This is a genomic window from Paenibacillus lycopersici (assembly GCF_010119935.1).
Taxonomy (GTDB): domain Bacteria; phylum Bacillota; class Bacilli; order Paenibacillales; family Paenibacillaceae; genus Paenibacillus_Z; species Paenibacillus_Z lycopersici.
The window spans coordinates 2,802,554-2,859,943 of record NZ_CP048209.1 but is presented as its reverse complement, the minus strand read 5'-3'; the positions used below and the strand labels follow the sequence as shown (position 1 = coordinate 2,859,943).

Below are 57,390 nucleotides of genomic sequence, written 5' to 3'. Positions count from 1 at the left end.
GTGCTGATTTTTTCGTTCAGCAGCGTTTGGATCGTTTTGTCCGGATCTTTGATGAAGGACTGCTCAAGCAGGCAGTACTCTTCGTAGTATTTGCTGATGCGGCCTTCGACCATTTTTTCGACGATCTTCTCAGGCTTGCCTTCGTTCAGCGCTTGCGCGCGCAGGATTTCGCGTTCTTTGTCCAGCTCGTCGTTAGGCACTTCGCTGCGGCTTACGAATTTAGGTCCTGCAGCGGCGATTTGCATCGCGATATCGCGAGCGAATTCGCGGAATTGTTCGGTTTTGCCGACGAAGTCCGTTTCGCAGTTGATTTCGACAAGCACGCCGATACGTCCGCCGGCGTGGATGTAGGATTCCACCGTACCTTCCGTTGCTACACGGCCTGCTTTGTTCGCTGCCGCGGCAAGACCTTTCTCGCGAAGCAAGTCGATCGCTTTCGCAATGTCGCCGTTTGTTTCGTCAAGCGCTTTTTTGCAATCCAGCATGCCCGCGCCTGTTCTTTCACGCAATTCTTTAACCGCACTTGCACTAACTGCCATCGTTCGTGACCTCCTGAAATTGGTTAAGTATGCTGACCTGGTTAAGTATTTAAGCTTTTACCTTAAAAAAAGGGCGGTGAGAGAGGCATACACCTTCTGACCACCCTTTCCTGTCGGTTCCTAAATCAATATTAAGCAGTTGTTTGCTCGCCTTGGCGCGATTCAACGATTGCATCGGCCATCTTAGCTGTCAGCAGCTTAACTGCGCGGATTGCATCATCGTTACCTGGGATAACGTAGTCGATTTCGTCCGGATCGCAGTTCGTATCGACGATACCCACGATAGGGATACCAAGCTTGCGCGCTTCGGCAACAGCGATGCGCTCTTTGCGAGGATCGATAATGAACAGTGCGCTTGGCAGACTTCTCATGCCTTTGATGCCGCCGAGGAATTTCTCGAGGCGATCCTTCTCTTTGCGGAGAATGATAACTTCTTTCTTAGGAAGCACGTTGAACGTACCGTCTTCTTCCCATTTCTCGATCGTTTTCAGGCGATCGATACGCTTCTGGATCGTGGAGAAGTTCGTCAGCGTACCGCCGAGCCAACGTTGGTTGATGTAGAAGTTGCCGCAACGCTCCGCTTCTTCTTTAACCGAATCCTGCGCTTGTTTTTTCGTGCCTACGAAGAGAATTGTGCCGCCTTCTTCGCCGATCGAACGAACGAAGTTGTAAGCCTCTTCGACTTTCTTAACCGTTTTCTGCAAGTCGATAATGTAAATCCCGTTACGTTCTGTGAAGATATAACGATCCATCTTTGGGTTCCAACGACGTGTTTGGTGACCGAAGTGTACCCCAGCTTCAAGAAGCTGTTTCATGGAAATAACCGCCATCTCTTCAACACCTCCTGTTAAATGGTTTTTTGGTTTCCTCCGCCAATCTCATTTCCCGCCATCACTTCGACCGGGTCGAAGCACCAATGGCGAAATTAATCGGCGTGTGTTTTTAACACCGTCAATTACTATACCACATCTGCATGCGGCCATGCAACCGCTATTGACTTCTTCCATAGACTTCGATTACTTGAGCGGGCTATTCCCCGCTTGCTTCCAATTCCATGCGCGCCGCTGCCGGGTCGAGCGGCTTGCTCGTAATGATAACACGCACCTGCTGGAGGCTCAATTTCCCTTGGAAAGCAAAATAGCCTGCGCGTATCGTCCGCTTACGCATCAGGTCTATGAACGCCTGTTTATCGGAAATGATGCCGCGGGCCGCAAGCAGCCCAGCGGTGTCCGCAACGCTGGCATTCGGCGGAATGCGCACGATGACGCGCGCCGGCTCTGCATCGGCCGCTTCCCCCGCGGCTCCGGATTCGGGCTTATCCGCGGATTTATCGGCGTTATCCGCTTGCGACGCAGACCCTGAAGAATCGGAAGCTGCCTCGCCGGACGACGGCGTTGCGGAATCGATCGGATCCGTCTTCCGGTCCGACTGAACGGGTGTCGCCGGATCGGTCGTTTGGTCGTCTGCCTTCCCCGGCTCGGCGGCAGTTCGATCAGCGGCGCCCGCGCCAAGCTTGGCCAGTTCGGCTTGAACCCGTTCTCGCTCGTCGGCAACGGCTTGATCGAGCTCCGCCTGCGTGTAGGTCTTCGCGGCGCTGTCATTCGTCAGCGCATCCGCTTGCCGCTCGCCGATGAGCATGAACTGCAGCAAACCCGCTCCGACGATGATCCCGACGCCGATGCCGAACACGAATAGTCTTCTGTTCATCCTCGCGACGCCTCCTCTTGCCTCGACAATTGAAGAATGAGCTGAACTTCTCCTTTGTTCAGGCCAAGCTTCTTGGCGATCGCCTCGATGGATTTGCCCGCTTGGTGCAGCTCGAACAATTCGGCATATCGGCTGCGAATGGACGGCGCCGGCGGCGCTGTCTCTTCCGCGGCTTCGGCCGGTTCCAAGACCTCGGATGCGTCAGCCGGTCGTTCCGCCGATTGAACGGATGGCTGCGGAACGAACGGCGAAGCAGACCGATCGAATCTGACGCCGAATTCGGATGACACCCCAGTGGCGGCGGCTGCGTTCGCCGCCCATGCCGCCTGCTCGGCCAGCGTCTGCTCCAGCTCGGCGATCCGCCGCTCCAATTGACCGACGCGATCATCGCGTTTTGCCGCCTGCGCCTGCGATTCTTCGTTCGACTTGCTGACCAATCCGGCGATTTCCCGGCTGTCCGCTTCCATGTTCTCCATGAACTGCTCCAATGCTGTCTCCATATTGCGTACGGTTTGACTGTCGTTGGCCGGACTCTCCTTGCCCGCCCGTTTCGGCAGCATGACCGCGGATACGACGACAATCCCTCCGACAAGCATGATCGTTTGCCACGGCTCCATTATGTTCACCTGCTATTTATGTTTAAAATCGTTCTCAGAGCGATAAATCAATATGTCTTCCTTTAAACGGGTGAGCCGCCGGCTCCGGATCCGGCTGCTGTCCAGGCTCGCGCTCCTCGTGCCCCTCCCGTTGCCGCTTCCGCTTGGACGAGCCGGAATCGCGATGACGATTCGGGGCGATCCCTTGGTTGCCGCTCTGCTCGACGCCGGCATTGCGCGTGCGCTGCCGCTCCGCGTGCTTCTCCGTATCCTGCTTCAGCATCGATTGTTCGAGCAGCGAACGCTGGTTAAGCTGATTTTGCTGCACCCCGGTCTCCTGCGTCCGCGGAATCGAGATTTGGAAATCGATCGGCTTATAGGGCATTGAGGCGTCCTCCCTTCGAATCGGCGGCCGGGCGGTTCGGTCTGACTATCGGCGGGTCGGCGGCTTGTTCAAATATAGGGCGCTATGACGATATCGCCGTCCGCATAGCGGAAAGACACGCGCTGCATGCCTTCTTTAATGAAACGCGTATTGCGCCCGATTACGATTTTCGTGCCGCCGTAAACGATGTTCACGGCATCGACTTTGGCGCGCTCCATATCCTCCAGCGACTTCTCGATCTCCAGCACGCGTTCCTTGTTCACGGCGATTTCCTCGATCGACGCGCGTTTGGTCGAGCCCAGCTTGACGCGCATCGCCATCCGGTCGGGCGGCAGCTGGCCGGCCGCGGCCATCTGATCAAGCAGCGCAAGCGCCTTCTCGGATTTATCCAGATTTTCGCTTAGCTGCTTGATTTGGCCTCGCCGTTCCAGCAGTTCGCTTCTGAGCTCCGGACGAACGCCGACCTCGATGACGGTAGCCGTCGACATCGTATTGCCGATCGTTCTCGCGACAACCCGTTCGCCGGCTTGAATGCTGCCGCCGACGACCAGTCCTTTCGTTCCCGTGCACAGCACGTTGCGCCCTGCGCGAACTTGAGAGTGCATAATGCTCTGGGAGACGATCACGTCGTCGGCCGCCGTCACGTTGCCGTCTTGAATAAAGGAGCATTTGACGTTCTTGCCCGCCTTGATGTATCCCTTGTTGGTCGCAAGCACGCCGCCGGTGATCTCGATGGAGCCGTCCGTTTCCATAACGGCGCCTTCAACGCCGCCGATGACGCGAATATCGCCCGCGGCCTTCACCTTGAAGCCCGTTAACACATTGCCCCGAATAACGACATTGCCGACGAAGTCGATATTCCCGACCTTGTAGTCCACGTCTCCGTTGACTTCGAACACCGGGAACACATTGACTTTGGCCTTATCGGTCATGGCGATCAAGCCGTCGATCGCGGCATACATCGCCGTTTGCTCCGGATTGAGCACGACGTTCTTGCCCAGCTTGAAGTACGCTTCTTTGCCGTTACGGCTCGGAATCGGCTCACCCGTGACGGCGGTCCCGTCCTTGCCGAGCGTCGCCTTCACCTTCTCCGCGATCAGCTGGCCGCGCTTGACGTTCTTCAGCTGCGTCACTTCCTTGAAATCAACCTTGCCGCTTTCAAGCTCCAACGGTTGATATTCGCCTTCGTTCATATCGTAGGCGAACCGGATGTACCCGTCCTCTCCGCTTACCGGAGCGTCGCCCTTCGCGATTAACGTCTGGCTGTGGAAATATCGGCTCGGCAGCTTGACCAGCTGATCGATCACGTCACGCATTACGCCGTACTTAATGCCGTGGCTCTTCAGGAAATCGTCCAACTGCTCGGCCGTGCAGGAGAAATTATCGTCCGCCACGTTGAAGGTTAAGTAAGCGGCCAGTTTGTCCGGCGATTGCTGGATCACAAGATAATGCTGTAAGTTTTCTGTCGTAGTCAATACTGCCCCTCCTTTACGGTCTAATGCTGCATCAATTGGTCTTTTTGTTTCTCCAATGCCCCCCGAAGTCTCAGAATCGCTTTGGAATGCAGCTGCGAAATTCGCGAAGGCGACAATGACATGACCTCGGCGATTTCGCTCAACGACAGTTCCTCGTAGTAGAACAGCGATATCACGGTTCTTTCCTTCTCGGTCAGACGATCGATGCCGCGAATCAGCGATTCTTTCAAGAAGAACTCATGGACCTTATAATCCGGGTTTTTCGCTTTCTCGTCGATAAGCAGCGAAAGTCTCGTTTCCGACTCTTCGTCCCGGATCGGATCCTCGAGGGAACAAACGGTCGTGACCGCGATTTCCTGCAGCATGACGCCGAATTCCTTCTCGGACACGGACAAGTAGCCGCTGATTTCCGTATCGCTCACCGAACGCATATATTGCTGCTCCAATATTTGATAAGCTTCTTCAATCCGCTTCGCTTTCTCGCGCACGGAACGCGGAACCCAGTCTCCCTGTCGCAAGCCGTCAATGATCGCGCCGCGAATACGCCAGGAAGCATAGGTTTCGAATTGAAGACCTCTTCTATAATCGAATTTTTCAATGGCATCGATAAGTCCCATCACGCCGTTGCTCGCCAAGTCGTCTTTGGAGACATTCTTCGGCAGGCCGATCGCCATCCGGTTGCTGACGTATTCGACCAAAGTCAAATACTGTTCGATCAGCCGCTTCTTTGCTTCGATATCCCCGTCTTCTTTCCATTTCCGCCAAATCTCGATGTTAGACAAGTGAGGCGCTTTCGGCTCAATCATCTTTTCACCCTCCTGTTAGGTGACGTATTGCTTTTGCCAGTTCTTCAGGCTCTTTGTTCTGGGTCGACACTAATTTGGGAGGCGACAGCGGTTTAAAGTCAGGCGGTTGGCCCGTTTCCGGCAGTGCGCTTCCATCCATCTGATGCTTCAGCAGCTCGTTCAGCTCATCGCCCTGGTCGGGCGTGGCATAGTCAATCGTTTGTCCTTTGTCTTCGATAGCGGCGTCGGCGTCGCTCCCCATCCGAAACGCCGAGACCGGGCTAGGCCGCAAAATAAACGCAATCAGCGCCCTGAACGGATAAGCGACCGCGAAAAAAGCGAGAAAAGCGTATAGACACCGGAGGCCCGTAATTGCAAGCCCGTTGCTGCTCAATGAGAAAAGCAACGTCAACAAGCTTCCGACAATGCCAAGCATGACATTCCAGCGCCATGAACCGATCATGTTAAATCTCCTTTACTCCTTGCTGAACGCTGCGGATCGTCAAGACGCCGCTCATGCAGCAGAATTCGATCGTTCTGCCGTAGTTCGCCCCCGTGTCTTCCGACAGCAGCGGGATATGGAACTGTTTCAGCATTTGTTTGCAGGACTCCACGTTCCGCGGACCGATCCGCATGGAATCGTTATTCGTATTGAAGGCGAACATTTGCGCGCCCCCGGCCATTTTCGCGACGAACCGCCTCGGTTCGGCGCCCTCCTGCCGCATCAGTTCGATGAGGCGGGGAATGGACGTGTCCGCGTATTTCGCCATGTTGATTGAAGCTTCCCTGGCGATCTCGGAAGACGGAAGCATGACATGCGCCATTCCGGCCACCTTGGTTCGTTCGTCGAATAAAGTCAATCCGACGCAGGAACCGAGTCCGGTCGTTTTCAGAATGGCTCCGCCGGCCGCAACCTTCAGGTCCGCCATACCCACTTTCACAACATGTTCATCGTTCATTCGTTAGGCACTCCCAAGGCGCTGAAAATTTTATCAAACGATTCCGGATCCGGGATGAGGAAGAAATGGCCCGCCAGCACTTCCTTCCCTTCCAGAAACGCCGTATCGATCAACAACGCGGAATCCCCCATCTCGCCATATTGCACGAGCCCGTAGCTGAGAATGGCCCCGGCCATGTCTACGGCAATGCCGGGAACGGTCGGCGACAGGTACAAATGCGTAAAGTCCGCCAAAGACGATAAGTACGAGCCGGCCAAAATATTGCCGATCTCCCCGAGCGCGGAAAATTCCATTTCGGAATAGCCCTCGTCCTGAACGTCCAAGGCGAGCAAACCGCGCAGCAGCTTCTTCGCCGAATCCTCATGGATGATAAAAAACATATTCCCCGGCGCTTCGCCCTCGACGCGAAGGAACACCGCGATGACGACCTGTTCGCTGCCGCCGACTTTATCGGCGATCCGCTCGAACGGGACGAGGCTGACGGTCGGCACCCTCATGTCGACAGGCTTGTCCAGAAGGCGGGACAAGGCGGTGGCGGCGTTGCCCGCGCCGATATTCCCGACTTCCTTCAAGACATCCAGCTTGAACGCTTCCAATCTGTTCAGCAGATCCACGTCGTTTACGCCTCTTGCTGTTCCAGTTGGATGATCTCGCTCTTGTTCAGCACTTCGGACAAGTTAAGCATGATCAGCAGTCTGTCGTCGCCAATCTTTGCTACGCCGCGCAAATATTTGGCCTTGATGCCGCCTACGACCTCGGGAGGCGTATCGATCGTGTCGGAATCGATATCGATGACGTCATTCGCAGTGTCGACGATGAAGCCCACTTCCAGATCGTTCACGGCCACGATGATGATGCGAGAGCCGTCGGTCGGTTCGGATTCAGGCAATCCGAATCGTCCGCGCAAATCGATGACCGGAATGACAACCCCCCGCAAGTTGATGACGCCTTTGACGAAAGAGAGGGTTTTCGGCACGCGCGTGATCGGCATCATCCGCTCGATCGTACGCACTTTATCCACTTCGATGCCGTATTCCTCATCGGCCAAACCAAACACGATCACTTTCATTTCCTCACCCATACGTAAACCCTCCTTTATTTGATCAGCGCGTTCGGATCCACGATCAACGCGACTTGCCCGTCCCCGAGAATCGTTGCGCCCGAGATCGCTTCGATGTTCGTCAAATATTTGCCCAGCGACTTCAGGACGATTTCGCTCTGTCCCAGAAACTCGTCGACCGTAACGGCCCCGATCTTATTGCCTTTGCGAATGACGACGATTTCCGTCTCGCGCTCTTCTTCTTCGGAGAAAGACGTGCAGTCCAGCACCTGAGCGAGCGATATGAGCGGAATGACGGAGCCGCGGTAATCGATCATGCGATTGCCGTGGATCTTGCGAATCTGCTCCCTTGGCACGATGGCCGTCTCGACGATGGACGACAGCGGGATCGCATACTTCTCGCTTCCCAGCTTGACGAGCATCGCGGCAATGATCGACAGCGTCAACGGCAGCTGGATCGAGAACTTCGTCCCTCGGCCTTGCACGGACTCGACGGTGACGTGACCGCCGAGCGATTCGATCTTCGTCTTCACGACATCCAGTCCGACGCCGCGTCCCGAAATATCCGAGATTTTGTCCGCCGTGCTGAAGCCCGGGGCGAAAATCAGCATATGGATCTCGCTGTCGGTCAGCCGCTTGGCGGAGTCGGCATCGACGACGCCGTTCTTGATCGCCGTCTGTTTGACTTTCTCCCCATTGATGCCTCGGCCGTCCTCTTCAACTTCGATGAAGACATGGTTGCCGCTATGGTAAGCGCGCAGATTGACGGTCCCCGTCTCCGGCTTGCCCGCCGCGATCCGATCGGCGATCGACTCGATGCCGTGGTCCATGGAGTTGCGAAGCAAGTGAACGAGCGGATCGCCGATCTCGTCGATCACCGTGCGGTCGAGCTCCGTATCCGCTCCGGTGATGACAAGGTCGACTTTCTTATCGAGCGATTTGGCCAAATCGCGAACCATGCGCGGAAAGCGGTTGAACACGGACTCGACGGGAACCATGCGAAGCTTCAGCACGATATTTTGCAAATCGCTGCTGACGCGGGACATATGCTCCACGGTCTCGGTCAAATCGTTGCGCCGGACCTCGCTCGCAAGCTGCTCCAGCCGCACGCGGTCGATGAGCAGCTCGCTGAACAGGTTCATCAGCGAGTCCAGCCGTTCGATATCGACGCGGATCGTGCGCGATCCGCCGCCGCCCGATGCGGCCGGCGCCTGCGCCGCGGCCGCTTGAGGCGCCGCTGCCGGAGCCGCGGCTGCCGCGGTCTGGGCTTGCGCCGCGGCAACGGTTTCTTGCGCGATCGAGGCGGCTGCGGCCGGCGCGCCGTTCCCGGCGGAAGCGCCGAGCTGCATCAGCGATTCTGTATCCAGCTGCGTAACGGCCGCGCTCTCGATTTCGGATACGGACTCGATCCCCTTGCGCAGCTCGTCTTCCGAAATGCTGGCGATCGTGAATACCGTGAAGGAACGGTCGAACTTCTCCTGCTCGATCTCTTGGGAGCTCGGCGTCGATTTCACGATTTCGCCGTTGCGCTCGAGGAAGTCGAACACCATATAGGCCCGTGCCGCTTTGAGCACGCAATCCTCGCGTACGGTAACGACGACATGGAATACGGACATGCCGGCTTCGATGGATTGCAGCAGGATCGAGCTTTGGAACTGATCAAGCGAGCTGCCGTCGTCGCCGCCGGCGGTCTGCGCAGCAGCTTGCGCGGCGCCTTGATGCTTGTGATCGCCCTTCACGATCGTTTTCAGATCGGTGACGATCGCGGTTACGTCGGCTTTGCCGGTTCCGCCGTTCGTCACGTCCTGCACCATCGATTCCAACGCGTCCAAGCCCTTGAACAAGGTATCGAAAATAAACTGGTCCATGCCGAGCTTGTGATTGCGTACGAGGTCCAGCACATTCTCCATTTCATGCGTGAGCGACGCCAGATCCTCGAAGCCCATCGTTGCCGACATGCCTTTCAGCGTATGCGCCGAACGAAATATGACTTGGACGATGCTGATATCGTCCGGGGCGCTCTCCAGCTTCAGCAAGTTCTCGTTAAGCGACTGCAAGTGATCGTTCGATTCGTCGATAAACATTGAAAGATAAGCGTTCATATCCATGTTCATGCACCTCCTGCGCGAGTGGTTAATACCCGAATCCATCCATTATTTTCTGACGGCCGCCGTCAGTGCCGGCGCGATGCCTTTGAGCGGCAGCACGGTCTTCGCGGCGCCCGCCTCGACGGCCGAACGCGGCATGCCGTAGACGACGCAAGTCTCTTCCGACTCTGCAATGGCCGTTACCGCGCCGCTCTCGTTCAACTTCTTCATGCCTTTCACGCCGTCGTTGCCCATGCCTGTCATGATGACGGCATGCCGTCTTAATTCAGGGAATGCAGCGCAAGACTCGAACAACATGTCGACGGACGGCCGATGGCCGCTCCGCGGCGCTTCGTCCGACAGCTTGATGCAGTACCCGCCGCTGTCCTTGGCAAGCTCCAGATGATAGCCGCCAGGCGCGATGTATACGACGCCGGCGTAGACGCGTTCGCCATGCTCGGCTTCCGTCACGCGCACGCTGCTGAAGGTGTCCAGCCGCTGCGCGAGCGAGCGCGTGAACTTAGGCGGCATGTGCTGGACGACCAGCACCGGTGCGGGAAAGTCTTCGGGCAGCGCCGTGATCACTTCATGCAGCGCCCGCGGACCGCCGGTCGAAGTGCCGATGGCCACGAGATGCTGGAAGGCCTGCGCCGGTTTCGCGTTCTGCTTCGGCGGGCGCGACGGCTCCGGATCGAAGGAAGGGGCCGCCTGAAGCTTCGCCGCTTCGATCTGCTGAGCCGCTTCGCGCGACGGCGCGGCAGGTCCGGCTGACGGTTCGTCAAGCGGCTTCCCGCGCTGCTCCGCCGGCGCGGCGGCCGTGGCTGCTTTCGCCTTCCGCCCGAATAAGCCGGATGCCGACGAGCGCTTATCGGCCGTCAGCCTGTCGAACGCCTTCTTGTCCGGCGTTTGCTTGTCCGGCATTTGCTTACCTGCTGCGGGCTGCTTGTCCGCGGCTCGCTCGTTCGGGAGCTGCTTGCCGGCCGTTGATCTATCGGTTGCCGGCTTTTGCGTATCCGAGGTCGCGACGGGCTTCGCCTTGTCCGGCGCCTCGCCTGCAGGATGATCCGCTTCATACAAGCGCGAATAGCGTTTCGTGAGAACGGCGATCCGAAGCTTCTCCAGCAGCTGCTCGCCGACCTGGCGAATGTCCGGCGACAGCGGGCCCGACGGCTTCCGGATGAAATCGAAGGCGCCGCTCTGCAGCGCTTTGATCGTTTCCCTCGTTCCGTCGTCGCTGATGCTGGACATCATGATGATGGGCACTGGATGAATGCGCATGATGCGCTCAAGCGCGTCCAGGCCGTTCATCTCGGGCATTTCCAAATCCATCGTGATGATATCCGGCTTGTGCAGGCGTACCGCATCAATCGCCTCGCGGCCGTTGTTGGCTGTCGCAATGACAGTGAAATGCGAGTCCGCTTCGATCAGATCGCATATGATTTGCCGCATGAACGCGGAATCGTCTACGACAAGCACGCGGGATGTCGTGCTCATACGCCAGCCTCCTATCTCTTCAAAGGAATTGTTATGATCGTTTAAACATACGCTGCAGGAACCCTTTGACGCCGCTGTTCGCGGATGCGGGAGAACCGGAGGCATCGGCGAACCTTACGGCGATTTCGTTGATAGATTTGGAAGCCCCGGTACCGGGAAAAGAAATCGTAAACGGAGTCTGCTTCTTCACGGCTTTCATGACGTTCGGATCGTCCGGCATAATGCCGAGCACCGGAATTTCGAGCTCCAGGAACCGGCGGGCGACGAGCGCGATTTTGTCCGCCGTCGCTTTCCCTTCCCTGGCGTCCACGGCACGGTTGACGAGGAGCTTGAACTTCACGCCGTCTTCCATCGCGGTTACCATCTTGATCAGCGCGTAAGCGTCCGTCAAGGAAGTCGGTTCTGGCGTCGTGACGACGATCGTTTCCTGCGCCGCGGCGATGAATTTCACCGTTTCCTTGGATAAGCCCGCTCCGGTATCGAAGATAATGACGTCGTACTGGCCTTGCAGACGGCCGATTTGCTCCGTGAAGTAATCGAGCTGCGAAGTCGAGAGATCAAGCAAGTCCTTGAAGCCGGAGCCGCCGGCGATAAAATGCACCCCTTGCGGGCCTTCCTGGATAATCTCCCAAATCGTCTTCTCTTGCTTCAATAGATGATAGAGACTGTACGTCGACGAAATGCCCATGAGCACGTCGATATTCGCCATGCTGATGTCGGCGTCGAAGACGAGCACTTTCTTGCCGAGCCGCGATAAGGCGAGCGCGAAATTCAAGCTGAAATTCGATTTGCCTACGCCGCCCTTCCCGCTGGTCACCGTCACGATGCGCGTTATTCGGCCTTCGCCTCGCAATTCTTGATTGCGAACCATATGCCGCAGCGCTTCTGCCTGGTCATTCATGCGAATCCCCCAACAGCTGCGCTACGTAAGCCGAAGCGCGGAACGCTGCGATGTCGTCGGGTACCGTCTGGCCGTAAGCGACAAAGGCCGGCTTCAGCCCGTACGCCATCGCCAAGTTCAGAACGGAGCCGACGGCGCTCGTCTCGTCCTGCTTCGTATACACGACGCGCGTAACGCCGAATTTCGTGAAATTGTCCGCAACCGCGGACATATCGCTGAATTTGCCTGTCAGGCTGAGCACCAGGAAGGTCTCCGAGTGGGTCCCGGTTTGAAGCAGGCTGTTGACTTCAGACACGTACAATTCGTTGCGGAAGTTGCGTCCGGCCGTATCCATGAAGATCAGCTCGCGATCGTCCAGCGCCTTGAATGCGCGCGCGACTTCGGACGGCGAGAACACCACCTCGAGCGGAACGTTCAAGATGGTCGCGTAGGTGCGCAGCTGATCGACCGCCGCGATCCGGTACGTATCGGAAGTAATGAATCCGACCTTCCGGCCTGTCTTCAACGTCTGTTCGGCGGCCAGCTTCGCAATGGTCGTCGTCTTGCCGACGCCGGTCGGGCCGACGAAGTGAACGACCCTCGTATCGCCGTGAATCGCGCCATCCTCGAAATCTCTCAACCAGTCCAGCAATACCGATTCCGCGATTTGCCATACCGTCGAACGTTCGACGGCATCCGGCGGTTGCCCGCCCGAACCCGATTCGAGCCGGGCCTCGACGGCTTCCATCATCCGATCGATCCATTGCTCTGCGACTTCCTGCTCCTCGAGCCGGTCATACAGCTCCTGCACGGCGGCAGGCCTGGATTTCAAGCGCTGCTGGGCGGACATCCGCATGATCCATTGCTTCATATCGCGAATTTCTTCCATTAACAGGTCTTCCGACATCCGCTGCCGGCCCGCTTCCGCCGCCGGAGGCGAGGCTGAAGCGGCGGCCGTGCCGGATGCCAAGTTCCCGCCCGGCAAGTCGCCGCGGCCCGTCGGCTGCGCGGTTGCCGTTCGCGCTGCATAGACGGCTGCCGGCGCAGCAGCTTTGACGTACGTTTCCTGCTCCGGGGCAAGCATCGCGGTCGCTGCCGGCCTAACAGCCGGCGCTTCCCCGGCCTGACGGTCCCGGCTTGCCGCCGCAGCCGCAGTCGATATCGCAGCGGCCATCGATGCGACCGCCTCAGGCGACGGCGACGGCTTCGAGGCCGGCGCCGCCGGGCGGCCGGGCGGCCTCGCGCCGTCGCGCCCGCCCGACTCTATCGCCGCGATGACTTCGGTCTTCTTCTTCCTGAACATGCCAAGAAACCCGCCTACGCGAATTTCCTTCGTATTCAATATGACGGCATCGACGCCGAGCTCGCTGCGGATCATGGGCAGTGCCTCAGGTAATGCATTGACGACATAGCGCTTTACCTTCATAGATTCACCACTCCAATGCTTTGAACTTCAATGCTGGGCTCAAGCTCGCTGTACGACAGAACCGGCACGTCCTGCATCGTGCGTTCGACGATTTGGCGCAGATACATGCGAATCGTCGGCGATGCCAGCACGATCGGCTGATGCCCCGACTGAATCTGCCTGTTCACCTGTTCGTTCAGCTTCTGATAGATCGTCTGCGTCGCGACGGGATCGAGCGCCAAATAACTGCCTTGATCGGACGATTGAACGGATTCCGCGATTTTCTTCTCCAGGGACGGTCCGACCGTGATGACGCGAAGCGTGTCCCCTTGATTCGAGAACTGCAGCGTGATTTGTCTCGACAGCCCTTGCCGCACGTACTCCGTCAAGATATCGGGATCTTTCGTATAGGCGCCGTGATCGGCAAGCGTTTCGAAAATCGTAACCATATCGCGGATCGAAATTTTCTCGCGAAGCAGCTTGGAAAATACTTTCTGGATATCGCCGACGTTCAGAATCGAAGGGATCAGCTCGTCCACGAGCGCAGGATACGACTCTCTGACATTATCGATCAGCGCCTTCGTTTCCTGGCGTCCGATCAGTTCATGCGCGTGGCGCTTGATCAGCTCCGTCAAATGCGTCGCGACGACGGATGGCGGGTCGACGACGGTGTAGCCGGTCAATTCGGCGCGCTCTTTCGTCGATTCGTCGATCCACATCGCCGGCAGGCCGAACGCGGGCTCGATCGTTTCGATGCCGACGATGCTCTCGTCCTCGAAACCGGGACTCATGGCCAAGTAATGATTGAGCAGCAGCTCGCCTCTGGCGATCGTATTGCCTTTGATTTTGATGATATATTCGTTCGGCTTCAGCTGGATGTTGTCCCTTATCCGGATGACCGGGACGACCAGGCCGAGCTCAAGCGCGCATTGCCGCCGGATCATGATAATCCGGTCGAGCAAATCGCCGCCCTGCTGCGTATCGGCGAGCGGAATAAGGCCGTAACCGAATTCGAATTCGATCGGATCCACCTGGAGCAGGCTGATGACGCTTTCCGGGCTTCGAACCTCTTCGATTTCCTGCTCCTCCACAAGCTGCTCTTCGGCTTGCATTTGCTTCGTCTGGTTCTGCTGCATCCGGTATGCGGCGAAGGCGATAATGGCCGCGAACGGAAGCGTAGCGAAGATGCCGATCGGCGTTCCGATACCAAGCAGCGTAATGGTAGCGGCTACGATGTACAGCAGCTTCGGATAGCGGAACAGCTGCGTCGTCACGTCATGCGCCATGTTGCCTTCGGATGCCGCCCGCGTCACGATCAAGCCGGTAGCCGTCGAAATCAGCAAAGCCGGAATTTGACTGACCAGACCGTCGCCGATCGTCAGGATGGAGAACGTCGACAGCGACTCCGAGAAAGACAGTCCGTGCACCGCCATGCCGATAATGAAGCCGCCGATCAGGTTGATGAACAGGATGATGATGGAGGCGATCGCGTCGCCTTTCACGAACTTGCTCGCACCGTCCATGGAACCGTAGAAGTCGGCTTCGCGCTCGATCTTCTGCCGGCGCTCTCTCGCTTGCTGTTCGTTGATCAAGCCGGCGTTCAAGTCGGCGTCGATGCTCATCTGCTTGCCCGGCATCGCGTCGAGCGTAAACCGTGCGGCAACTTCGGCAACGCGCTCGGAGCCTTTCGTAATGACGATGAACTGCACGACGACCAGAATGAGGAAGACGACGAAGCCGATCGCGATCTGCCCGCCGGCAACCCAATTGCCGAACGTTTCCACGACGGAGCCCGCTTCCGCCTTCGAGAGAATATTCCGGGTCGTCGAAATATTGAGCGCCAGCCGGAACAGCGTCGTGACCAGCAACAACGAAGGGAATATCGAGAATTGCAGCGCGTCTTGCGTATTCATGGAGATGAGCAATATCATCAATGCAATGGATATGTTAATCATCAGCAGAACGCTGAGCAGCGGAGTCGGAATCGGAATAACCATCATCAGCACGATGCCGATAATGCCAATCAGTATGGTTAAATCTCTAGCCTTCATGACGTTCCTCCTCCATCGGATAGCGGCTTTATTTCACTTTGTTTTTAAGCTTATATACATAAGCCAGCACTTCCGCCACAGCTTGGAACAAGTCGGCCGGCACCGTATCCCCGATATCCGTCCGATCGTACAACGCTCTGGCGAGCGGCCTGTTTTCCATCATTATGACCCCATGCTCTTTCGCGATCTCTTTGATCCGAAGAGCCACGAAGTCCATGCCTTTGGCGATGATCGTCGGCGCTTCCATCTTCGATCCGTCGTACTGCAGCGCGATTGCAAAGTGCGTCGGGTTCGTAATGACTACGTCCGCTTTCGGCACCTGCTGCATCATCCGCTGGAGCGCCATTCTGCGCTGGCGTTCGCGGATTTTGCCTTTGATCAACGGATCGCCTTCGGCTTTCTTGAACTCGTCTTTAATATCCTGTTTCGACATTCGCAGGTTTTTCTCGTGCTCGTAACGTTTATAGAAGTAATCGAATCCGGCGAGCACGACGAGAATCGAACCGATTTCGACCCCCAGCCTCAACGTGACGCTGGCGATGAACCCGAAGATATTCCCGACCGATACGGTAGCCAGACTAAGAATGCGGTCTCGTTCTTGCCAGATCGTCATGTAGACGACAAGTCCGATCAACAGCAGCTTCAAGATGTTCTTGACGAACTCGACGGCGGAATGCATCGAGAAAATGTTTTTGAATCCTTTGACCGGGTTGATTTTGCCGAAATTCATTTTGAACGCTTGGCCCGTAAACAGGAGGCCGACTTGCATGTAATTGACCAACAGCCCGATCACGATCGTAATCATGAAGATCGGGGCTAGCAGGACGAAGCCTTGCATCAATATATCGGAGAACAGCGTAATGACGTTGCCCTTCGTCACTTCCATCAGCATCTTCTGTTCCAGCAGCATGCCGAACATGTGCAGGAGCCGATCTTTATAGTAGCCGCCCAGCATCATGAAGCTGAGAAACACGAACAGCAGGATGATTGCGGCAGGAAGCTCCTGGCTCTTCGCCACCTGTCCTTTCTTTCGTGCCTCCTGCCGCTTCTTTGGCGTTGCACGCTCCGTTTTTTCTTGCGAGAACAGCTGTAGATCGAGCGTCCAACGGTAATTCGTCATCTCATAGGCCTCCGACTCAAGGTGGATCGTCTGTCGCCGTCGTTCCGGCGGCGCGCGTTAAGCTGCAGGACCTTGCAGGATCGAGAACAGCTTCTGCATTGCGCTGAACATTTGTTCGAAAATATGCTCGTAAATCGTGACGAGGCCCGGCATCAGCACGGCCAGCATCAGCAAGCCGACGAGAATCTTGATCGGCATCCCGATGACGAACACGTTATACTGCGGCGCCGTACGGGCTAGCAGTCCAAGTCCGATATCCGTCAAGAACATGGCCGCCACGAGCGGTGCGGACATTTGAAGCGCCAGCATGATCGTCTGTCCCGCCATGCCGGTGAGAAAGGTCGTGATGCTGCCGGACTTCAAATGCAGGAACAGCGTATTCGACAGCGGTATCCATTCATAGCTTTGCAGCAGCGCCGAAAGCAAATAATGATGCCCGTTGATCGACAAGAACAGGAGCGTTGCGATCATGCCTTTGAAATTGCCGATCAGCGGCGCCGACGCTCCCGTCATCGGATCGATGATATTCGCCATCCCGAATCCCATCTGCATATCGATGAAGCTGCCGGCGGTATTGATGATCGTGAAGAACAAGTAAGCGACGAAACCGAGCAGCGCCCCGACGAGCGATTCGCGGATAATCGCCAATATGTATTCGGCGTCCGGCACGATCGTTTGTTTCATGCCGTACGTGAGAAAGACGAGCAAGGAAACGAAAAAGCTGAATCCGATCTTGAACATATTCGGCACGTTTCGCGTGGAAAAGATGGGCGCCACGACGAAAAATGCTGTAATTCGACAAAAAATAAGCAAAAAAATAGGGAACCCTTGAAGAAACAACTCCATCGATTCACAGCCCTATCCGATGTATTTATACAAGTTATTCAGCAGGTTGTAAGTGAAATCGACCAGCGTGTTCAATATCCATGGACCAAATAGCAAGATGGACAGCATGACCGCCGCCACTTTCGGAACGAATGCCAGCGTCTGCTCCTGAATTTGCGTCGTCGCTTGAAAGATGCTGACGATCAGACCGACGACCAAACCGATCACAAGCATTGGAGCGCTGGCCTTTAACACCGTGTAAACCGCCTGCGCAGCCAAAGCGATGATGAAATCCGAACTCATGATTGCACTCCTCTCCGCAGGGGCTATGTCGTATTAAAACTTAACAATAACGACTTGATGACCAGGTACCAGCCGTCTACGAGAACGAAGAGCAAAATTTTGAACGGAAGGGATATCATGACCGGCGGCAGCATCATCATCCCCATCGCCATCAAGGTGCTGGCAACGACCATGTCGATGATCAGAAACGGAATGAAGATCATGAAGCCCATTTGGAACGAGGTGCGAAGCTCGCTCATGGCGTAGGCCGGAACCATGACGGTGATCGGAATATCCGAGTACGTCTTGGGCTGTTCCGTCTTCGTGTACTTCATGAACAATTCCAGATCCTTTTGCCGCGTCTGCTGGAACATGAATTTCTTCATCGGGTCCGCCGCTTTGCTGAGCGCCTCCGTCTGCGTGATCTCGCCTTTCAGGTACGGCTGAAGCGCAACGTCGTTAACCGCGCTGATCGTCGGCGACATGATGAAGAACGTCAAGAACATGGCCAGTCCGATCAACACTTGGTTAGGCGGCATCGACTGCGTGCCGAGCGAGGTCCGCACGAAACCGAGCACGATCACGATCCGCGTAAAGCTTGTCATCAGCACCAGAATGCCCGGCGCGACGCTGAGTACCGTTATTATTAATAGAAGCGATAGAGCGCTCGTCCCCGGCTGATCGCTTCCTTGGTCGCCGATGCTCACGCTGACGTTAGGAAGCGGTTCTGCGAAGGCATGCGCGTGGAACATCAGGCCGATCAATTGAAAAGCCAGTACCGTTAGTGCGATTTTTTTGTTCATTCGTCCAACAACCGATCATTGTGATTTTGCTCTTTAAGCAGCTCTTCGACTTTCTGCTTCCGATCCGCCTGCCGCTTCATGCCGTTGTCGAGCAGTTCCTTGAACGAAACATTCGATGACTGCCATTGTTCGTCGGTCGGTTCTTGGGACGATTGCTTGCCGCGCAATCTTGCCAGAAAGTCCGCCATCGTCGGCGTGTTCCAGTTACGGCCGTTCTGCTGTTCGATGGCGTCCAGAATCGCCGCGGCCGTATCGGGATCGTCGATTTTATCGAGCAGCGTGATGCTCTCCCCAACCCCGACCACATAGAGGCGCCCCGACAGCTCCACGACCTGGAGCGACTTATTCTGTCCAAGCGGGATGCCGCCGAGCGAGCGCAGCGCTCTGTTCGTGCCCCAGCCGCGATTGCGGCTGGCCAGCCACTTGATCAGAAGCACGATAAGACCGATGACGAGCAGAAGCGCGACAATGACCCAGATCAAGTAGCCGATGCCCGCTCCGACATCCGGTTTCCCTTCGTCGTTGCCGTTCGCCGCCGAAGCGAGACTTGCTGTCGTTAGCCAGCCTGAGACCGCTAGTCCAGCAAGTCGGGAAGCGTTCCACACGTTCATCTTCTTAACCTAACGTTTTCTTAATCGCTTCAATAACGCGGTCAGCTTGGAACGGCTTCACGATGAAGTCCTTCGCGCCGGCTTGAATCGCATCGATAACCATGGCCTGCTGTCCCATTGCCGAGCACATGATCACTTTGGCGTTGCCGTCGATTTTCTTGATTTCTTTCAATGCAACGATACCGTCCATTTCGGGCATCGTAATGTCCATCGTAATGAGATCCGGCTTCAGTTCCTTGAACTTCTCGATTGCTTGCGCGCCGTCCGGCGCTTCCCCTACGACTTCGTAGCCGTTCTTCGTCAGAATGTCGCGGATCATCATTCTCATAAAAGCTGCGTCGTCAACGATCAAAATGCGGTTTGCCATTGCTTCTTCCCCCTATGATGTTATTGTAACTTTTGGATACGATCCCATTGGCTGACAATATCCGTTACGCGAACGCCGAAATTCTCGTCGATAACGACGACTTCGCCCTTGGCGATCAGCTTGTTATTGACCAAAATATCGACCGGCTCGCCCGCTAGCTTGTCCAGCTCAATGATGGAACCTTGAGACAATTCAAGAATATCTTTGATTTGTTTCTGAGTCCTTCCTAATTCTACTGTTACCTTAAGCGGTATGTCGAGCAATAAATTCAAATTCGATTCGTCCGGCTGGACGTAAGGCGTGCCTTGAAAATTCGCGAATTGCACCGGTTGAACATTGACGTTGCGATTCGGCATGTTGCCGTACGTTTGCGGCCCTGTCGGCGCTGGCGCCGCGTACTGCGGAGCCGGCGGCTGCATCGGAGCGGCGTATTGGCCTGACGGAGCGGACGAAGGCGTATGTACGGGCGCTGCCATCGGTTCGGCATAGGCTGCTGCTACAGGCGGCGCTGCCACGCTCGCTTCGATCGGCGGCGCCGCTTGCGCGACGGCCGGCTCTGCCGCCGGCGCTGCCTCGGATGTCCCGCCCATCAGCGTGTCTACCATTTCTTTGGCGAACGAAATCGGCAGCAGCTGCATGATCGTCGAATCGATCAAATCCCCGATCGTCAATCGGAAGGAGACTTTAATGAAGAGATCGTCAGGCGGCAGCTTCTCTACGCCTTCGCCGTTCGCGACATCCAGTATGTCGATGCCGGGCGGCGAGATGTTCACGAAACGGTTGAAGATCGTCGACATCGACGTCGCCGACGAGCCCATCATTTGATTCATCGCTTCCTGAACGGCGCTGATATGGATTTCGTTCAATTCGCTGCCGAGCAGCTTGCCTTCGCCGCCAAGCATCAGATCCGCGATCGTTTGCGCGTCCTTCGTCTTGATCACGAGCGAGTTGATGCCTTGGAAGCCGTCGACGTAGCTGACCGAGACCGCGACATGCGGTTTCGGAAACTCTTCGTCGAGCTCGTGCCGCTTGATGAGAGACACCTTCGGCGTCGTAATGTCGACCTTGCGGCCCAGCAGCGTCGACAACGCCGTCGCCGCGCTTCCGAATGTAATGTTGCCGATTTCGCCAAGCGCGTCCTGCTCGATCGAGCTTAAGTACGTATTCAGCTCCTGTTCGCGGCTAAGCGGCTCTTCCGTAACGGGTTCATCGGAAGATTGACGCAGCAAGGCATCGATTTCTTCTTGCGATAAGTAATCTTTACTCGTCATATTCTTCTTCCACTCCTTCGGTGAGAACTTCATTGATTTGAACGGCCATGCGGTCTTTGACCGAGCCCGGACTGCCGGAGTATTTCAGCTTATCTCCGACTTTGATATCAAGACCTTGGTCGATTGATTTATTCAATGAAATGACATCCCCAATCGAAAGACCCAGAAACTCGCGGATCGAAATGCTGGAGCTCCCCAGCTCGCATACGATCGGCAGCTTCGCCTTGCTTACCCGCTGCTTCAGCACTTCGACTTCCTCGGGCGCCCTCGTTTTCTTCTGCGAGACGAACCAGTGGTGAACGGACAAGCGCGGCATGATCGGCTCGATGACGACATGCGGGATACACAGGTTGATCATGCCCGTCGTGTCGCCGATCTTGGTGCTGAGCGAAATGAGAGCAATGGTTTCATTCGGTGAAACGATTTGCATGAACTGCGGATTCGTTTCCAGCGCTTCAAGCCGCGGCTGGATGTCGATGATCGTCTTCCAGGCTTCCTGCAGGCTCTCGAACGTCCGGCTGAAAATCCGCTCCATGATCGTCGTTTCGATTTCCGTCAACGCATTGATTTTGGAAGGCGCCACGCCTTGTCCGCCCAGCATGCGGTCCAGCATCGCATAAGCGATGTTCGGGTGCACCTCCAGCACCATGCGTCCTTCGAGCGGCTCCGCTTCGAAGATATTCAGAATCGTCATCTTCGGAATGGAGCGTATGAATTCGTCGTATGGCAGTTGTTCGACATCGACAACGTTTATTTGTACGAAAGTACGAAGCTGCGCTGAGAAATAAGTGGTCAAATATCGCGCGAAGTTTTCGTGTATTCGAGTCAAGCTGCGGATATGATCCTTCGAGAAACGAACCGCGCGTTTAAATTCGTATACACGAATCTTCTTCTGCGTCTCTTCCTTTTTCAAATCTTCTGCATCCATCTCGCCGGATGATAAGGCAGCAAGCAGCGCGTCAATCTCGTTCTGCGACAAAACATCAACCATTTTTCTCACCTCCTTTAGGCGGCTTGCTGCATGAGCTTACGATGATTACAGCTTCGAAATGATAGAATCCGTAATTTCCACTTTCGTGAGCTTGCCGCCGCCCGGCAGCTCCGCGTTTATTAAATTAAGCAGTTCCGCGCAAAGCTTGTCTTTCCCCTTCGAGCCATTGATTTCCTCCGGCTTCATGTCGGAAATCGTACGAATAATGATCGGCTTAATCTGAATGTCTTTGATTTTGTCGAAATCTTTCTTCGTCGATTTGGTATCCAGCTGAAAAGCAAAGCCAAGAACTGCGATATAATCTTGGTCCAGTAAATTCGTTTGAATTTTGTCGATCGTGCTGGTCAATTCAACGCGCTTGTCCGCAGACAGCTCAACGGTTTTGACGGATGCCGCGTCTTTCGCCGCTTTCGCCGTCGTGTCCTTCGCCCCTTTGTCGTCAAACACGGAGTTAAACAAAATGACCGCAACGATCGCAATCAAGGTGATCGCAAGCAAAATGGTAATGAGCCATGGCAGCATTTTCTTCATTCGATGGTTCCCTCCGATTGATCACTCTTAATGGTCGCCGCATAGACGCCGATCGAGCGCAGGTAGGACTGTATGGAGGAAATGACTTCGTTTGCTTTCTCCAACACCAGTATTTTCTTGCCTGTCGTGAGCGTAATCAATGTATCCGGATTTTCTTCGACCAGCTCGATAAGCAGCGCGTTGAGATATAGCTTCTTTCCGTTCAAACGCGTCACGGCAATCATGGGCTTCCTCCTTAACCTGAAGGAGAGGCGGCGGGCGCCTCTCCCCGGCTATTTACCTATCGTTTTAAATTAACAACTTCTTGCAGAATCTCGTCCGAAGTTGTAATGATGCGGGAGTTCGCTTGGAAACCGCGCTGAGCGACGATCATTTCCGTAAATTCGGAAGTCAGATCGACATTGGACATTTCCAGCTGGCCGGAAATGATGGCGCCCGTTCCGGCTTCCGTATCGTTGGCGGTCGAGTACTCTACCGCGCCGTCGACATTGGCGTTCTGCGTCATGCGGTACAGGTTGCCGCCGATTTTCTCCAGGCCGCCCGGGTTCGTTACTTTAACGACGCCCAGCTGCGCCACGACTTCGCTCGTTCCGTCCGGACCGACGCCGATGATCGAGCCGTCTTGCGAAATCGTGAACGATTTCACGGCTTCCGGATCCATGACGATCGGCGCGCCGCCGTTATCGAGAACGAACATGCCGTCGCCGTTCACCAGCTGGCCCGTTGCATCCATCGTAAAGTTGCCGGCGCGCGTCAGATAAGGCGAGCCGCCGTCGCCGTCCGGCGAAACCGCGAAAAATCCGTCGCCATCGATGCGAACGTCGGTCGGGACGTTCGTCGTCATGGCGCTGCCCGGCGTGTGAACCGTGTCGATCGCGGCGATCGCTACGCCAAGACCGACCTGTTTCGCGTTCACGCCGCCGGTGGTGCCGTCTTCCGGCCGCGTTACGCCCGAAACCGTCTGGCTCAAAATATCTTTGAACATGACGCGGCCCGCTTTAAAGCCGACCGTGTTCACGTTCGCGATGTTATTGCCGATAACGTCGAGCTTCGTTTGAAACCCGCGCATGCCGGACACGCCGGAGTACATTGATCTTAACATTCGATTGATAACCTCCTAAAGGTATGAATCATGCTTGCGATATGCGCGCCGCATTGTTCGACGGAGCCGCTTCAGTCGATCCGCGGCCCTAGCTCCCCAACGATCGGGTCCGGCCGTATTACGAAACAATGACTGCGCTGTCGATCTGAGTGAATACATTCCCTTGCAGAGCATTTCCATCCATTGCCGTAACGACCGTCCGGCTAGGCACGTTGACGATCATCGCGATGTCGCGGTATACGATCAGCGAATCCTTCGCTCCCTTGGCGGCGGCCTGGTCGATCGCATTGCCGATCTTGTCGAGCGCTTCCGGTTTAATCGTAATCCCGCGCTGCGCGATCCGCTGCTCCGCGTGCTGACTGAATTTGAGGACGTTGCGCTCGAGCATCTCTTTAAATGAAGCGGAACCGGACGACGTCCCTTCCGTCTGCGCCGGTTTACGGAGCTGCGCGTTAGCGGCCAGATGCAAATGACCAATCTTCATGATGTCATCCATTCGCGGATTCACCGCCTTGATCGCCGCTTTGATCGCCACCTTGACCACTGCCTTGATCGCCGATCGCAACGATGTCATCGAGACTGACATACTCGCCGCCGACCTGCGCGTACTGCACCTTGTTCATGATGCTGATCGCATCGACGACCCCGCTCTTCTGAACCGTGGCTCCCGAATCGTCATAGTCGTACCATTGCACCGTTTTCCCGATCATCGTCGACGCCATGCCCAAGTTCTGACGGAGCGCCGCTAGCTGATCCGCCATGTTCGTCAGCTGCTCAACCGAGGTGAATTGCGCCATTTGCGCGATAAAATCTTTATCTTCCATCGGCTGCATCGGATCTTGGTTCTGCAGCTGCGTGACCAGGATTTTCAGAAAATCGTCTTTGCCCATGGAGGTATCGGCCGGTTTATTCGTCGCCGTCCGAACGTTGCTTGCGCTGTAATTCGGCCATACGTTGCTCGTTGATACGCGATCTGCCATTCCTTCTCGTCACCTCCGTTCACTGAGAATGCAAGCCCATCGGCTTAGGATCAAGCGATGGTATGGATACCGCGGCCAAGTCCCAACTCGCGGGCTGCGGCCTGCTGCGCGTTCCATTCTTCCAGATCAGCCGCAAAATCGATCTCGTCGACGGCGTCTTCATTCGACTGATTCCGCTTCGAGGAGCCCTGCTGCTGTCCTTGCGCGCCTTGGCGGTCCTGGAACGGACTCGGCTGAACCGACGCCTGCGACACGACGAGCTTGTCTACTTGAAGGCCTTGCGACTGCAGTGCGGTTCGCAGCTGCGCCATTTGATTCTCCAGCATGTCTTTCGCCGTTACGGTATCGGCGAGGAACTGAGCGGTCAATGTGCCGTTATGAACGGAAATGTTGACGTTGACTTGTCCCAGATGCTCCGGATACAACGTAAGCTGCGCTTGCGCGACGCCGTTCGTCGTCGTCACGTTGAAGGCCTTGACGACCATGCCTTGAATCGTCGAAGCGAATTGCTGCACCGGCACGGGCTGAGCGATGACCGGCTTGCTGACCGTTGCCAGCTGACGCTGAATATCCGCATTGACCGCGGCAAGCTGTCCGTTCGGATCCGCCGTTTCGGCTGGAACCTGCACAGCCTCGGCTTCGCCCGCGCTCGCCCCGTTATTCTCCGGCTTCTGAACCGCGCCGAGCACGCCTACGTGAAGGAGCCGGTGAGCCATGCGCTGGAGATGGGCATTCGCTTGCGGCGTCTGCGGCGTTTGCAGCGCTCGGACGGAATCGACGACTTCGGTCGAGACCGCATCGGATGCCGGGCTTGCGGCGCTCGGAGACTCCGCTCCCGTGCCGCTGACGAGCCGGTCGATCGAGGTCAGCCGTTGGCTGATCCGGGTCAGCTGCTCCTTATTGGCGGATAGCCCTTTCTGATTCTGAAGCAGCGACCGCAAGTCCCCGAGCGCTTCTTGCAGCCCCGCCTTGAGCGCGTTGATCTCCTCAAGATCGGCTACGACCGCTTGAGCTTGGTTCGGTACAGCAGATTCAGCGGCCTGAATGGCGTTGTTTGACGCCGCCGCGGCATTGCCGCCAGCCAGAATCGCCAGCAGTTCGCCGTTAGCCGGCTGCGCATCGCCCGCGGACGAGCTGTCTTGTTCGGTTACGACCGCTTGAGCTTGGTTCGGCACCGCGGATTCAGCAGCCTGACTGGCATTGTTGGACGCCGCCGCGGCATTGCCGCCGGCAAGAATCGTCAGCAGTTCGCCGTTAGCCGGCTGCGCATCGCCCGCGGACGAGCTGTCTTGTTCTGCGGCAGCGGAATTTCCGGTTACAACTGCCGGCTGCACGAGCAGCGGTACGCCGGTCAAGGCGCCGAGCAGCATATCGAGCTGCCGAAGCGCCTCGGTCAGATCGCTCTCCGTCGTGGCTTGCGCGAGATCCTCGGCGTCGGTGTCCCCCAGCTTCTGCAGCAGCGATTCTATCGCGCTTAGCAGATCGGATGCAGAGAGATCGCTGCCGAGCAGCGAAGCGAGGGCGCTCATCGCGGATACGCCGCTTGCGGACGGTGCCGCGTCGCTTGCCGCATGGGCATTCGCGTCCTTCGCCGGCGCGCCGGCCAGTGACTTCGCGAACGCTTGATTGAAGCTGCCCGAATCCGCTCCTTGAACGGAAGCGGTGCTTGAAGCGGCCGTGCCCGGCGCCGGACCGGCGCTTGGCGAAGCGCTTGAAATCGGCATTTGCATTTTGTTTCACCTCCTTTCTCATCCGATCGAAAGGATCCAATACGTACGGTCTATTCCTTGTCTTCATTCATCGTCAATCAGGCTATGCCGCGATCCGGTTATTTGCCAACCATCAGTTTCGCAACCAGCTGCGCCGTAATCGCTTTGTTCGCCGACGACATCTCCGCCAGAATCTTGGAGCGGGACGCGTCATTGACCGCGTTCAGGATGCGAAGCACCTTGCTCGGGCTGACATCCGCCATTTTGAGCAGCAGATCGGCCGCGCTTTTCGGATCCATGCTGGAGAACGTCGAATTCAGCTGCGACGTGCTCAGAACGGCCTGCGAACTGTCGGTCGTCGTTTCCAGCTTATGTACGCGCGCTTGCAGCGCGGCGATTTGACGATCCTTGGCCGTCTTCGCGTCCTTCAGCATGATCGAGGCGTCCGCCGCTTTCTTCGGATTCATTTTCTCGAGAATCATCGCGCGGTCGTCCGGCTTCATCGCTTCCAGAACAAGCACGGCTTCCTCCGTCTCCATGCTCTCCAGAATCGGCGCCGCCTTGCTCGGCGTCATCTTCGTATACATCAAGGCCAGCTCGCCGACCTTGCTCTGGTACGCGGCATCGTCCAGCTGCTTCGCCGCGCTCGATTGCTTGAGTTGGTCCAGCTGCTGCCGCAGGTCTTTGACGTTCTGCTCCAGCTTCTTCTTCTCTTCCGCCGAGGCGCTGATTTCCGATTCTTTGGCCGTCAATTGCGCTTGAAGCTGAGCGATCTTGGCCGAAGCGTTCGCGGCCTTCATCGCTTCTTCGTTGGAGGCTGCTCCTTCCTTCGCGGCCGGCTCGGGAAGAATCTTGCTTAAGCCGGGAATGTTATTGCCGATTTCCAATGCCTTGTTGCGCAGGTCGAAGTTGAATAACGTGACCAGCACGCCAAGCAAAATCAACGTAAATAAGATCGGCGTCACGAAAAACATAAATTTCTCGAATCCGCTGTAGCCCTGTTTCTCCATTTCAAAATCCGCCACAATAGGTTCCCTCCCTCGGGCTATGGCTCCCGATTCGCAAAGCCGCTCGTCTATTAATGCGCTGCGTGCATGAACCGCGCGGTTGCCAGCTCATCCAGCGCATGCTGTTCTTTCGCCATCATGTCGGCTTTGAACCGCTGGAAGGCATTCTCTCTCGTTTTCAGCCATACTTTCTCGTCCATCATCCGATCGGACAGGAAGCGTCTGCGCTCCTCCACGGCCGTCTCCGCTTTCTGCACGTCGCGATGCTTGCGTCCGATGCGGTCATCCATGAAATGAATATACGTCTGGATGGTCGTGATTTCCGAGAGCGGTACGGCATGAAGCGATGCGTTCTGCAGCCGGTCCGCCCATGCGGCGCGCTCCTCCCGAAGCTGCTGCAGGCTTGCTTCTTCCTGGGACAGCTTGCCGACGACGACGGACAACTGCCATTCCGCCTGCGACTTCTCGCTTGACTTCAAATCTACGATCTTCTGAAAGGCGTATTGAAATCTGGACATGGATCAGTCTCAACTCCCGAAGCTGTGATGGAATTGTTGGATCAGCCGGTCGCGAGAAGCTTCATATTCGGCTTTCTCGTTCGTCTTCTGGCGCGTAAATTCCCGAATCGCGTCATGCATTTCGATGGCCTGATCAATTTTTTCGTTCGAACCTCGCTGGTACGCCCCAATATTAATCAAGTCTTCCGAATCTTTATAAATAGCTAATAATCGTTTCAACTCGTTGGCGGCATCCTGCTGTTCTTCCGGTACGATTTCTTTCATCACGCGGCTGATTGAAGCGAGCACGTCGATTGCCGGAAAATGGCCTTTGTTCGCCAGCTCCCGGCTTAATACGATATGTCCGTCCAGAATGCCGCGGACCGCATCCGCGATCGGCTCGTTCATATCGTCGCCGTCGACAAGAACGGTGTAGAAGGCGGTTATCGTGCCTTTCTGCGCCGTCCCTGCCCGCTCCAGCAGCTTCGGCAGGTTCGCGAACACGGAAGGCGTGTAACCGCGCGTGGCCGGCGGTTCGCCAATGGCAAGCCCGACTTCGCGCAGCGCCATCGCGTAACGGGTGACGGAATCCATCATCAGCATGACGTTCATGCCCCGGTCGCGGAAGTATTCGGCGATCGTCGTTGCGATGAGCGCCCCTTTGATCCGAATGAGCGCCGGTTGATCGGATGTCGCGACGATGACGACGGATCTCGCAAGTCCTTCGGGACCAAGGTCCTTCTCGATGAACTCCAGCACTTCGCGGCCCCGTTCGCCGATCAGGGCGATGACGTTCACGTCCGCCGAGGTGTTGCGGGCCACCATGCCGAGCAGCGTGCTCTTGCCTACGCCGGAACCGGCGAAAATGCCTACCCGCTGTCCTTGTCCGACGGTCAATAGTCCGTCGATCGCGCGGACGCCGATACTGAGCGGCTCTTTCACTCTCGGCCGTTTCAGCGGATTGCTTGGCTGATTGTGCGTGGAATGATGCGGCATCCGGCTCGGAATATAGGAGCCGTCCAGCGGCTGGCCAAGTCCGTCCAGCACTTTGCCGAGCAATTCGGATCCGACTTGCACGCTGAGCGGCTTGCCGGTACCGACGACATCGCAGCCCGGTCCGATGGCTTGCAGCTCGCCAAGCGGCATCAGGATGACTTTATTGTCCCGGAACCCGACGACTTCCGCCTTCAGCGGTTTGGACGACTTCGCGGGATAGATCAGGCACACGTCGCCGATGCTGGCGTCCGGTCCCTCCGATTCGACCGTCAATCCGATGACCTGCGTCACTTTGCCGTTCACCCGAACGGGGTCGATCGGTCGTAAATGTTCGATATACCGGTCGGCGTCCAGTCGCTTAGCTTTCATCGGCAGCCCCTCGTTCTTCGGCTTGAAGGGCAAGCTGGATCAGCTCGCGTTTGATTTCGGACAACTGCGTATCGATTCTGGCATCGATGCTTCCGAACGAAGAGCGAATGACGCAGCCGAACGACTTGACGGATACGTCGGGCACGATTTGAAGCTCGGCCTGCGAATCGATGACAAGCGACAGCTCCTCCCGGGCAGCCTGTACGTACGTAAGCTGCTGGGGCGCTACGCACAGCGTGATCACGCCTTGTTCCCTTCGCCGCGCAAGCGCCTTGCGGACGATATCGAGCGACCAGTCCGGTTCGACGGTCAGCTGCTTCTGGATGATTTTCTCCGCGATGGCCGTGCTCAGCGCGACGACGAATGGCTCGGCTTCTTGAATGATCTGTTCCTTCGTTTCATAGGAAGAATCGAGGATCGATCTCGCTTCCGTCAGCATGGATTCCCATTGGGCGCGCACGTCGGCTTCGGCCTGCGCCTTGCCTTCTTCGAATCCGAGCCGGTAGCCGTCATGGCGAATCCGTTCCAGCGTTTCATCGTCCTGCAGCCGGCGTTCCAGCCACCATTGATCGATCCGGGCGTTCGCCTCTTCGTGCATTCGTTCGATCTGTTCGCCTGTCTCCTGGATGCGCTGATTGGCAAACTGCTCGGCGTCCTCCAGAATTTGATCGCGCAGCGAGATCGTCTCTTCGCTCGGTCCGGCGGGTCGTTCCTGTTCCGGATCCGGCTTGACGTAGCGGTTGAACCATTCCAGCCGTTTTAAATCTTCTACCGCGATAACATGAGAAGACTTATACAACTTAGACAATGATGTCATCTCCTCCGCCGCGGGCGATGATGATTTCACCGGACTCTTCCAGTCTGCGGATCGTCGCTACGATGCGCGTTTGAGCTTCTTCGACGTCACGCAGCCGGACGGGGCCCATATATTCCATTTCTTCCTTGAACGTTTCGACCATGCGCTTGGACATGTTGCGGAAGATCGCTTCCCGCACTTCTTCGCTGGCCACTTTGAGCGCAAGCTGAAGATCGGCGTTCTCGATATCGCGAATGATGCGCTGAATGGAACGGTTGTCGATGTTGACGATGTCCTCGAACACGAACATTCTTTTCTTGATCTCTTCCGCCAGTTCCGGGTCCTGAATCTCGAGCGCGTCCAGAATGGTACGTTCCGTTCCGCGGTCGACCCCGTTCAAGATTTGTACGATTGATTCAATACCGCCCGCATTGGTGTAATCTTGAGTAACGGTAGCGGACAGCTTCTGTTCCAGCACGCGTTCCACGTACGAAATGACATCCGGCGACGTGCTGTCCATCAACGCGATGCGGCGCGCAACCTCGGCCTGCTTCTCTTGCGGGAGCGACGACAGAATTTGCGACGATTGATCCGCTTGCAGGTAGGACAAGACGAGCGCGATCGTCTGCGAGTTCTCGTTCTGTATGAAGTTCAGAATTTGCGCGGCATCGGCTTTGCGGGCAAAGTCGAACGGACGAACCTGCAGCGTTGCCGTCAAGCGGCCGATGACTTCCATCGCCTTGGACTCGCCGAGCGCTTTCTCGAGGATTTCTCGAGCGTACGTAATGCCGCCTTGCGAGATGTACTCCTGCGCGACGCAAATTTGATGAAATTCGTTCAAAATCGTTTCTTTGTCAAGCGTATCCACTTTGCGCACATTTGCAATTTCGAGCGTCAACTGTTCGATTTCGTCATCTCTTAAATGTTTAAAGATCTGAGCGGAAACTTCCGGACCGAGCGAAATTAACAAAATAGCTGCTTTCTGACGACCGCTGAATCCTTGTAATTTTGCCACTCCGGCCACCTCTATTCCTCAACCAGCCAAGTCCGGAGCAAGTTAACGAATTCTTCCGGTTTGCGCTTGGCCAGTGTTTCAAGCTGCTTGCGAACTTGACTCTCGTTCTGAACGCTGTCCAGATCGATCGTCGGGTACTCTACATTGCCCGGAACCGCCATATCTTCGACGAGCTCCGCTTGTTTTCTGCGGCGGACGACGACGTAACCCAAACCGCCGATCAACGCAAGCGCCGCAAGTCCGATGCCGACCATCCAACCGGTGGAAAGCGTCTTGGAGGATGCTGCCCCGCCATTGTCGATAAAGCTTTGCGCCATGATTGAAACTTTCTTCTCGATCAACGCGTCATTAGCTACATCTTGTCCGGACTCGACCAATTGCGAGCGTACGATCGATGCGACGACATTCGTCATATCCGTTTTCGCTTCCGCACTTAATTTTGATTTTTCTACGCCGATACTAATAGATAAGTCCTTGATGACATACGGGCCGGACTCGGTTTGAATATTGTCCTTGCTGTAATCGTAATTCGTCGTCCGATCGTTCTGTTCGGACGTGCCGCCGTTGCCGCTGCCGCTCGCTTCATATCCCGGCACATCGGTTTCGCCCGTGCCGGCAACGCCGCCAACCGACGAAGCGCCGGTCGCGGTCTTGCTTGAAGACGACTCGCTGACGATAATGCCGTTGTTGTTGTTGTCCTCCAATGGAATGACTAATTGCTTGTCCGACTTGATCCGATCGAAATTGATCGAGCTGGATACGCTCACGACCAGGTTGTCCATGCCGACCATCGGCCCCAGGAACGACTGGATTTTTTGCTTCAGATCGTTCTCGTATTTGCGCTGAATCTGGTAATGCGTCTCAATCAGATCGCCGCCCGTACCGCTTCCTCCGACTTCGCTCGAAGCGAGGAGCTCCCCTTCAGGGCTCGAGATCGTAATGTTTTCCGGTTTGATGTTCGGAATCGACGTTTTGACGAGATTATAATAGCCGTCGACTTCCTTCTGCGCCGGACGATATCCCGGACGGAAGGTGAGCATGATCGAAGCCGATGCCTGTTCCTTCTCTTCCGTCGTCATGAACGGCGTCGTATCCGGCAGGCTGACCAATACGTTCGACTTCTGGACGCCTTGCATGTCGTTCAGCAAGCGCTGGATTTCACCGTTCAATGCGCTGCGGTATTTCACATCGAATTCCCGGTCCGTCGAACCGAACATCGAAGAGCTGTCGTTAAAGGATTCAAACCCGATCGAACCGTTGCGAATGATCCCCTGGGAACCCGCCTCCACTTTCACCTTGGAAGCGTCCGCCGTCGGAACCGAAATCGTTTGCCCTGCCTCGGATAGTTTGTAAGGTATCTTGCTCGAATCCAGGTACGCCATTACAGCGGCTGCGTCCGTACTGTCCAAATCGCGAAACGCCACCTCGTAGTTCGTTCTCGACATCAGGTATGTAAGCAGGATGATCGTCAAAATGATGATGCCTGCGGAAGCGCCGAGCCAAATCTTCTGTTTCTTCTCCAATACGTTCCAATACTGAGCAACCTTCGCTCGATATTGGGCAAATTTCTCGTTCACGATTCCACCTCACTGTTAGCTTCTAATGCGAATGGACAAGCCATTAGATCTGCATCCGCATTATTTCCTGATAGGCTTCAATCACTTTGTTTCGGATTTGTGAGGTGAGCTGCAAGCCGAGCTCCGCTTGCTGGGTCGCAACCATGACTTGCGAAACGTCAACGTTGCCGAGCAAATATTGATCGTTCATCGTATGTACGTTTTGTTCCTGTGCGCTTACGCCGTCCAGTGCGTTTTGAAGGAATTCGCCGAAGGTTTTCGTAAGATCAGCCGGCGTCGAGGAACTGCTGGGGTTATTTGTTACGACCGGTTTTATGGACTGGCTTTGCACCGGATTAAGAGTCATGGGGTTAATCAAAGGTATCCCTCCGCGTTATCTCTGTTTATTTACCGATTTCGAGCGCTTTAACGAACATGCCTTTGGTCGCATTCATAGCGGTTACGTTGGCTTCGTACGATCGCGATGCAGATATCATGTCGACCATCTCTTTCAGCACGTCGACGTTCGGCATTTTCACGTAGCCGTTCTCGTCCGCGTCGGGATGGGTCGGGTTATAAACCAGTTTCATCGGGGACGAATCTTCGACGATTCTCGCCGCCTTTACGCCGGGCGTCTGATCGGAGCCGTTCATCTGGCGGTTCAGCGCGTCGGCAAACGATTGCGATGTCGGCTCGAGCACGACCATTTTGCGTTTGTAAGGTTCATAGCGGCCGTTTACGTAAGACGCTCTTGTCGTTTCTGCATTCGCGATATTGGAAGAAATGACATCCATCCGGAGACGTTGGGCCGTCAGCGCGGAGGCGCTGGCGTCAAACCCGTTCGTCAATCTCATAATCAGGCTCTCCCTTCGATTCCGATGCGCATCATTTTCACATCGTGATTCATCTGTTGGACGTAGAAATTGTAATTAAGCTGGTTTTTGGCGAGCAGCGACATTTCTCTATCAATATCGACATTATTCACGTCATTGTTCATGACGCTTGTTTCATCCGTAACGACTTGCGCTTGCGGAACCGAAGATGAGGATCCGATAGGAATATGACGCGGATTCGTTCGTTTGCCTGCAAGCTGATACGCACCGGAACCCATGCTTTGCTCGAGCAATTGTTCGAAAACGACCTCGGAACGCTTGAATTTGGGCGTATCGACATTCGCGATATTGTTGGCAATGACCCGCTGCCGCATCTCCGCCGCATTCAAGGCGTTCTGCAGTCTGCCGAATTCCGCGCCATTCAACAAATTCACTGAAAAACCCCGCTTTCTGTTTCGTATGATGTTAGATATTCAACAGATTACCAGACATTCCTTCTTCGTTCGACAAAGATTCATTAAATTTATGAGAGAGACTTGTCGAACCTTTTCCATCAAACTAATATTCCTCAACTTCCTAATTTATTACAATAAGAAAAAAGCCCTATCTTTGTCGAAGATAGGACTAATATATGGGATATTTGAACTGTTTTTTGAATGGATTTGTAATGACTGTGTGAACGGCTAATTTTTATTCTTTTTGAGCTCCTGCAAAAGCTGCGTATTCAAGATGCGAATATAGGTCCCCTTCATGCCGAGCGACCTGGTTTCGATGACGCCCGCGCTTTCCAGCTTGCGCAGCGCATTGACGATGACCGAGCGCGTAATGCCGACCCGATCCGCGATTTTGGACGCGACGAGCAGGCCTTCCTTCCCATCGAGTTCATCGAATATATGTTCAACCGCTTCCAGCTCGCTGAAGGACAGCGAGCCGACCGCAACCGCTACCACGGTCCTGCTTCTGGCCTCCAGCTCGATTTCTTCCGCCCGTTCGCGTAGGATCTCCATGCCGACAATCGTGCTGCCGTACTCCGCCAGAATCAATTCGTCATCGCCGAACGGCTCCGCGCTTCTGAGCAGCACCAACGTGCCCAGACGATCCCTGCCGCCGACGATCGGCACGACGGTCATAATGTCCTGCGCCGCCATCATCGGGAACGACTCCGCGATGCCGCCGTCCGGCAGTACATTCGTCGCCGTTTCCTGCATACTCATGAATCGGTCGTTGCTCTCAGGAGAAAAGCGAAGATCGCCGATCGGCAGCGCGCGCAGCTGTTCATGCTGATAAGGCCCTGCCGCGGCGCAGCCCAGTACTTTCCCTTTGCGGCTGACAACGAACACGTCCGCCTGTATGGTCGTACAGAGCACTTCCGCCATCTCCCGGAAATTGAGCGCTCCCCCTGCCGCACGCTGCAGCAGCCGGTTGAGCGTTCTTGTCTTTGCCAATAAAATCATTGCTGTTTGCCCCCTACTTTCCTGTCCGTCCCTTACAGTATATATTGACTTAAATCGCGATTTTTCGCAATATTGCCCAGTTTCTCCCGCACGTACTCCGGCGTGATGGTCATATGCTCCAAGGAAAGCTCCGGCGCCTCGAAAGAAAGGTCCTCAAGCAGCTTCTCCAGAATGGTATGCAGCCGCCTTGCGCCGATATTCTCCGTGTTTTTGTTCACGTCCGCCGCGATCGAGGCAAGCTCGCGAACCGCGTCGTCCGAGAACTCGATCGTAATGCCTTCGGTTTCCAGCAAGGCCGTGTATTGTTTCGTAAGAGCGTTCTTCGGCTCCGTTAATATCTTCACAAAATCTTCTAAACTCAAGTTCGTTAATTCGACACGAATAGGGAAACGGCCCTGCAGTTCCGGAATCAAATCGGACGGCTTCGCCATATGGAAGGCGCCCGCGGCGATGAACAGCACGTAGTCCGTCTTGACCGGCCCGTACTTGGTCATCACCGTCGATCCTTCGACGATCGGCAAAATGTCCCGCTGCACGCCCTCGCGCGATACGTCGGGACCGGATCCCCGGGAGGAGCTCGCGACTTTATCGATCTCGTCGATGAAGATGATGCCGGACTGTTCCGCGCGGTTGACCGATTCCGAGATCACATCGTCCATATCGATGAGCTTGTTCGCTTCTTCTTGAATAAGCGCTTTGCGGGCTTCCTTGACCGGAAGCTTGCGCTTCTTGGCTTTCTTGGGCATCAGCTGACCGAACAGCTCCTGCATGTTCGCGCCCATTCCCATGCCTTCGTTGCCTTGGCCGGCAAGCATGTCGAGCATATTCGGCGAAGTGTCTTCCACTTCGATTTCGATCATCTCGTTCTCCAGCTTTCCGGCCGCCAATTGTTCCTTTGCTTGTTTCCGGCGTTCGATTACCGATGCGCTCTCTTCCGGCTCCGTTTCTGGTTCTTTAGACCCATTCGAGTTGCCGAACAGCATCTCGAGCGGGTTCTTCGTCGATTTCGCTTTCACGGACGAAGGGACGAGCATCGCTACAATGCGCTCATTCGCCAACACTTCGGCTTTGTCCTTGACCTTCTCCGTCTTCTCCAGCTTAACCATCCGGATGGCCGTCTCGACGAGATCCCGAACCATCGACTCCACGTCGCGGCCGACGTAGCCGACTTCCGTGAACTTCGTCGCTTCCACCTTCACGAACGGCGCGTTGACGAGCTTGGCAAGCCGTCTGGCGATTTCGGTTTTGCCGACGCCGGTCGGACCGATCATCAATATATTCTTCGGGACGATCTCGTCGCGAATCGCTTCATCCAGCCGGCTTCTGCGATACCGGTTGCGCAATGCGACAGCCACGGACCGTTTCGCGGCCTTCTGACCGACAATATATTTATCTAATTCTGCCACGATTTGCTTCGGTGTCAATGCTTCGTTTGACATCTCTTTCCCTCCGTTTCGTACCTTCTACGAGTAACCTATTCGATTTCTTCCACAATAATATTCCGGTTCGTGAAAACGCAAATATCCGCAGCGATTTCAAGCGCCGACTTGACCATGTCCTTCGCCTCCATATGAGGCGCATGCTGACGCACGGCGCGGGCAGCCGCCAGCGCGAAGCTGCCTCCGGAGCCTATGGCCAGTATGCCGTCATCGGGCTCGATGATTTCGCCGCCGCCCGAAATCAGCAGCAGTCCCGTCGCATCCATCACGATCATCATTGCCTCGAGCTTGCGCAAGACGCGGTCCGAACGCCAATCTTTGGCCAGCTCTACGGCAGCCCGCTGCAAATTACCGTGATGCTCTTCGAGCTTGCCCTCGAACTTCTCGAATAACGATATCGCATCGGCAACCGATCCCGCGAATCCGGCGATAACCTGACCGCGATATAAACGCCTTACTTTCTTGGCGTGATGCTTCATCACCATGCTGTTGCCGAACGTCACTTGCCCGTCGCCGGCAATGGCGCCTTTGCCGTTATGCCGGACCGCGCATATGGTCGTCGCGTGAAATTCCATGTTCATCGAAATGCCTCCTTTATCTCGTCATAAGCCGTTTATGTAGGACTGAAGCGAACCTTGGTCATTGGTGCGAATCGATTGATTATTGAAAAAATTTCAAAAAAAGTAAACAGCGGCCGCCGTTAGCTCATTGCTGCCGCTGTCGTTTGTCCTTGCTCGTTCCGGAGCCTAGCTCTTCGTTTCTTCTTGAATAGACTCGTTTCCGGAAAGGTATGTTTCTTTGAACCCGGCCAGCTGATCAAGCGCCCGGTTCGCAATGGCGTCGTTCTTGTCCTTCTTGCTGCGCATACGCTTCTCGAGCGGAGGGAATAGCCCGAAATTGGCATTCATCGGCTGGAAATGCTTGAAATCCGCCGTCGTGATATACTGCGCCATACTGCCAAGCGTCGTATCGGCCGGGAAGACGATCGGCTCCGATCCTTTAGCGAGCCGGCCGGCGTTCATCCCGGCGATCAAGCCTGAAGCCGCCGATTCCACATACCCCTCGACGCCCGTCATCTGGCCGGCGAAGAACAGATTCTCCCGGTTGATGGTTTGATAGGTCGGCTTCAACAGCTTCGGCGAATTAATGAACGTATTGCGGTGCATGACGCCGAACCGGACGAATTCCGCATTCTCAAGACCAGGAATCATCGAGAATACCCGCTTCTGTTCGCCCCACTTCAAGTGAGTCTGGAACCCGACCAGGTTGTACAGCGTTCCGGCAGCGTTGTCTTGGCGCAGCTGGATTACGGCATGCGGCAGCTTGCCCGTATGCGGGTTCACCAGGCCGACCGGCTTCATCGGCCCGAACAGCACCGTCTGCTTGCCGCGGCTGGCCATGACCTCGATCGGCATGCAGCCTTCGAAGTATTGTTCCTTCTCGAACTCCTTCATTTCCGCCTTCTCGGCGGAAATGAGCGCCTCGTGGAAACGTTCGAATTCTTCTTCCGTCATCGGGCAGTTCAGATAAGCCGCTTCCCCCTTGTCATAGCGGGACGCCAGATACACCTTCGACATATCGATGGAATCCTTCTCGACAATCGGCGCAGCCGCGTCGTAGAAATAAAAATATTCCTCGCCCAGCAGCTCTTGAATCTGCGCGGAGAGCTTCGGTGCCGTCAACGGACCGGTAGCGATCAATACAATGCCTTCGGTCGGAATTTCCGTTACTTCCTCGGTGCGCACTTCAATCAAAGGATGGTCCTTCAAAATCCGCGTCACATCGCCGGAGAAGCCGTCACGGTCGACTGCGAGCGCGCCTCCTGCCGGAACGGCGTTACGATCCGCGCAATCCATGATCAAAGAGTTCATGCGGCGCATCTCTTCCTTCAGAACGCCTACGGCGTTCGCCAGCCCATTCGCACGGAGGCTGTTGCTGCATACAAGCTCGGCAAAATGATTCGTATGGTGAGCCGGCGTTTGGGTTGCCGGCCGCATTTCATAGAGCGTAACCGGCACGCCTTGCGAGGCGATCTGCCATGCGGCCTCGCTGCCCGCAAGACCTGCGCCGATTACGGTAACGCGTTGTACTTCTGACACTGCTGAACCCTTCCTTTCAATCCAAAGCAACGCCTATAATTCGGCGGAATCCTGCTCTTCGATCACTTCTTCATTATATTCGCACTGCGTGCACGCAAGCTTCGCTCCGCTCCGATTGCGTTTCTCCACCATCAAGCCGCCGCAGTTCGGACAAGGCTTGCTTGCCGGTTTATCCCAGGAGACGTAGTCGCAGCCCGGGTATTGATCGCAGCCGTAGAAATACCGGCCCTTCTTGCTGCGGCGCTCGATAATTTTGCCGACCTTGCATTTCGGGCAATCGACGCCGATATCCTTGACGATCGGTTTCGTATTCCGGCAGTCCGGAAATCCGGAGCAGGCGAGGAACTTGCCGAATCGGCCCATTTTGTAAACCATATGCCGGCCGCATTTCTCGCAAATCTCATCGGAGACTTCGTCCTGCAGCTCGACTTCTTTCATTTCCTCTTCCGCCACTTTCAGGCGTTTCTCGAAGGATTCGTAGAAATTGCCCAGCACGCGTACCCAGTCTTCCTTGCCGTCTTCCACATGGTCGAGGTCTTCTTCCATATGGGCGGTGAATTCCGCATCCAGGATTTCGGGGAAAAACTCCTCCATCATTTGAATGACAAGCTCTCCGAGTTCCGTCGGGATGAACTTCTTCTCTTCCATCGCCACGTAGCCGCGCTTCTGAATCGTTTCGAGCGTCGGCGCGTACGTGCTCGGCCGGCCGATTCCGATTTCCTCCATCATGCGGACGAGACGCGCCTCCGAATACCGCGGCGGCGGCTGCGTGAAATGCTGCTTCGGCTCCACGGATTCCGCCTGAATCGATTCCGCTACGGCTAGCGGCGGCAGGAACTTCTCTTCATCGGTCGTTCCGTCATCGTTGCCTTCGACGTAGATTTTCATGAAGCCCGGGAATTTCACTTTCGAGCCGACGGACCTGAATACGGCGCCGCTGCCGACCGTAAAGTCGACCGTCATCGTATCGAGCACCGCGGACGACATCTGGCTCGCGATGAAACGCTCCCAGACCAGTTTATACAGCCTGAACTGGTCCCGGCTCAGAAACTCCTTCATGGAGTCGGGATCACGCAGAACGGAGGTCGGACGGACCGCTTCGTGCGCGTCCTGCGCGTTGCTGTTCTTCTTGGCGTATATGCGAGGCTGTTCCGGCGCGTAAGACGGACCGTACTTCTCCTCGATAAAGCCCTTCGCTTCTTCCTGCGCGACCGGAGAAATCCGCGTCGAGTCCGTTCTCATGTAAGTAATGAGACCGACGGTGCCCTCTTTGCCGAGCTCGACGCCTTCGTACAGCTGCTGCGCGACGGACATCGTCTTGGACGCGCGGAACCCGAGCTTTCTGGCCGCTTCCTGCTGCAGGGAGCTTGTCGTGAACGGAGCCGCCGGATTGCGGAGACGTTCCTTCTCTTTCACTTCGCCGACCGTAAATGCGGCCGACCCCATCGCGTCCAGAACCGCCTGCATCTCCGCTTCGTTGCCGAGCTCGATCTTCTCGCCGTTAAGCGAATAAAATTTCGCTTCGAACGCCGTCGCGCCTTTCTTCAGCTGGGCGGTTATGCTCCAATACTCTTCCGGAACGAAGGCGTCGATCTCGTTCTCGCGATCGATGATGAGCTTGACCGCGACCGATTGTACGCGGCCGGCGGACAGTCCTTTTTTGACTTTCTTCCATAATAACGGGCTGATCTTATAACCGACGAGACGGTCCAGGATCCGGCGCGCTTGCTGCGCATTGACCAGATCCATATTGATCGGCCGCGGCGTCTTGAACGCATCCTTGACGGCCTGTTTCGTAATTTCATTGAATACGACGCGGCAGGTGTCGCTCTCGTCAATTTCGAGATAATGCGCCAGATGCCACGCAATCGCTTCTCCCTCGCGATCAGGGTCAGCTGCGAGGTACACTTTCTTCACTTTCTTGCTGGCATCCTTCAGTTCTTTCAGGACGCTGCCTTTTCCGCGAATCGTAATATATTTAGGTTGAAAATTATTTTCCACTTCAACACCCGTCTGGCTCTTCGGCAAATCGCGGATATGGCCCATCGATGCTTTGACGATGAACTTGCTGCCGAGATATTTGCCGATCGTTTTTGCTTTGGCGGGTGATTCTACAATGACAAGCGAATCTGCCATCGCTGCGTCCTCCTCTCCACTTCTTTGGCTACATTACACTATATATGGAACCAGAATGCTGTTCAATCTTCCGTTTTATAGTTAAATTTATCAGAATTGAATGCAAAAGTCCAAACGGAAAGGACGAAAGCGCATGAAGCTCATCCATCGTGCGCGCTTCTTCCTGCAAAAGACGGTAGATGAACGCCTCTTCTTCGGTCAAAAAACCGTCCGTTTCCGCTGCTTGGGGCGCGTCCCCGGGCCGCGAAGGACCGCGAAAATCAAATACCCCTTCGTACTCCTCCAGGATATCGTCGCACGAAGCGACCAGCTTCGCTCCTTGACGGATAAGACCGTTCGTCCCCGCGCTCTTCGGCGATGAAATCGGACCCGGAACGGCAAAAACGTCCCGCGACGCTTCAAGCGCCTGATCGGCCGTGATCAGCGACCCGCTTCGTTCGGCCGCTTCCACGACGACCGTGCCTAACGTCAGCCCGGCAATAATCCGGTTGCGAAGCGGGAACAGTCCGGGATGAAACGGCGTTCCGGGCGGAACTTCGGAGAGAATTAGCCCTTGTTCCGCGACCCGATGATACAGGGAACGGTTCTCAAGCGGATATACGCGATCTACCGGGGTTCCTAGAACCGCAATCGTACTTCCGCGGCCCTGCAGCGCTCCTTCATGCGCCATCGCATCTATGCCCCTCGCAAGGCCGCTAGTAACCGTCACGCCGCGCTGCGAAAGCTTCTCGCCTAGCATGGATGCCGTCTTTCTTCCATAAGAAGTCGGTCCTCTGGTCCCGACGATTGCAATAGCATGACGTTTCAGCAGTTCTACGCGGCCGATCGCATATAACACCCATGGCGGCTGCGGGATTTGCTTCAGCAGATCGGGATATTCATCATCGAAATATGTAATCCGAGATATGCCGCGCGAAAGAGCTTCCCGTTGTCTCGCTGCCGGCTCGACCGTTGCGAACGCATGCGCGATTGCTTTCGCTTGTTCCGGCTTCAACCCGGCCGACGAGATCCAGGCCTCCGGCGCCAACCGCGCAAAATGATTCCATTGCCCGCATTCACGTCCATATTCGTACACTTTTCGAATGGTCTTCCAACCGATTCCGGGTGCTTCATGCAATGTAATCAAGGCTTCGATTTTCGTTTCCATATCGTTCATGACAGGTCTCCTCGTCTCGAAGGCCTGCATCCTATTGTGCTTGAGGAGCAAACAGAAAGCAAGCCGAATTTAGATTGCAACTAAAAAAAGCAACCTTTCCAGCCCATTATGGGCAATTGGAAAGGTTGCTTACCTTTAACTTCTATTCGTGATTAGACTAGCGATCAGCCGCTTAGTGCGTTTTGCACTTGTCCAGCATGCCGCGCTCTTCAAGAACGCTGACGAGCGTGGAACCCATTTCCGATGGCGTAGGCGCTACGCGAATACCGCATTTTTCGAGCGTTGCGATTTTCTCCGCCGCCGTACCTTTGCCGCCGGAGATGATGGCGCCGGCATGGCCCATACGTTTGCCCGGAGGCGCCGTTGCGCCGCCGATAAAGCCGACAACCGGCTTCTTCATGTTCGCTTTAACCCACTCAGCCGCTTCTTCTTCCGCGGAGCCGCCGATTTCGCCGATCATGATGACCGCGTAAGTATCCGGATCTTCATTGAACATGCTCAGGATGTCGATGAACTCCGAACCTTTGACTGGGTCGCCGCCGATGCCGACAGCGGAGGATTGTCCGATGCCGCGCGTCGTCAGTTGGTGTACAGCCTCGTAAGTGAGCGTTCCGCTGCGGGAAACGACGCCTACATGGCCTTTCGTGTGGATATAGCCCGGCATGATGCCGATCTTGCACTCGCCCGGCGTGATGACGCCCGGGCAGTTTGGACCGATCAGGCGCGTTTTGCGGCCTTCCATGTACCGTTTCACTTTAATCATGTCGATTACCGGGATACCTTCAGTAATACAAATGACAAGATCAAGCTCGGCGTCGACCGCTTCCAAGATGGAATCTGCAGCGAATGCAGGCGGTACGTAGATTACCGATGCCGTTGCGCCTGTTTTGGCGACTGCGTCGGCAACCGTATTGAAGACCGGAAGCGAGACTACCGTTCCGTTCTCAAGCGTAATATCGACGTTTGTTCCGCCTTTGCCCGGCGTTACGCCGCCAACCATTTGGGTACCGTATTCCAGGGCGCCCTTCGCATGAAACAACCCTGTGGCACCTGTGATGCCCTGGGTAATGACTTTTGTATTTTTGCCTACCAAAATGCTCATCGAAACTCACATCCCCTAAATGATATCGTATGCCGCCGAACCGCGACAAGGTTTGTCTTACTTCACTAGCGCGACGATCTTCTGTGCACCGTCGGCCATGGAGTCGGCTGCAACGATGTTTAGACCGGATTCGTTCAACATTTTCTTGCCGAGCTCGACGTTCGTGCCTTCCAGGCGCACGACGAGCGGACGGTCGAGTCCGAGCTCTTTCGCTGCGGAAATGACGCCGTCGGCAATAATGTCGCATTTCATGATGCCGCCGAAGATGTTTACGAAGATGCCTTTAACCTTCTCGTCGGAGAGAATGATTTTGAAAGCTTCCGTAACCTTCTCTTTCGTAGCGCCGCCCCCTACATCGAGGAAGTTGGCAGGGTCGCCGCCGTAGTATTTGATAATATCCATCGTCGCCATTGCAAGACCTGCGCCGTTAACCATGCAGCCGATGTTGCCATCGAGCGCGATGTAGCTCAGATCGAACTTGGACGCTTGGATTTCCTTCTCGTCCTCTTCTTCCAGGTCGCGCAGATCGACGATGTCTTTGTGACGGTACAGCGCGTTGGAATCGAAGTTCAGCTTGGCGTCGAGCGCCATTACGTTGCCGTCGCCGGTTACGACGAGCGGGTTGATTTCAGCGATCGAGCAGTCCTTCTCGACGAACGCCGTGTAGAGCGAAAGCATGAATTTAGCGGCTTTGTTCACGAGCTCATTCGGAATGTTGATGGAATAAGCAAGCTTGCGGGCCTGGAATACTTGCAGGCCGACAGCCGGGTCGATTACTTCTTTGAAAATCTTCTCGGGCGTGTGCGCGGCGACCTCTTCGATCTCCGTGCCGCCTTCTTCGGAAGCCATCATTACGATACGGCCCGTAACGCGGTCAACGACAAGACCGATGTAATATTCTTTCTTGATGTCGCAGCCTTGCTCGATCAGCAGGCGTTTGACTTCCTTGCCTTCCGGACCTGTCTGGTGCGTGACGAGCACTTTGCCGAGAATTTGGCTCGCGTATTCGCGAACTTCGTCCAAATTTTTGGCAACCTTAACGCCGCCCGCTTTGCCGCGTCCGCCGGCATGAATTTGCGCTTTGACAACAACGACCGGCGTGCCCAGCGATTTTGCCGCTTCTACAGCTTCGTCAACAGAGAATGCCACTTTGCCTTCCGGCACGGCAACCCCATATTGTTTCAGCACTTGCTTACCCTGATACTCATGGATATTCATTTGCGAAAATCCTCCTATCCGCAGTTAACTCCTACGTATGTACACAAAACCAATAAGTATTGTAACACGATTCGCCATGGCATTCCTATTTTTTTGCGGCGAAAAACCATCTTTTTTGATATCAGTTTCATCTCATAGCGATATGAAAGCAAGCGTAAAACGCTTAACTTGGAGATGTATTGATACAGAGCCTAGTATTGCCAAACTTCAGCAAATTATTGACAACGAACATTTGTTCGGTTACAGTCATGGTAACACAATTTTCTGAAGGGAGCAACCGACAGCCATGGAAAACCTTTCCGAGCTTTTGTCGAAATTTCGTTCCTTCATCCCCTTCGCGGAATCGCTTCGCGGGATGAGCGGCGAACAATGGAACCGGCCGCTTCAGCCCGGCAAATGGCCCGTCTGCGGCGTTATCGGACATATGATGCTTTGGGACGAGCATTTCAAGGATAACGCCATATCGCCGATCGCTGCCGGCGCTTCCTTGACGCTGAAGCATACGGATTTCGACGCGTTTAACGCTCAAGCCGCTTCATACGCCTCATCCGTAGGGCAGAACGAGCTCATCGACGCCTGCATCTTACAACGGCGGCAGCTCGTTGAGCTGCTTGAATCCTTGTCTCCCGGCCAGTGCGAAGCGAATTACCTTGACGGTGACGGCAATGCGTTCACCATTCGGGCGTATCTCGTCGATTTCATCGACCACGACCGCCATCATCGGCTTCAGATCGAAGCGCTGCCGAACGCATGACGCGATACGCATGACTTGCCGAAGTTGACAGTTTCTTCGCACGTGCACTATTATAATGAGGATATTTACTGATACGGACCTGTGAGGAAGCACCTTCAGCCGAAATGGCGGAGGTGTTTTTTGTTATGTACACTCGAATTTGCAGCGGCAGCGTTTACGGGGTCGAAGGTCGAATGATAGCGGTGGAAGTCGATATTTCGAACGGCTTGCCGCAAGTGAACGTGGTCGGTCTGCCCGATCCGGCGGTGCGGGAATCGGTGGAGCGCGTAAGAGCCGCCGTCAAAAATTGCGGATTCACGTTCCCGATGGAACGCATTACGGTCAATTTGGCGCCCGCAGACCTGCGGAAAGAAGGAACGGCATTCGATTTGGCCATTGCCTCGGGGATACTGGCCGCCAGCGGTCAGCTTCGAAGCGAGCTGTTTCAGCATTTTATCGTGCTCGGGGAGCTTGCGTTGAATGGCGAAATCCGGGCGGTTCCCGGCGTGCTGGCGATGGTCGAACAAGCGAAGCAGAGCGGCGTCGCGAGGGTGCTTCTCCCACGCGCCAACGCAGCCGAGGCTTCGTGCATCGAGGGCATCGAGCTGTTTGCGGCCGCGCATTTGCGGGATCTTGGCGAACCCAAATCCGCCGAGCAGTCATGGGAGCCGCTGCGTTATGACGCTCATGCTGAAATTCGTCAGGCCGTCGCCGGGAATATCTATCGGACGCCGCATGGCGATTATGGCGATGTCCTCGGTCAGCATCATGCCAAGCGTGCGCTTCTCATCGCAGCTGCGGGCAATCATAACGTGCTGTTGACGGGTCCGCCGGGAACCGGCAAAACGATGCTGGCGAAACGGCTGCCCGGGATTATGCCGCCTCTCAGCGAGGAAGAAGCGCTGCAGGTTACCAAGATTTACAGCGCGGCCGGCAAGCTGCCGGGCGGGATACCGTCCCTGATGCAAGAACGTCAATTTCGCAGTCCGCACCATACGATATCGGCGGCCGGCCTTATTGGCGGAGGCTCCATTCCGCGGCCGGGGGAAGCGACGCTTGCGCATCGAGGCGTGTTATTCCTCGACGAGCTGCCCGAATTCTCCAGAGCGGCGCTCGAAGTGCTCAGACAGCCGCTCGAGGATCGGGAAGTGACGATCGCCCGCTCCCGGGCGGTATTCCGGTTCCCGGCCTCTTTCCTGCTTGCGGCAAGCATGAATCCATGCCCGTGAGAATAATACCTTGGATTTTCAAGTAGTGCGCAAGGAAGCCTTGCCATCGACGTTTAGAACCATGAATTCTGATCGCCCAGACACCGTTGGCGCACGAATTCGTTCAACTCGTTTAGAACTGGGCGCGACCATTCGGCAGCTAGCGGAACAATGCTCTCTTACGCCGGAAGGGTTAAGCATGATCGAACGGGATGTGACGGGCGTGGGCTTGCCGGTGTTACGGAGAATTTCCGCCGCGCTGGGGAAGCCGGTTAGTTATTTGGGGAAATTCGAAATGCTTCCGGTGGAAACGCTTGGACAGAAGATCAAGAAGGCGCGCTTATATCGGGGGCTGTCAAAAACAGAACTGGCCAGAGAGATGAATGTAGACGTAAAAAGCATTCACAACTGGGAGTCGGATAAACGTCTTCCTTCTAATAATAATGTCATTCTTTTATTGATGGAACTCCTCACAGTCCTGGACGATTGCCTATCTTGATATAAGAACACTCGTTCGCGTATAATACGGGTAAACACACTTCGAAGGAATGATGAGCTATGTACGATCCGATTATTGCGTTGAATGTTCATGTGGCGATGCTTACTGCACTCGAGAGCGCGAAAGAGAAGATGGAGGAAACGAAGGGCGTGACGCAGGCGATCGTCAAGGTTGTCGGGAGCCTCATCGTATCTGAAGTGGAGAGGTCAAAGCGAAACATGAAGGCGAATGGCATGTGGGTTTCTGAGGTGCCCGTTCGAGATCGGCGCTATCTCTATTCGCTGCACGGTCGCCGCGCCGAACGCGAAGTGTCGCAGACTGATTTGGATCTGCATCTCGGCATTGTGGCGCGCACGCTTGAACACAAAATCGATAAAGCCAAATAACGCAAAAAAGCCTGCTCCGAAAATCAGAGCAGGCCTTTTTCTCTCATCAGCGGGAATAACAGCAGCAGCTTCCGTACAGCCTCCATCTGCCACGTGCCGGCGCCCATTGCGGTATCCCCCAACTCGAGGACGCGTTCCGCGATTCCGGCGGCGGTCACGTCGCCCTGGTAATTGATCGACGGCAGCAGCGGCGCGAGCCACAGCAGCTTCATCTCCGCGGACGCACCCCATTTCAGATCCGTCAGCTTGCCTCCCAGGTCCTTGATTCGCTCGACCACCGCGAAGGCTTCAGCGTATTTGCTCGCATCATCCATCATATAATGCACGCGCTCTTCGTAATGGTCCAGGTCCATGTTCTCCGCTATCGCAAGCTCGCTATACGTGCGCGCCCATGGGAAAGCCGGCCCCGGGCAGAACGGCTTACGAATCGGGTCAACCTGGAAGTGTCCTATGACAGTTTGCGGCCCAAAGATGATACGATATCTCCAATTTCTTTCGACTTCACTTTGTATATATTTATCCAACCAAACGCTCGCCCAGAATTGTGGTTCTGTTAATGTTCCATCTCCACCATTACTACCATATCCTTCATGCTCCTTCGAAATACAATACAAATTCGGATTGACGCCCATCTGCCGGATGATTGGCGCCGTCGCACGAGGAATAGCATCCGCCGTCAGGCCCTGCGTCCAAGCCGCATTCTCCAAGCGTACGTACTGATGGATTGTCCCGTCGCGACCAATGCCGAAATGTGAAGACGCCTCAGCGGCCGGGTTGCGGAACCAGTTGTCCATGCTACTGAGCGTGCCAGCCGAGATATGATTGACGATAACGATCGGCGTATATGTCTTCCCGTTCCGTACCCGGCTGCCGTAATTGGGCACTTTGTCGCCCAGCCATGTCATGTTGATCATGTCGATTCCCCCTAGTGCGTCTGCCGGGCGTCCGCGCCCTCCTGCTCCGCTTGCTTGGCGTCCTTCGTGCCTTCCGTGTAGTTGTATCCCGTCACCGCCGCCGTGATCGTTATGATCAGCTCATTGCTGAGGTTGAGCTTCAGCAGCTCGTCGGCGACGATCAGGCCGAACGCGATGGCCGTGAAAATGAATTTCCGGCTGTTGACGCTGAAGCCCGTCGGCAGGCCGTTCGCGCCACGCACGACCGTCACGTATTCATGCGCCTTGAAATACCCGAGCAGCAGGATCGCCGCCGCCAAAATGTTGGCTGGGTCGATCTCCACCCCGAAATACCGCGACACCGCCGCAGCCAGCGCGCCGCCAATTACCGTCAATGAGTCCGCTTTAAGCCATTTCTTCATCTGTTTTTTCCTCCGATTCGATATAGTTGAGTGCGTGATAGACTGGCTGTTTCGGCCGGCTGCATCGCGGGCAGGCGATCGTCCCAGCCAAGAATAAGTAAAGAACGTTCTGAGAGCGCGCAGAAAGCCGCTCGATGTCGGCGAGGTAACTGCATTTTGCGGGCATACCGCTTCCACCCCTAACGCGGCCAAGGCGCGCCGCTGATTTTCCATGATGATGAGTTGATTCGCGATGTATGGCTTGATGTCGCTGTCGTCTTCCAGCAGCCAGGGCAGCAGGCGCCGCAGCGCACGCTTCACCTTCCGCTGTTTGAGCAGCACGTACACCGCCGTTCCAAGCGCGCTTAACGAGAGCCCGTTCTTCCAGACCGCGTGCGCCATTTCAAGAACCAAGTCGTACATCTGCGCTTCACCCCCGGCCGCGCCGCCGGCGCCCCGGATACAGGAACGGGCCCCGGAAGCAGCAACGCCTGTGCCGTCCGGGGCCCGCATACGCCGGCGATCTGCCGGAGCATGTCGTCGGAGAAATCTGACTCGGAATATTCGCTTTCGTCCATTTCCAGCATGTTCGGCTCCTTCCGAAAAAAGGAAAATGAGCCCCCGTCATGGGGACTCATTCATGTAATCGGCATCCGTTTGCGTTTCGTAGTAGTCTTGCCCGCGGCCGCCGTGGCCGCTGCTCATGAAGTATAGGTTCAACAGGATGATAATAATGACAATGAGGACGGTGCCTGCTCGTTGGCTCATTCTCCGCCTACCTTCCAAGCGCTTTTTTCGCTGCTGCATTCATTCTAGCATCGAGCGCATCCAACTGCGAGCGTTTGGCGTCCGATTTCAGCTTTTTATCTTGCAGAATGGCCTTGTACCGCTTCTGCAAAGCCGCAATCTCCTTCTGATAGGGTTTCATTTGATAGAATTCCTTCTGATCTTTGAATGGCTGTTCGTTGAATTCGGCCGACTCCTTCTTCTTGCTGAGCTTCTCCCATTTGTCATAGAAGTCGTCCCGCACTTGGCCTCCGCCCGCCGTACTGGCGAAGAAAGAGCGCAACACCGGCTGCTCGCTCCATTCTTTTGCCGGCAGCGGCGTCGTCTTCCGCCCCGTGGCCGCCTTAATTCCCGCGTCCGCTAGGTCGACGCCGTAACCACCGAGCCCGGCCGTGTACCCCTGAATCGTGTTATCAATGACTCGCGGGCTCGCGAAGTTTGAATTGCCCACGCCGATCGTGTCCAGGAACTTGCCGATATCCTTCGCTACTTCGCTCGTATAGACGCCGTACTGGTCCTTCTTCTCGAACCGTTGCTCACCCTGCGGCACGATCGGCGCGTCGCGGAAGAATGAATAGTTTGTGATGCCTTCCAGCAGCGGCGCAAGCGCGGTGAACATCATTGGCGGCGTGAACGATTGCAATGTCGCCCGCCCATAATCGTCGAAGGCCTGCTTGTCGTTGTCATGCAGCCAGTCCAACATGCGCTCCGTCGACGTTGCGAACAGCATGCCCGTCTCGAACGGCTTCGGGATCCGGACGAATCTTCCCGTGCCTGGGATGCCGAGGATGAGAAAGTTGTCCTTCTGGTACTGAGGGATGTTCTTGTACGTTTCTCGCTCTTCATCAGACAAACGATACCGGTTCCAGAAGTACGCCGCCGCGGCCGGCAGAACCATCGTCGTAAATGCGCGTGTCATGAACGAGGCCGGATTTTCCTTGAACGAGCGAACCATCTTGTCCGTGCCTTGGATGGATGCATTCAAGAAGGCGACTGCGCGGTTAGCTTGTCGGATTGAGCTACCTGCTCGGTTGAAGTCCATCAGGTCTCGAGCTTGATAGGCCGCTTCATCCCAGTCTCCAGTTTTTTTGAACACACGATTTGCTTTCCCTACTTTTGTACTGAGCTCCGAAATTTCCGCACCATGCCTCAACATACCGATCGTTTTCTGCGCTGGCCGATACAACGACAACCACTTCGCCAGCTCGGCTGGACTCGTAACGACGTTCATGGCCTTGTCTTTCATACTCCGTCGGAACACCATTTCCATTGCTTCGCGGTTCGCATCGCGGTCGAGCGCCATCATGGTGGACATGGCGCCGCCGGAGCTCATGAACTTGTCGAACACGTCCGACTTACCCACAACATGAAACAGGCCTTTGAAGAAGTCGATCGGGTTAAACCCGTACTTCGAGCTGTTGATGATCGCGCTCGCCACGTCGCGGAAGGCGTTCCGAACAATGAATTCCGGCGTCAGCGTCGCCCCGCCGCGTAGCATACCGGCAGCGCCACCGAGGAATTTGATAACCGCATTCGTCGATTCGCGATCTAGTGACAGGAGGGCGCTATACAAGTCCGGATCTCGAATCTTATATGCCTGCTTCTTGCCGTCCTGATAAACATCGACGATATGTTCCTTCGCCGATTTCTGCCCAGGTACCGCCTCCACCCATGCGCCCGCGCCTTCCACCTTCGCCAGTTCCGCGAGATTCAGGCCAACTTTGTTCTGAGCCACTGCATCCATAGCGCGGAAGGTGTTCTGAATCATCGACTCCAGCGGATTGATGATTGTCCGATCCGAACCTTCTTCGCTCATTTTGCGAATCGGAGTCGTGATATTGGCGAATGCCTTCGCCCCTCCAAGCGCTCCTCCCTTAAAGCCCGCCAGCTCATCATCATCGAAATGCCGGAGGAATGGGACATAGTTCGGATACTTCTGGCGCATCTCCCGAACGGACTGCCGCGAGACGATGCCGGCCTGCTGGAGGATGTCCAGCAGCGCGTTGTTGTACTTCATGATCTGTCGATGGACTTTCTGCACCGTCGGATCGGCGTCCCAACGGTTCAGCACTTCGGCCATCTCGTCCGGCGTGAACGGCGTCTCCTTCCCCATGCGTCGCAAGTCTACCGCATGCTTCACAGCTAAGTACGTCGATAGGTCTTTCTCGCTCATGCCGATCTTCTCGAGCGGTCGGACAATGCTTCGCAAACCATTGCTCAGCTTTCGACCATTATCATCGTAGATGCCACTTGTTACCGCCAGTTTCGCCCTCTCTGCGACGCCGCGGCTCAGACGGGCCATCTTGTAGATCGACTTCTTACCTTGCGCGATTGTCCCCGTCAATGCTTTCTCAAACATCGCGAGGGGATGAAGATCATCCACCATTGTCGTGTAGAAGCGATTCCAGTTGAATTTCTTCTTCTTCCCGCCGCTCTCAAAATCAAGCTTTCCCTGCGCGCGGTTATAATCGCCCTGTTCCAACCACGTCTTCACGTCCCGCTGAACGGCTTGAATGCCCGCCTGCAGCTTGGACGGCAGCTCGGATTCCAGGAACGCCGAAAACCTCGGGGCGAGCTGCCGCGCCTGTGCAGGCTCGGAGAGAAGTGTGCGGAAATACTCCGCAATCCCCTCATCGAACCATTGATTCTGCGGATATTGCTTGTAGTCGTGGACGTTCTGCGTGTCCATCATCTGCGTGAGCTCGCTCTCTAGCGAAGGATCGCTCTTCAAGCTAAACTTCTTCGTAAAATGATGACCTGCTTCGTGAGATAACGTTTCATATTCGCCTTGAGTCCCAGTGCGGATAACCTCGGGATGCACCTTATAGATGCCGGCGACCTGAGACTTCGGCACACCCATGCGCCCAGTATCGATCGTCAAACCGAGATTTTTGCGGAAGCTACTCGTGAGTGCTGTCTGTGAGATCGTCTTCGCAGAATTTCCCGCCGCCTGTCCGCCGCTCGACTGCGACTTGCGCCCGAACAGCGCCTGTGTGTCCGATGGTGGCTCCGGCGGCGCCGCGGTGACAGCGGATTCGCGCGCCCCGAAGCTCGTTTCCCTGACGCCGGCAGCCGCCCGGCCTTGAACACCATCGGGCAGCTCTGCCGGCCCGTTGTTCATCTTCTGAATGCGTTCGGCTGCCTCCGACCGGGCGCTCATTGCCTCAGCCATTGCCTGATAGTCCTTCGGTTCCATCGAAGCCGCTGGATTAGCTGAATATTTTGCGTCGATCTCCTGCAGGATGCGCTCGGCATCATGATATTGACGAACGAGGCCCTCTACATCACTTGACGCATTCGGCTCTGCCAGCGCTTCCGTAGGAGGAGCGGCTTCCTTATACTCCAACTTCGGCCGGGCCGGCACTGTGACAGGCGCGTCGACTGTTCCAAGCACGCCTTGCGGTGCCATTCGATCCGACGCGGACTTGACCGGCAGCGGAACGCCGGCCGCCTGGCGGGAAGTTTGGTAATTTCGAGCACGTCGAACCAGATCCGGGTCAATCGGTTTCCCCGTTGGGTAGGCAAGCTGGATCAGCTCGTCTAGGCTCGGGGCATCTCTGCCGGCCATCGATGCCCAAAGATTATCCAGATCCTGATCCTCGCGGCCGGGAGTGAATCGGCCTTCATCCTGTAAGCGCTGCGCGTGGGCGATCAAGTCTTCGAATTGCTCTCGGAACGGATTTGCCTTGCGCGTGACGCGGGCCGTGGTCGATGCATCATTACGCGGAGCCGGCAACCCGAGCGGCTCTGGCGTGTAGGGAGTGACGATTGGCTCTGTTCCTGGGGGGAGTTGCCCCCTCGCCTTAGCCGCATCCTCCCGACCAAGCGGTAATGCAAGAATCTCCTGAACTTTCTGTTCAGGCTCGTCGATACCGGCACGCTTAAATCGTGTGTGAAGTACTTTCCCAAGTCGCCCAAGCCCAGTCCCCGCCGCCTCGAACGCCGCGCCGCCCAGTCCGCCCAGTGCCGCAGCCTCCGCTAAATCTCGAGCAGAGGTCCGCCCCGTCGCCGCTGTATTTGCCACGTTCTGTGCTGCGCCCTCGACGGCGTTGCCGGCCAGCCGCTGTACGAACGGATTCGCACTCGGCGCAAATCGCTGAAGCGCGCCAGTAGCGATACGATCAGCCCCTGTAGCGACGCTCTGCTCCAGCGCAGCAGGGTTAACCGCGCCGCCGGCGAATTGACCGGCGATGTTCGCCGCTCGACCGAGTAGACCGCTGGTAGACGGAGCCGTTTCCGCCTCCACGCCCAATGTCTTCGCTGCGCCCTGCTGGAAGTCAGCAAGCCCGGGGATGTTCGCCTGAACGACGTCCAGCCCATGGCCAATGAATTCCAATGGTTTGCGGATGAAGCCAGGCGCGCCCGCAAGCTGCTTGTCTCGTGCCGCCGCCTCCTGCTCGTAGAACTGTTGCTTGGCCGATGCCGGCGCAGGAACAGGGGCGTTCCGCTGAAAGTCCTGAATCGCTTCGAAGCTACCTGGTCTGGCATCCGGCTTGGCCTGCATGAAGTCAGGCGTCGTATGCCGCTCCTGAAAGCTCTCAATCGCGTTCGGCACGTTGAGCATGGACGTGCGCGGATCGCCGCTGAAGGATGACGGCAAGGGATCAGGCGGACCGATGTATTTCAATACGGGTCGTGAAGGAACGGTCGTTCCGCCGCTGTCGTCTCCCCCGTAAACGCGAGAAAGGACACGCTCACGCGCATCCTGTCCCCGTTTTTTATGATCATCATCTTCTCCCCGATATTTCAATACCGGTCGTTGTGCCATGTCTTTCACCTCTATCCGAGGATTTCACTTACGTATTTCTGCGTCTCAGCCGGCGCGTGGCTCAACCAGTTCGCGCCATAAACCTTGATGGCCTTATCGACGTTCCCACCGCCCCAGTTGTACGCGGCCAGCGCCTTGGAATAATCGCCATCGTACTTGGCGGCCAGACCAGACAGCATCTTACCCGCCGCGTCCGCCGATTGTCGCGGATCCATAGGATCGATGCCGTATCCCTTGGCCGTCGCCGGCATGAACTGGAACATGCCAGCCGCGCCACTCTTACTGTTCTTTGCTGATGGATTGAAACTGCTCTCCTTGTTTGCAACGGCTGCCAGCAAGCCATCCGGAAGCCCATATTTGCTATTGCTCGCCGACAGCATCTCCTGATAACGAAGCGGTACTGATACGTTCGCGGGGGAACCGTTCCCGCCTGACGGCCCCCCTGAATTAAAAGCCACGGGGTATTTACTCTTCAGATTCGCGATTTCCTGGGCAGTGTAACCCGCCTTCGAGAGCATCGTGACCGTATCTGCCCCCGGAGCAACGCCGGAGGTATTCCATGCGTCGATGAACGCTTTCTCTCGGGCTGTAGGATCGGAAATTGTGCCGTATACCGGTTTGCCCGACACCGGATCTGTACCAACCACCTTCTGCAGTGACTGGGCAAGGATATTACCTGCCACGTCTCCAGAAACCGCCTTCGCCTGATCGGCCGTTCCGCTGAGCTGCGCGTCAAGCGATGCCCATTGACGGTCGTTGTCGTCCTGGCTGAGCGCTAGCTGCGCCTTGCGATACGCCTCATCGTTATTAAGCTGCAACTGCTGCAATCCGTAATTCAAGCCATACTGCCGCACGTCCTCATCAAACTTCTGTTGCCATTGCTTATCCGAGATCGTGTCGCGCGCCTTCTGATACTTGAATTGTTCCTGTTGCATATTTTGATTGTACTGCTGGTTCTGCCCGGCCATCGTCTGGGAGCCGGAGTTTGCATTATTAACCAGACTGCCCCAATTCTGCGACGGGCCGGCGCCCAGGTTGCCTGTTTGATTGACGATGTCCATATAGGCGCCCCAATTGGCATTCTTGTTGGCAAGCGCTTGTTGCTGGCCGGCAAGTGTTTGCTGCCCGTTATACGTGCCCATCAGATCCGCCAGCGACATCTGCTGGTTAAACGCTTGGTTCTGCGACGCGAGTGTCTGCTGACCATTGAGATAGCCCAGCAGATTTGCCGTATCGACCTGTTTCCCCCAGTCTTGGGCTTGACCGGCGAGCGTGCGCTGCCCATTAATCGTTCCGAGCAGATTGGCGAGATCCGTCTGCTGTTGCCAGCTGAACTGATCCTGCGCGAACTGCTGATTGATGTCGTCGCGATAACGGCCGTATTTCGCCTGATCGACGTTGAACGATTGCTGATCGCCGTACTTAAGCAGATCGAGCAGCGCCGCCGCCTTGTCGGAACCGAGCTGCTGAATAAGCGCGAGTTCGTTCGCCGCCTCGTTGTTTTGCAGCAGAGAACGCTTCTGCGAGATGTCCTGCAGCGCATTAGCCTGCGTCTGGTTAATGTCGTTAATAGCTCCCAACCGGGAAGCACCTTGTGCCGTCTGCAGCGTCAGATTCTGGCCGTCGCCGCCCAACCCCATGTTCGCCATCATCTCTCGAAGCGCCTGCGAATTTTGCATGTTCGTTACGTCCGCGGCGTTGCGGTTTGTGTAAGCGGACTGGTTCGCCTGTGTCTCCTGAGCGTTGTACCCTTGCATCGCCGTCGCTAATGCATCCCGAAGCTTCTGGAGCTGAGCCGCCTGCGCTTGATCGTACTGCGAATTAAGCTGTGCCTGCATCGCTGCCATGTCAGGACCGTTGTACGTGGATTGATAGCCTGGCGTCGCGGCTGGAGCTGCTGGAGCTGCTGGAGCTGCTGGAGTTGTCGGCGTTGGTGATGGCTTCTGCGTCGTCGCTGCAGGCGGTGCTACTTGTGTTGTAGGTGCATTAATATTACTTGATGGCGAAGTTTGGTTGGCGACAGAGGCGCTCGACGGCTGCTGCGCTGGCGCGTTTTTGCTATTAATGTAGTTCATCAATTGCTGCGCGCTCATGTTCCGGACTGCCGCTGCTTCGGCTGGATCAAGCTTGTCATAGTAACCAGCTGCGTTTTGTGTTGCCCACGCTTTATTTCCGGCGTCGTACTGCTGCTTACTGTACAAGATTTCATTAAGCGGATTGCCTGTCCCGCCATAATTATTAGAAGCTGCCTGAACCTGCGCCACATACGCCGGAGTGCCTCCAGCTGCAGCGATCGCTTGGTTGGCCTGCTGAGTGGTCTGAGGCTTATTCAGCCCCGTCACAGGGTCGCTTGCAAGACCAGAATTCAACATCGCCTTCGACGAAGCGGAAGTCAAACTGTTAATTATGGCCGCCTGCTGTTCGGCGGTTAATGTATTTGACGTGGTCGCTGGCGTTGAAGCAGGCTTCGGAGCAGTTGGAGTTGCCGGAACCGGAGCCGGAGTTGGAGCAGGCGTAGGAGTCGGTGCAGGTGCTGGTGTCGCATATGACGGCAAAGGCTGACCCGTCGCTTTCCGCGCATCGATCTGCGCCTGCTGCAGTTTGTTCAGCCCCGTCACCGGGTCTTTCGTAAGTAAGCTCGCCATAAGCATCTCCTTCTGAATGCAACAAAAAAGACGCCCATTAAGAGCGTCCCGTTGCTAGATTTTATTCAATTCGTTCTGAAGTATACTGGAACGTTTGGCGAAATTTGAAAACGTGGCGATGATAGCTATCTTCCGTTTCATAGTCTCCTCCTACTACATTTCTGCATCCGCGGCCCAACGGTTTGCTGAGTTATCTGTATCATACGGACTCCAGTTCAGCACAGCATTGACTATAGGTTTTGCAAAGTTCGAAGGGGCGCTGATACGAAGTTCAACTTCGTGACAACTCGTGCATGTGTTTAGCGGTGCAAGTAATTCTGCGTTGCACTTTGAACACTTCATAGAATCACCTCAGTAGTAGGATAACCCCATACTAGCACAATTTGTAAAGTTTTACGATTCAATTTGCGGTGTCCCCACGATCACTTCCGCCTGTTCGACCGTAATCCATTTCGGGGCGTAGCTGATGACTTTGGCGGCATCAATCTTACGCATGATCCACTGGGTTAAGATGAAATCGTACATCAGCTCATCGCCTCCATGATCGCAAGCAGTGCTTGTTCGGTTGCGGCAAGCCGCTCTTCTGCGGTCGGTGGATCGGGCGGCCGCGCTGCCCATTCAGCATCAAGCTCTTCCTGCGTACGCTCGACGCGTTGGCCGTTCGTCCGGCGGTAAAGAAATTGCCCTCGCCCGTTTGTGAGCACGGGGTTATAATGCCGTTCCGCGTCTTCGGCAACGAGAGTATCGGTCTCCAATGGCTGAACGAAGGCATCAGAAAAGCCGAGGATAATCACCCCGGCTTCGTTGGTTCTTTCATAGTGGTTCGCCATGACGATCCCCCTTTACAATTCTGCATCCGCGGTCCAATGGAACCGCTGGAAGTTATTCGCCGTGAAATTGCCTGCGGCTCCACCTACGGAGAACGAAGATTCTACTGCCGTCGTAGTTACAACTCGATCCGCTACAAACGTCCCACTTGAAGTGATTTCTGTCGAGGATCCCACCGCCCCATTTTGAGTGCTATAGATCGTCATTGTCGGCTGTACTCGCTTGTTAACCCGAAATCCGACATCATTTCGCGAAAGCAGGAACGATGACAACGATGTGGATTGCACGCATCCGTTACTGACTGCGGTTCCCGGCACTGTTCCATACGCATAGCTTTTTTCGTAATACCGCAAGCACAACGCCAGTTCATCGGCGATATTGCGCGCTTGGAATGGCAGTGCTGCACTCCCTTCGTTCAATGACACTTGGGCAATGTCGATCACGTCACCCGTTTGTGGGTTTAAGCAGCGGACTTCAAAGGATAAATAACTGTTATCGCCCACCGTCTTCCCTGCAATACTTGGTATCGTAGAGGTGATGGTGATCGGCGTCCAT

General features: G+C 55.8%; 58 protein-coding genes and 1 pseudogene (2 of these 59 only partly in view). 4 read left to right on the top strand and 55 right to left on the bottom strand.

What is annotated here, in order from left to right; all coding sequences use genetic code 11:
* The 47 genes from tsf to sucC form a co-directional block, all read right to left on the bottom strand.
* Positions 1–539, bottom strand: the 5' portion of a protein-coding gene (gene tsf, locus GXP70_RS12755; protein ID WP_162357168.1) for a translation elongation factor Ts. Its footprint begins 112 nt before the window's first position; 539 of the gene's 651 nt are visible here — the first part of the coding sequence; the start codon lies at positions 537–539; the stop codon falls past the left edge of the window.
* A 131-nt stretch (positions 540–670) separates the two neighbouring features.
* Positions 671–1,369, bottom strand: a complete 699-nt coding sequence (rpsB, locus tag GXP70_RS12750) for a 30S ribosomal protein S2 (RefSeq protein ID WP_162357167.1) — start codon at positions 1,367–1,369, stop codon at positions 671–673.
* A gap of 199 nt (positions 1,370–1,568) precedes the next feature.
* The gene (locus GXP70_RS12745; protein ID WP_162357166.1) at positions 1,569–2,246 is read right to left on the bottom strand and encodes an endolytic transglycosylase MltG; all 678 of its coding nucleotides are present in this window, start codon (positions 2,244–2,246) and stop codon (positions 1,569–1,571) included.
* Positions 2,243–2,863 carry a DUF6115 domain-containing protein gene (locus GXP70_RS12740; protein WP_162357164.1) on the bottom strand — a complete coding sequence of 207 codons (621 nt, stop codon included), beginning with the start codon at positions 2,861–2,863 and terminating at the stop codon, positions 2,243–2,245. The genes GXP70_RS12745 and GXP70_RS12740 overlap by 4 nt, the downstream gene beginning before the upstream one ends.
* Positions 2,864–2,897: 34 nt before the next feature.
* Positions 2,898–3,227 (bottom strand): hypothetical protein, encoded by a 330-nt coding sequence (locus tag GXP70_RS12735; RefSeq protein ID WP_162357162.1) that lies wholly within the window; start codon positions 3,225–3,227, stop codon positions 2,898–2,900.
* Positions 3,228–3,295: 68 nt separating this feature from the next.
* Complete coding sequence (locus GXP70_RS12730) at positions 3,296–4,702, bottom strand: flagellar assembly protein A (protein WP_162357160.1); 1,407 nt, start codon at positions 4,700–4,702, stop codon at positions 3,296–3,298.
* Positions 4,703–4,722: 20 nt separating this feature from the next.
* Positions 4,723–5,508 carry a FliA/WhiG family RNA polymerase sigma factor gene (locus tag GXP70_RS12725; RefSeq protein ID WP_162357158.1) on the bottom strand — a complete coding sequence of 262 codons (786 nt, stop codon included), beginning with the start codon at positions 5,506–5,508 and terminating at the stop codon, positions 4,723–4,725.
* Positions 5,509–5,512: 4 nt separating this feature from the next.
* A complete protein-coding gene (locus GXP70_RS12720) occupies positions 5,513–5,950 on the bottom strand; it encodes a hypothetical protein (RefSeq protein WP_162357156.1) in 438 nt (145 codons plus the stop codon).
* 1 nt (position 5,951) lies between these two features.
* Positions 5,952–6,446: a chemotaxis protein CheD gene (locus tag GXP70_RS12715; RefSeq protein WP_162357154.1), complete on the bottom strand. Its 495-nt coding sequence runs from the start codon at positions 6,444–6,446 to the stop codon at positions 5,952–5,954.
* Positions 6,443–7,054: a chemotaxis protein CheC gene (locus GXP70_RS12710; protein WP_404822357.1), complete on the bottom strand. Its 612-nt coding sequence runs from the start codon at positions 7,052–7,054 to the stop codon at positions 6,443–6,445. The genes GXP70_RS12715 and GXP70_RS12710 overlap by 4 nt, the downstream gene beginning before the upstream one ends.
* A gap of 11 nt (positions 7,055–7,065) precedes the next feature.
* Positions 7,066–7,527, bottom strand: coding sequence for a chemotaxis protein CheW (locus GXP70_RS12705; protein ID WP_162357150.1), 462 nt, complete (start codon positions 7,525–7,527; stop codon positions 7,066–7,068).
* Between the two features lie 14 nt (positions 7,528–7,541).
* Positions 7,542–9,614 (bottom strand): chemotaxis protein CheA, encoded by a 2,073-nt coding sequence (locus GXP70_RS12700; RefSeq protein ID WP_162357149.1) that lies wholly within the window; start codon positions 9,612–9,614, stop codon positions 7,542–7,544.
* A gap of 45 nt (positions 9,615–9,659) precedes the next feature.
* Positions 9,660–11,087 carry a protein-glutamate methylesterase/protein-glutamine glutaminase gene (locus GXP70_RS12695; protein ID WP_162357147.1) on the bottom strand — a complete coding sequence of 476 codons (1,428 nt, stop codon included), beginning with the start codon at positions 11,085–11,087 and terminating at the stop codon, positions 9,660–9,662.
* 31 nt (positions 11,088–11,118) lie between these two features.
* Positions 11,119–11,988 (bottom strand): MinD/ParA family protein, encoded by an 870-nt coding sequence (locus tag GXP70_RS12690; protein ID WP_162357145.1) that lies wholly within the window; start codon positions 11,986–11,988, stop codon positions 11,119–11,121.
* Entirely contained in the window at positions 11,981–13,393 is a 1,413-nt protein-coding gene (gene flhF / locus GXP70_RS12685; RefSeq protein WP_162357143.1) for a flagellar biosynthesis GTPase FlhF, read from the bottom strand. Before flhF ends, GXP70_RS12690 begins: the two co-directional genes overlap by 8 nt.
* A complete protein-coding gene (gene flhA / locus GXP70_RS12680) occupies positions 13,390–15,423 on the bottom strand; it encodes a flagellar biosynthesis protein FlhA (protein WP_162357142.1) in 2,034 nt (677 codons plus the stop codon). The genes flhF and flhA overlap by 4 nt, the downstream gene beginning before the upstream one ends.
* A 28-nt stretch (positions 15,424–15,451) precedes the next feature.
* Positions 15,452–16,543 (bottom strand): flagellar biosynthesis protein FlhB, encoded by a 1,092-nt coding sequence (gene flhB, locus GXP70_RS12675; protein WP_162357140.1) that lies wholly within the window; start codon positions 16,541–16,543, stop codon positions 15,452–15,454.
* A gap of 57 nt (positions 16,544–16,600) precedes the next feature.
* Entirely contained in the window at positions 16,601–17,389 is a 789-nt protein-coding gene (fliR, locus tag GXP70_RS12670; protein WP_162357138.1) for a flagellar biosynthetic protein FliR, read from the bottom strand.
* 12 nt (positions 17,390–17,401) lie between these two features.
* A complete protein-coding gene (gene fliQ / locus GXP70_RS12665; RefSeq protein ID WP_162357137.1) occupies positions 17,402–17,671 on the bottom strand; it encodes a flagellar biosynthesis protein FliQ in 270 nt (89 codons plus the stop codon).
* 23 nt (positions 17,672–17,694) lie between these two features.
* Positions 17,695–18,453, bottom strand: a complete 759-nt coding sequence (gene fliP / locus GXP70_RS12660) for a flagellar type III secretion system pore protein FliP (RefSeq protein WP_162357135.1) — start codon at positions 18,451–18,453, stop codon at positions 17,695–17,697.
* The gene (locus GXP70_RS12655; protein ID WP_162357133.1) at positions 18,450–19,064 is read right to left on the bottom strand and encodes a flagellar biosynthetic protein FliO; all 615 of its coding nucleotides are present in this window, start codon (positions 19,062–19,064) and stop codon (positions 18,450–18,452) included. Before GXP70_RS12655 ends, fliP begins: the two co-directional genes overlap by 4 nt.
* A gap of 4 nt (positions 19,065–19,068) precedes the next feature.
* Positions 19,069–19,431 (bottom strand): response regulator, encoded by a 363-nt coding sequence (locus GXP70_RS12650; protein ID WP_162357131.1) that lies wholly within the window; start codon positions 19,429–19,431, stop codon positions 19,069–19,071.
* A gap of 20 nt (positions 19,432–19,451) precedes the next feature.
* The gene (gene fliY, locus GXP70_RS12645; RefSeq protein ID WP_162357129.1) at positions 19,452–20,702 is read right to left on the bottom strand and encodes a flagellar motor switch phosphatase FliY; all 1,251 of its coding nucleotides are present in this window, start codon (positions 20,700–20,702) and stop codon (positions 19,452–19,454) included.
* Positions 20,692–21,693, bottom strand: coding sequence for a flagellar motor switch protein FliM (gene fliM / locus GXP70_RS12640; RefSeq protein ID WP_162357127.1), 1,002 nt, complete (start codon positions 21,691–21,693; stop codon positions 20,692–20,694). Before fliM ends, fliY begins: the two co-directional genes overlap by 11 nt.
* A 45-nt stretch (positions 21,694–21,738) precedes the next feature.
* Complete coding sequence (locus GXP70_RS12635; protein ID WP_162357125.1) at positions 21,739–22,224, bottom strand: flagellar basal body-associated FliL family protein; 486 nt, start codon at positions 22,222–22,224, stop codon at positions 21,739–21,741.
* Positions 22,221–22,448 carry a flagellar FlbD family protein gene (locus GXP70_RS12630; RefSeq protein WP_162357123.1) on the bottom strand — a complete coding sequence of 76 codons (228 nt, stop codon included), beginning with the start codon at positions 22,446–22,448 and terminating at the stop codon, positions 22,221–22,223. The genes GXP70_RS12635 and GXP70_RS12630 overlap by 4 nt, the downstream gene beginning before the upstream one ends.
* Positions 22,449–22,504: 56 nt before the next feature.
* On the bottom strand, positions 22,505–23,326 hold the full coding sequence (gene flgG / locus GXP70_RS12625) for a flagellar basal body rod protein FlgG (RefSeq protein ID WP_162357121.1): 822 nt from the start codon (positions 23,324–23,326) through the stop codon (positions 22,505–22,507).
* Between the two features lie 118 nt (positions 23,327–23,444).
* Positions 23,445–23,822: a TIGR02530 family flagellar biosynthesis protein gene (locus GXP70_RS12620; protein ID WP_162357119.1), complete on the bottom strand. Its 378-nt coding sequence runs from the start codon at positions 23,820–23,822 to the stop codon at positions 23,445–23,447.
* Positions 23,815–24,306, bottom strand: coding sequence for a flagellar hook capping FlgD N-terminal domain-containing protein (locus GXP70_RS12615; RefSeq protein WP_162357117.1), 492 nt, complete (start codon positions 24,304–24,306; stop codon positions 23,815–23,817). Before GXP70_RS12615 ends, GXP70_RS12620 begins: the two co-directional genes overlap by 8 nt.
* 50 nt (positions 24,307–24,356) lie before the next feature.
* Positions 24,357–26,036 carry a flagellar hook-length control protein FliK gene (locus GXP70_RS12610; protein WP_162357115.1) on the bottom strand — a complete coding sequence of 560 codons (1,680 nt, stop codon included), beginning with the start codon at positions 26,034–26,036 and terminating at the stop codon, positions 24,357–24,359.
* A gap of 98 nt (positions 26,037–26,134) precedes the next feature.
* Positions 26,135–27,040, bottom strand: coding sequence for a magnesium transporter MgtE N-terminal domain-containing protein (locus GXP70_RS12605; protein ID WP_162357113.1), 906 nt, complete (start codon positions 27,038–27,040; stop codon positions 26,135–26,137).
* A gap of 53 nt (positions 27,041–27,093) precedes the next feature.
* Positions 27,094–27,540 carry a flagellar export protein FliJ gene (fliJ, locus tag GXP70_RS12600; protein WP_162357112.1) on the bottom strand — a complete coding sequence of 149 codons (447 nt, stop codon included), beginning with the start codon at positions 27,538–27,540 and terminating at the stop codon, positions 27,094–27,096.
* A 9-nt stretch (positions 27,541–27,549) separates the two neighbouring features.
* Entirely contained in the window at positions 27,550–28,884 is a 1,335-nt protein-coding gene (gene fliI, locus GXP70_RS12595; RefSeq protein WP_162357110.1) for a flagellar protein export ATPase FliI, read from the bottom strand.
* On the bottom strand, positions 28,874–29,692 hold the full coding sequence (locus tag GXP70_RS12590) for a FliH/SctL family protein (protein WP_162357108.1): 819 nt from the start codon (positions 29,690–29,692) through the stop codon (positions 28,874–28,876). Before GXP70_RS12590 ends, fliI begins: the two co-directional genes overlap by 11 nt.
* Positions 29,685–30,695 carry a flagellar motor switch protein FliG gene (gene fliG / locus GXP70_RS12585; protein WP_162357106.1) on the bottom strand — a complete coding sequence of 337 codons (1,011 nt, stop codon included), beginning with the start codon at positions 30,693–30,695 and terminating at the stop codon, positions 29,685–29,687. Before fliG ends, GXP70_RS12590 begins: the two co-directional genes overlap by 8 nt.
* 11 nt (positions 30,696–30,706) lie before the next feature.
* Positions 30,707–32,272, bottom strand: a complete 1,566-nt coding sequence (fliF, locus tag GXP70_RS12580) for a flagellar basal-body MS-ring/collar protein FliF (protein WP_162357104.1) — start codon at positions 32,270–32,272, stop codon at positions 30,707–30,709.
* A 43-nt stretch (positions 32,273–32,315) separates the two neighbouring features.
* Positions 32,316–32,630 carry a flagellar hook-basal body complex protein FliE gene (gene fliE, locus GXP70_RS12575; protein WP_404822338.1) on the bottom strand — a complete coding sequence of 105 codons (315 nt, stop codon included), beginning with the start codon at positions 32,628–32,630 and terminating at the stop codon, positions 32,316–32,318.
* A 25-nt stretch (positions 32,631–32,655) separates the two neighbouring features.
* Positions 32,656–33,105, bottom strand: a complete 450-nt coding sequence (flgC, locus tag GXP70_RS12570; protein WP_162357102.1) for a flagellar basal body rod protein FlgC — start codon at positions 33,103–33,105, stop codon at positions 32,656–32,658.
* A gap of 2 nt (positions 33,106–33,107) precedes the next feature.
* Positions 33,108–33,518, bottom strand: a complete 411-nt coding sequence (gene flgB / locus GXP70_RS12565) for a flagellar basal body rod protein FlgB (RefSeq protein ID WP_162357101.1) — start codon at positions 33,516–33,518, stop codon at positions 33,108–33,110.
* A gap of 249 nt (positions 33,519–33,767) precedes the next feature.
* Positions 33,768–34,538, bottom strand: a complete 771-nt coding sequence (gene codY / locus GXP70_RS12560; protein WP_162357099.1) for a GTP-sensing pleiotropic transcriptional regulator CodY — start codon at positions 34,536–34,538, stop codon at positions 33,768–33,770.
* Between the two features lie 32 nt (positions 34,539–34,570).
* On the bottom strand, positions 34,571–35,977 hold the full coding sequence (gene hslU / locus GXP70_RS12555) for an ATP-dependent protease ATPase subunit HslU (RefSeq protein WP_162357097.1): 1,407 nt from the start codon (positions 35,975–35,977) through the stop codon (positions 34,571–34,573).
* Between the two features lie 35 nt (positions 35,978–36,012).
* Positions 36,013–36,558, bottom strand: coding sequence for an ATP-dependent protease subunit HslV (gene hslV / locus GXP70_RS12550; protein ID WP_162357095.1), 546 nt, complete (start codon positions 36,556–36,558; stop codon positions 36,013–36,015).
* A 165-nt stretch (positions 36,559–36,723) separates the two neighbouring features.
* A complete protein-coding gene (gene trmFO, locus GXP70_RS12545) occupies positions 36,724–38,076 on the bottom strand; it encodes an FADH(2)-oxidizing methylenetetrahydrofolate--tRNA-(uracil(54)-C(5))-methyltransferase TrmFO (protein ID WP_162357093.1) in 1,353 nt (450 codons plus the stop codon).
* Between the two features lie 33 nt (positions 38,077–38,109).
* Complete coding sequence (gene topA, locus GXP70_RS12540) at positions 38,110–40,212, bottom strand: type I DNA topoisomerase (protein ID WP_162357092.1); 2,103 nt, start codon at positions 40,210–40,212, stop codon at positions 38,110–38,112.
* Between the two features lie 28 nt (positions 40,213–40,240).
* On the bottom strand, positions 40,241–41,368 hold the full coding sequence (gene dprA, locus GXP70_RS12535) for a DNA-processing protein DprA (protein ID WP_162357090.1): 1,128 nt from the start codon (positions 41,366–41,368) through the stop codon (positions 40,241–40,243).
* Between the two features lie 172 nt (positions 41,369–41,540).
* On the bottom strand, positions 41,541–42,470 hold the full coding sequence (gene sucD / locus GXP70_RS12530) for a succinate--CoA ligase subunit alpha (RefSeq protein ID WP_162357088.1): 930 nt from the start codon (positions 42,468–42,470) through the stop codon (positions 41,541–41,543).
* A 57-nt stretch (positions 42,471–42,527) separates the two neighbouring features.
* Complete coding sequence (gene sucC / locus GXP70_RS12525) at positions 42,528–43,688, bottom strand: ADP-forming succinate--CoA ligase subunit beta (protein WP_162357086.1); 1,161 nt, start codon at positions 43,686–43,688, stop codon at positions 42,528–42,530.
* A gap of 286 nt (positions 43,689–43,974) precedes the next feature.
* Here sucC and GXP70_RS12520 point away from each other — a divergent pair, with 286 nt between their 5' ends.
* From GXP70_RS12520 to GXP70_RS12505, 4 genes and pseudogenes are all read left to right on the top strand, one after another.
* On the top strand, positions 43,975–44,442 hold the full coding sequence (locus GXP70_RS12520; protein ID WP_162357084.1) for a DinB family protein: 468 nt from the start codon (positions 43,975–43,977) through the stop codon (positions 44,440–44,442).
* A gap of 125 nt (positions 44,443–44,567) precedes the next feature.
* Positions 44,568–45,647: pseudogene (locus tag GXP70_RS12515) on the top strand (YifB family Mg chelatase-like AAA ATPase); the annotation flags it as partial.
* Positions 45,648–45,660: 13 nt separating this feature from the next.
* A complete protein-coding gene (locus GXP70_RS12510; RefSeq protein ID WP_162357080.1) occupies positions 45,661–46,128 on the top strand; it encodes a helix-turn-helix domain-containing protein in 468 nt (155 codons plus the stop codon).
* Positions 46,129–46,187: 59 nt separating this feature from the next.
* Positions 46,188–46,514: a hypothetical protein gene (locus GXP70_RS12505; RefSeq protein WP_162357079.1), complete on the top strand. Its 327-nt coding sequence runs from the start codon at positions 46,188–46,190 to the stop codon at positions 46,512–46,514.
* A gap of 23 nt (positions 46,515–46,537) precedes the next feature.
* Here GXP70_RS12505 and GXP70_RS12500 read toward each other — a convergent pair whose 3' ends face one another.
* The 8 genes from GXP70_RS12500 to GXP70_RS12470 form a co-directional block, all read right to left on the bottom strand.
* On the bottom strand, positions 46,538–47,428 hold the full coding sequence (locus tag GXP70_RS12500; protein WP_162357077.1) for an N-acetylmuramoyl-L-alanine amidase: 891 nt from the start codon (positions 47,426–47,428) through the stop codon (positions 46,538–46,540).
* A gap of 11 nt (positions 47,429–47,439) precedes the next feature.
* Positions 47,440–48,231 carry a hypothetical protein gene (locus GXP70_RS12495; RefSeq protein ID WP_162357075.1) on the bottom strand — a complete coding sequence of 264 codons (792 nt, stop codon included), beginning with the start codon at positions 48,229–48,231 and terminating at the stop codon, positions 47,440–47,442.
* Positions 48,232–48,432: 201 nt separating this feature from the next.
* Complete coding sequence (locus GXP70_RS12490) at positions 48,433–48,576, bottom strand: hypothetical protein (protein ID WP_162357073.1); 144 nt, start codon at positions 48,574–48,576, stop codon at positions 48,433–48,435.
* Between the two features lie 7 nt (positions 48,577–48,583).
* Positions 48,584–53,362, bottom strand: coding sequence for an LPD38 domain-containing protein (locus GXP70_RS12485; RefSeq protein WP_162357072.1), 4,779 nt, complete (start codon positions 53,360–53,362; stop codon positions 48,584–48,586).
* Positions 53,363–53,373: 11 nt separating this feature from the next.
* The gene (locus GXP70_RS29815) at positions 53,374–56,007 is read right to left on the bottom strand and encodes a lytic transglycosylase domain-containing protein (protein WP_225442778.1); all 2,634 of its coding nucleotides are present in this window, start codon (positions 56,005–56,007) and stop codon (positions 53,374–53,376) included.
* Between the two features lie 393 nt (positions 56,008–56,400).
* Complete coding sequence (locus tag GXP70_RS30055) at positions 56,401–56,532, bottom strand: hypothetical protein (protein ID WP_263864111.1); 132 nt, start codon at positions 56,530–56,532, stop codon at positions 56,401–56,403.
* A complete protein-coding gene (locus GXP70_RS12475) occupies positions 56,532–56,837 on the bottom strand; it encodes a hypothetical protein (protein WP_162357070.1) in 306 nt (101 codons plus the stop codon). The genes GXP70_RS30055 and GXP70_RS12475 overlap by 1 nt, the downstream gene beginning before the upstream one ends.
* Positions 56,838–56,849: 12 nt before the next feature.
* A protein-coding gene (locus GXP70_RS12470) for a hypothetical protein (protein ID WP_162357068.1) crosses the window boundary here: on the bottom strand, positions 56,850–57,390 show its final stretch. The gene runs 581 nt beyond the window's last position; 541 of the gene's 1,122 nt are visible here — the last part of the coding sequence; its start codon lies beyond the right edge, outside the window; the stop codon is at positions 56,850–56,852.

Bases quoted from the DNA above. Each gene is read 5' to 3' on its own strand.
- rpsB (WP_162357167.1), bottom strand. From the start codon at position 1,369: ATGGCGGTTATTTCCATGAAACAGCTTCTTGAAGCTGGGGTACACTTC.
- GXP70_RS12745 (WP_162357166.1), bottom strand. From the start codon at position 2,246: ATGAACAGAAGACTATTCGTGTTCGGCATCGGCGTCGGGATCATCGTC.
- GXP70_RS12740 (WP_162357164.1), bottom strand. From the start codon at position 2,863: ATGGAGCCGTGGCAAACGATCATGCTTGTCGGAGGGATTGTCGTCGTA.
- GXP70_RS12735 (WP_162357162.1), bottom strand. From the start codon at position 3,227: ATGCCCTATAAGCCGATCGATTTCCAAATCTCGATTCCGCGGACGCAG.
- GXP70_RS12725 (WP_162357158.1), bottom strand. From the start codon at position 5,508: ATGATTGAGCCGAAAGCGCCTCACTTGTCTAACATCGAGATTTGGCGG.
- GXP70_RS12720 (WP_162357156.1), bottom strand. From the start codon at position 5,950: ATGATCGGTTCATGGCGCTGGAATGTCATGCTTGGCATTGTCGGAAGC.
- GXP70_RS12715 (WP_162357154.1), bottom strand. From the start codon at position 6,446: ATGAACGATGAACATGTTGTGAAAGTGGGTATGGCGGACCTGAAGGTT.
- GXP70_RS12705 (WP_162357150.1), bottom strand. From the start codon at position 7,527: ATGGGTGAGGAAATGAAAGTGATCGTGTTTGGTTTGGCCGATGAGGAA.
- GXP70_RS12700 (WP_162357149.1), bottom strand. From the start codon at position 9,614: ATGGATATGAACGCTTATCTTTCAATGTTTATCGACGAATCGAACGAT.
- GXP70_RS12695 (WP_162357147.1), bottom strand. From the start codon at position 11,087: ATGAGCACGACATCCCGCGTGCTTGTCGTAGACGATTCCGCGTTCATG.
- GXP70_RS12690 (WP_162357145.1), bottom strand. From the start codon at position 11,988: ATGAATGACCAGGCAGAAGCGCTGCGGCATATGGTTCGCAATCAAGAA.
- flhF (WP_162357143.1), bottom strand. From the start codon at position 13,393: ATGAAGGTAAAGCGCTATGTCGTCAATGCATTACCTGAGGCACTGCCC.
- flhA (WP_162357142.1), bottom strand. From the start codon at position 15,423: ATGAAGGCTAGAGATTTAACCATACTGATTGGCATTATCGGCATCGTG.
- flhB (WP_162357140.1), bottom strand. From the start codon at position 16,543: ATGACGAATTACCGTTGGACGCTCGATCTACAGCTGTTCTCGCAAGAA.
- fliR (WP_162357138.1), bottom strand. From the start codon at position 17,389: ATGGAGTTGTTTCTTCAAGGGTTCCCTATTTTTTTGCTTATTTTTTGT.
- fliQ (WP_162357137.1), bottom strand. From the start codon at position 17,671: ATGAGTTCGGATTTCATCATCGCTTTGGCTGCGCAGGCGGTTTACACG.
- fliP (WP_162357135.1), bottom strand. From the start codon at position 18,453: ATGAACAAAAAAATCGCACTAACGGTACTGGCTTTTCAATTGATCGGC.
- GXP70_RS12655 (WP_162357133.1), bottom strand. From the start codon at position 19,064: ATGAACGTGTGGAACGCTTCCCGACTTGCTGGACTAGCGGTCTCAGGC.
- GXP70_RS12650 (WP_162357131.1), bottom strand. From the start codon at position 19,431: ATGGCAAACCGCATTTTGATCGTTGACGACGCAGCTTTTATGAGAATG.
- fliY (WP_162357129.1), bottom strand. From the start codon at position 20,702: ATGACGAGTAAAGATTACTTATCGCAAGAAGAAATCGATGCCTTGCTG.
- fliM (WP_162357127.1), bottom strand. From the start codon at position 21,693: ATGGTTGATGTTTTGTCGCAGAACGAGATTGACGCGCTGCTTGCTGCC.
- GXP70_RS12635 (WP_162357125.1), bottom strand. From the start codon at position 22,224: ATGAAGAAAATGCTGCCATGGCTCATTACCATTTTGCTTGCGATCACC.
- GXP70_RS12630 (WP_162357123.1), bottom strand. From the start codon at position 22,448: ATGATTGCCGTGACGCGTTTGAACGGAAAGAAGCTATATCTCAACGCG.
- flgG (WP_162357121.1), bottom strand. From the start codon at position 23,326: ATGTTAAGATCAATGTACTCCGGCGTGTCCGGCATGCGCGGGTTTCAA.
- GXP70_RS12620 (WP_162357119.1), bottom strand. From the start codon at position 23,822: ATGGATGACATCATGAAGATTGGTCATTTGCATCTGGCCGCTAACGCG.
- GXP70_RS12615 (WP_162357117.1), bottom strand. From the start codon at position 24,306: ATGGCAGATCGCGTATCAACGAGCAACGTATGGCCGAATTACAGCGCA.
- GXP70_RS12610 (WP_162357115.1), bottom strand. From the start codon at position 26,036: ATGCAAATGCCGATTTCAAGCGCTTCGCCAAGCGCCGGTCCGGCGCCG.
- fliJ (WP_162357112.1), bottom strand. From the start codon at position 27,540: ATGTCCAGATTTCAATACGCCTTTCAGAAGATCGTAGATTTGAAGTCA.
- fliI (WP_162357110.1), bottom strand. From the start codon at position 28,884: ATGAAAGCTAAGCGACTGGACGCCGACCGGTATATCGAACATTTACGA.
- flgC (WP_162357102.1), bottom strand. From the start codon at position 33,105: ATGAGATTGACGAACGGGTTTGACGCCAGCGCCTCCGCGCTGACGGCC.
- codY (WP_162357099.1), bottom strand. From the start codon at position 34,538: ATGATTTTATTGGCAAAGACAAGAACGCTCAACCGGCTGCTGCAGCGT.
- hslU (WP_162357097.1), bottom strand. From the start codon at position 35,977: ATGTCAAACGAAGCATTGACACCGAAGCAAATCGTGGCAGAATTAGAT.
- hslV (WP_162357095.1), bottom strand. From the start codon at position 36,558: ATGAACATGGAATTTCACGCGACGACCATATGCGCGGTCCGGCATAAC.
- topA (WP_162357092.1), bottom strand. From the start codon at position 40,212: ATGGCAGATTCGCTTGTCATTGTAGAATCACCCGCCAAAGCAAAAACG.
- dprA (WP_162357090.1), bottom strand. From the start codon at position 41,368: ATGAACGATATGGAAACGAAAATCGAAGCCTTGATTACATTGCATGAA.
- sucD (WP_162357088.1), bottom strand. From the start codon at position 42,470: ATGAGCATTTTGGTAGGCAAAAATACAAAAGTCATTACCCAGGGCATC.
- sucC (WP_162357086.1), bottom strand. From the start codon at position 43,688: ATGAATATCCATGAGTATCAGGGTAAGCAAGTGCTGAAACAATATGGG.
- GXP70_RS12520 (WP_162357084.1), top strand. From the start codon at position 43,975: ATGGAAAACCTTTCCGAGCTTTTGTCGAAATTTCGTTCCTTCATCCCC.
- GXP70_RS12505 (WP_162357079.1), top strand. From the start codon at position 46,188: ATGTACGATCCGATTATTGCGTTGAATGTTCATGTGGCGATGCTTACT.
- GXP70_RS12500 (WP_162357077.1), bottom strand. From the start codon at position 47,428: ATGATCAACATGACATGGCTGGGCGACAAAGTGCCCAATTACGGCAGC.
- GXP70_RS12495 (WP_162357075.1), bottom strand. From the start codon at position 48,231: ATGTACGACTTGGTTCTTGAAATGGCGCACGCGGTCTGGAAGAACGGG.
- GXP70_RS12490 (WP_162357073.1), bottom strand. From the start codon at position 48,576: ATGAGCCAACGAGCAGGCACCGTCCTCATTGTCATTATTATCATCCTG.
- GXP70_RS12485 (WP_162357072.1), bottom strand. From the start codon at position 53,362: ATGGCACAACGACCGGTATTGAAATATCGGGGAGAAGATGATGATCAT.
- GXP70_RS29815 (WP_225442778.1), bottom strand. From the start codon at position 56,007: ATGGCGAGCTTACTTACGAAAGACCCGGTGACGGGGCTGAACAAACTG.
- GXP70_RS30055 (WP_263864111.1), bottom strand. From the start codon at position 56,532: ATGTACGATTTCATCTTAACCCAGTGGATCATGCGTAAGATTGATGCC.
- GXP70_RS12475 (WP_162357070.1), bottom strand. From the start codon at position 56,837: ATGGCGAACCACTATGAAAGAACCAACGAAGCCGGGGTGATTATCCTC.